At 63.2% G+C, this 53,494-nt stretch carries 63 protein-coding genes (2 of these 63 only partly in view); 26 read left to right on the top strand and 37 right to left on the bottom strand.

The features are described 5' to 3' along the window. Window positions 1-235, top strand: the 3' portion of a protein-coding gene (locus ACNAOU_RS01675) for a prenyltransferase (protein ID WP_422757872.1). 965 nt of this gene lie to the left of the window's left edge; 235 of the gene's 1,200 nt are visible here — the last part of the coding sequence; the start codon falls outside the window, past its left edge; its stop codon occupies window positions 233-235. Here the strand turns inward: ACNAOU_RS01675 and ACNAOU_RS01670 are convergent. After that, complete coding sequence (locus ACNAOU_RS01670; protein WP_018778915.1) at window positions 230-751, bottom strand: MarR family winged helix-turn-helix transcriptional regulator; 522 nt, start codon at window positions 749-751, stop codon at window positions 230-232. The two genes, ACNAOU_RS01675 and ACNAOU_RS01670, sit on opposite strands and share 6 nt — an antisense overlap. 111 nt (window positions 752-862) lie before the next feature. Between ACNAOU_RS01670 and ACNAOU_RS01665 the strand changes: the two genes are divergently transcribed. After that, complete coding sequence (locus ACNAOU_RS01665; protein ID WP_422757871.1) at window positions 863-1,684, top strand: TspO/MBR family protein; 822 nt, start codon at window positions 863-865, stop codon at window positions 1,682-1,684. 25 nt (window positions 1,685-1,709) lie between these two features. Here ACNAOU_RS01665 and ACNAOU_RS01660 read toward each other — a convergent pair whose 3' ends face one another. The 3 genes from ACNAOU_RS01660 to ACNAOU_RS01650 form a co-directional block, all read right to left on the bottom strand. Beyond that, the gene (locus tag ACNAOU_RS01660; protein WP_422757870.1) at window positions 1,710-2,420 is read right to left on the bottom strand and encodes a hypothetical protein; all 711 of its coding nucleotides are present in this window, start codon (window positions 2,418-2,420) and stop codon (window positions 1,710-1,712) included. Window positions 2,421-2,492: 72 nt separating this feature from the next. After that, window positions 2,493-2,828, bottom strand: coding sequence for a hypothetical protein (locus ACNAOU_RS01655; RefSeq protein WP_235503124.1), 336 nt, complete (start codon window positions 2,826-2,828; stop codon window positions 2,493-2,495). 270 nt (window positions 2,829-3,098) lie between these two features. After that, entirely contained in the window at window positions 3,099-3,854 is a 756-nt protein-coding gene (locus tag ACNAOU_RS01650; RefSeq protein WP_422757868.1) for a class I SAM-dependent methyltransferase, read from the bottom strand. 121 nt (window positions 3,855-3,975) lie between these two features. Between ACNAOU_RS01650 and ACNAOU_RS01645 the strand changes: the two genes are divergently transcribed. Together ACNAOU_RS01645 and ACNAOU_RS01640 are read left to right on the top strand one after the other, a co-directional pair. Continuing rightward, window positions 3,976-4,356: a hypothetical protein gene (locus ACNAOU_RS01645; RefSeq protein ID WP_422757867.1), complete on the top strand. Its 381-nt coding sequence runs from the start codon at window positions 3,976-3,978 to the stop codon at window positions 4,354-4,356. After that, window positions 4,357-4,548, top strand: a complete 192-nt coding sequence (locus ACNAOU_RS01640; protein ID WP_422757865.1) for a YegP family protein — start codon at window positions 4,357-4,359, stop codon at window positions 4,546-4,548. A gap of 5 nt (window positions 4,549-4,553) precedes the next feature. On the opposite strand, the gene ACNAOU_RS01635 is transcribed toward ACNAOU_RS01640, so the two are convergent. From ACNAOU_RS01635 to ACNAOU_RS01620, 4 genes are all read right to left on the bottom strand, one after another. Next, entirely contained in the window at window positions 4,554-6,911 is a 2,358-nt protein-coding gene (locus ACNAOU_RS01635; protein WP_189076412.1) for a glycoside hydrolase family 65 protein, read from the bottom strand. A 30-nt stretch (window positions 6,912-6,941) separates the two neighbouring features. Further along, a complete protein-coding gene (locus tag ACNAOU_RS01630) occupies window positions 6,942-7,673 on the bottom strand; it encodes an HAD family hydrolase (RefSeq protein WP_422757864.1) in 732 nt (243 codons plus the stop codon). An 8-nt stretch (window positions 7,674-7,681) separates the two neighbouring features. After that, window positions 7,682-8,683, bottom strand: a complete 1,002-nt coding sequence (locus ACNAOU_RS01625; RefSeq protein ID WP_422757862.1) for a LacI family DNA-binding transcriptional regulator — start codon at window positions 8,681-8,683, stop codon at window positions 7,682-7,684. Between the two features lie 204 nt (window positions 8,684-8,887). Beyond that, the gene (locus ACNAOU_RS01620; protein WP_079582382.1) at window positions 8,888-9,505 is read right to left on the bottom strand and encodes an alpha/beta hydrolase; all 618 of its coding nucleotides are present in this window, start codon (window positions 9,503-9,505) and stop codon (window positions 8,888-8,890) included. Between the two features lie 26 nt (window positions 9,506-9,531). Between ACNAOU_RS01620 and ACNAOU_RS01615 the strand changes: the two genes are divergently transcribed. After that, entirely contained in the window at window positions 9,532-9,981 is a 450-nt protein-coding gene (locus ACNAOU_RS01615) for a helix-turn-helix transcriptional regulator (RefSeq protein ID WP_018778925.1), read from the top strand. Between the two features lie 10 nt (window positions 9,982-9,991). Beyond that, entirely contained in the window at window positions 9,992-10,393 is a 402-nt protein-coding gene (locus ACNAOU_RS01610) for a VOC family protein (RefSeq protein WP_026267320.1), read from the top strand. Window positions 10,394-10,480: 87 nt separating this feature from the next. Here ACNAOU_RS01610 and ACNAOU_RS01605 read toward each other — a convergent pair whose 3' ends face one another. From ACNAOU_RS01605 to ACNAOU_RS01595, 3 genes are all read right to left on the bottom strand, one after another. After that, entirely contained in the window at window positions 10,481-11,617 is a 1,137-nt protein-coding gene (locus tag ACNAOU_RS01605) for a glutamate--cysteine ligase (protein ID WP_039239327.1), read from the bottom strand. Window positions 11,618-11,657: 40 nt separating this feature from the next. Next, complete coding sequence (locus ACNAOU_RS01600; RefSeq protein ID WP_018778928.1) at window positions 11,658-12,107, bottom strand: hypothetical protein; 450 nt, start codon at window positions 12,105-12,107, stop codon at window positions 11,658-11,660. Window positions 12,108-12,323: 216 nt separating this feature from the next. After that, window positions 12,324-13,088, bottom strand: a complete 765-nt coding sequence (locus ACNAOU_RS01595; RefSeq protein WP_422757861.1) for a GAF and ANTAR domain-containing protein — start codon at window positions 13,086-13,088, stop codon at window positions 12,324-12,326. A gap of 188 nt (window positions 13,089-13,276) precedes the next feature. On the opposite strand from ACNAOU_RS01595, the gene ACNAOU_RS01590 reads away from it, so the two are divergent. The 5 genes from ACNAOU_RS01590 to ACNAOU_RS01570 all read left to right on the top strand — a co-directional run bounded on the left by ACNAOU_RS01590 (window position 13,277) and on the right by ACNAOU_RS01570 (window position 18,568). Beyond that, a complete protein-coding gene (locus tag ACNAOU_RS01590) occupies window positions 13,277-13,708 on the top strand; it encodes a hypothetical protein (RefSeq protein WP_055977315.1) in 432 nt (143 codons plus the stop codon). A gap of 734 nt (window positions 13,709-14,442) precedes the next feature. Next, complete coding sequence (locus ACNAOU_RS01585; RefSeq protein WP_018778931.1) at window positions 14,443-15,234, top strand: DeoR/GlpR family DNA-binding transcription regulator; 792 nt, start codon at window positions 14,443-14,445, stop codon at window positions 15,232-15,234. After that, window positions 15,231-16,223, top strand: coding sequence for a 1-phosphofructokinase family hexose kinase (locus tag ACNAOU_RS01580; RefSeq protein ID WP_110505955.1), 993 nt, complete (start codon window positions 15,231-15,233; stop codon window positions 16,221-16,223). The genes ACNAOU_RS01585 and ACNAOU_RS01580 overlap by 4 nt, the downstream gene beginning before the upstream one ends. Then, window positions 16,220-18,250 carry a PTS fructose transporter subunit IIABC gene (locus ACNAOU_RS01575; RefSeq protein WP_018778933.1) on the top strand — a complete coding sequence of 677 codons (2,031 nt, stop codon included), beginning with the start codon at window positions 16,220-16,222 and terminating at the stop codon, window positions 18,248-18,250. Before ACNAOU_RS01580 ends, ACNAOU_RS01575 begins: the two co-directional genes overlap by 4 nt. 39 nt (window positions 18,251-18,289) lie before the next feature. Further along, window positions 18,290-18,568, top strand: a complete 279-nt coding sequence (locus ACNAOU_RS01570) for an HPr family phosphocarrier protein (RefSeq protein WP_018778934.1) — start codon at window positions 18,290-18,292, stop codon at window positions 18,566-18,568. A gap of 140 nt (window positions 18,569-18,708) precedes the next feature. Here ACNAOU_RS01570 and ACNAOU_RS01565 read toward each other — a convergent pair whose 3' ends face one another. The 4 genes from ACNAOU_RS01565 to ACNAOU_RS01550 all read right to left on the bottom strand — a co-directional run bounded on the left by ACNAOU_RS01565 (window position 18,709) and on the right by ACNAOU_RS01550 (window position 21,425). Continuing rightward, the gene (locus ACNAOU_RS01565; protein ID WP_354628313.1) at window positions 18,709-19,296 is read right to left on the bottom strand and encodes a TetR/AcrR family transcriptional regulator; all 588 of its coding nucleotides are present in this window, start codon (window positions 19,294-19,296) and stop codon (window positions 18,709-18,711) included. A gap of 4 nt (window positions 19,297-19,300) precedes the next feature. Further along, on the bottom strand, window positions 19,301-19,858 hold the full coding sequence (locus ACNAOU_RS01560) for a hypothetical protein (RefSeq protein ID WP_354628312.1): 558 nt from the start codon (window positions 19,856-19,858) through the stop codon (window positions 19,301-19,303). Between the two features lie 86 nt (window positions 19,859-19,944). Then, window positions 19,945-20,904: a DNA topoisomerase IB gene (locus ACNAOU_RS01555; protein WP_210078219.1), complete on the bottom strand. Its 960-nt coding sequence runs from the start codon at window positions 20,902-20,904 to the stop codon at window positions 19,945-19,947. Window positions 20,905-20,945: 41 nt separating this feature from the next. Continuing rightward, window positions 20,946-21,425, bottom strand: a complete 480-nt coding sequence (locus ACNAOU_RS01550) for a Dps family protein (RefSeq protein ID WP_014920468.1) — start codon at window positions 21,423-21,425, stop codon at window positions 20,946-20,948. A gap of 308 nt (window positions 21,426-21,733) precedes the next feature. On the opposite strand from ACNAOU_RS01550, the gene ACNAOU_RS01545 reads away from it, so the two are divergent. Continuing rightward, the gene (locus ACNAOU_RS01545) at window positions 21,734-21,904 is read left to right on the top strand and encodes a hypothetical protein (protein WP_018778938.1); all 171 of its coding nucleotides are present in this window, start codon (window positions 21,734-21,736) and stop codon (window positions 21,902-21,904) included. Between the two features lie 82 nt (window positions 21,905-21,986). Here ACNAOU_RS01545 and ACNAOU_RS01540 read toward each other — a convergent pair whose 3' ends face one another. Then, window positions 21,987-22,208 (bottom strand): hypothetical protein, encoded by a 222-nt coding sequence (locus ACNAOU_RS01540; protein WP_018778939.1) that lies wholly within the window; start codon window positions 22,206-22,208, stop codon window positions 21,987-21,989. A gap of 115 nt (window positions 22,209-22,323) precedes the next feature. Between ACNAOU_RS01540 and ACNAOU_RS01535 the strand changes: the two genes are divergently transcribed. Further along, a complete protein-coding gene (locus ACNAOU_RS01535; protein ID WP_018778940.1) occupies window positions 22,324-22,836 on the top strand; it encodes a DUF6328 family protein in 513 nt (170 codons plus the stop codon). A 69-nt stretch (window positions 22,837-22,905) separates the two neighbouring features. Then, window positions 22,906-23,172, top strand: a complete 267-nt coding sequence (locus ACNAOU_RS01530; protein ID WP_039239321.1) for a DUF7218 family protein — start codon at window positions 22,906-22,908, stop codon at window positions 23,170-23,172. 43 nt (window positions 23,173-23,215) lie between these two features. On the opposite strand, the gene ACNAOU_RS01525 is transcribed toward ACNAOU_RS01530, so the two are convergent. Then, the gene (locus ACNAOU_RS01525; protein WP_018778942.1) at window positions 23,216-23,902 is read right to left on the bottom strand and encodes a FadR/GntR family transcriptional regulator; all 687 of its coding nucleotides are present in this window, start codon (window positions 23,900-23,902) and stop codon (window positions 23,216-23,218) included. A 280-nt stretch (window positions 23,903-24,182) separates the two neighbouring features. Between ACNAOU_RS01525 and ACNAOU_RS01520 the strand changes: the two genes are divergently transcribed. Genes ACNAOU_RS01520 through ACNAOU_RS01505 form a run of 4 tightly spaced genes read left to right on the top strand, consistent with a single transcriptional unit; the run spans window position 24,183 to window position 28,530 of the window. Beyond that, window positions 24,183-25,364 (top strand): aminotransferase class V-fold PLP-dependent enzyme, encoded by a 1,182-nt coding sequence (locus tag ACNAOU_RS01520; RefSeq protein WP_052247094.1) that lies wholly within the window; start codon window positions 24,183-24,185, stop codon window positions 25,362-25,364. Window positions 25,365-25,423: 59 nt separating this feature from the next. Beyond that, a complete protein-coding gene (locus ACNAOU_RS01515; RefSeq protein WP_026267322.1) occupies window positions 25,424-26,719 on the top strand; it encodes an ABC transporter substrate-binding protein in 1,296 nt (431 codons plus the stop codon). Window positions 26,720-26,725: 6 nt separating this feature from the next. Next, window positions 26,726-27,697: a carbohydrate ABC transporter permease gene (locus ACNAOU_RS01510; RefSeq protein ID WP_110505953.1), complete on the top strand. Its 972-nt coding sequence runs from the start codon at window positions 26,726-26,728 to the stop codon at window positions 27,695-27,697. Continuing rightward, on the top strand, window positions 27,694-28,530 hold the full coding sequence (locus ACNAOU_RS01505; protein WP_039239318.1) for a carbohydrate ABC transporter permease: 837 nt from the start codon (window positions 27,694-27,696) through the stop codon (window positions 28,528-28,530). Before ACNAOU_RS01510 ends, ACNAOU_RS01505 begins: the two co-directional genes overlap by 4 nt. 88 nt (window positions 28,531-28,618) lie before the next feature. Here the strand turns inward: ACNAOU_RS01505 and ACNAOU_RS01500 are convergent, their stop codons facing one another. Then, window positions 28,619-29,485, bottom strand: coding sequence for a Ku protein (locus ACNAOU_RS01500; RefSeq protein WP_026267323.1), 867 nt, complete (start codon window positions 29,483-29,485; stop codon window positions 28,619-28,621). A 38-nt stretch (window positions 29,486-29,523) separates the two neighbouring features. Between ACNAOU_RS01500 and ACNAOU_RS01495 the strand changes: the two genes are divergently transcribed. Then, window positions 29,524-32,094, top strand: coding sequence for an ATP-dependent DNA ligase (locus tag ACNAOU_RS01495; RefSeq protein ID WP_422757860.1), 2,571 nt, complete (start codon window positions 29,524-29,526; stop codon window positions 32,092-32,094). Between the two features lie 68 nt (window positions 32,095-32,162). Here the strand turns inward: ACNAOU_RS01495 and ACNAOU_RS01490 are convergent, their stop codons facing one another. Together ACNAOU_RS01490 and ACNAOU_RS01485 are read right to left on the bottom strand one after the other, a co-directional pair. Further along, window positions 32,163-32,423: a hypothetical protein gene (locus ACNAOU_RS01490; protein ID WP_039239316.1), complete on the bottom strand. Its 261-nt coding sequence runs from the start codon at window positions 32,421-32,423 to the stop codon at window positions 32,163-32,165. 34 nt (window positions 32,424-32,457) lie between these two features. Beyond that, entirely contained in the window at window positions 32,458-32,658 is a 201-nt protein-coding gene (locus ACNAOU_RS01485; protein WP_039239315.1) for a hypothetical protein, read from the bottom strand. A gap of 237 nt (window positions 32,659-32,895) precedes the next feature. Between ACNAOU_RS01485 and ACNAOU_RS01480 the strand changes: the two genes are divergently transcribed. Both ACNAOU_RS01480 and ACNAOU_RS01475 read left to right on the top strand, forming a co-directional pair. Continuing rightward, window positions 32,896-33,699: a putative protein N(5)-glutamine methyltransferase gene (locus ACNAOU_RS01480; RefSeq protein WP_422757859.1), complete on the top strand. Its 804-nt coding sequence runs from the start codon at window positions 32,896-32,898 to the stop codon at window positions 33,697-33,699. 278 nt (window positions 33,700-33,977) lie between these two features. Beyond that, the gene (locus ACNAOU_RS01475; protein ID WP_018778952.1) at window positions 33,978-35,612 is read left to right on the top strand and encodes an MFS transporter; all 1,635 of its coding nucleotides are present in this window, start codon (window positions 33,978-33,980) and stop codon (window positions 35,610-35,612) included. Between the two features lie 127 nt (window positions 35,613-35,739). Here the strand turns inward: ACNAOU_RS01475 and ACNAOU_RS01470 are convergent, their stop codons facing one another. After that, on the bottom strand, window positions 35,740-37,155 hold the full coding sequence (locus tag ACNAOU_RS01470) for a PLP-dependent aminotransferase family protein (RefSeq protein ID WP_422757858.1): 1,416 nt from the start codon (window positions 37,153-37,155) through the stop codon (window positions 35,740-35,742). On the opposite strand from ACNAOU_RS01470, the gene ACNAOU_RS01465 reads away from it, so the two are divergent. The 3 genes from ACNAOU_RS01465 to ACNAOU_RS01455 are packed head-to-tail and all read left to right on the top strand — an operon-like array spanning window position 37,154 to window position 39,159. Continuing rightward, window positions 37,154-38,086 (top strand): DMT family transporter, encoded by a 933-nt coding sequence (locus ACNAOU_RS01465; protein ID WP_422757857.1) that lies wholly within the window; start codon window positions 37,154-37,156, stop codon window positions 38,084-38,086. The genes ACNAOU_RS01470 and ACNAOU_RS01465 overlap by 2 nt on opposite strands. A gap of 20 nt (window positions 38,087-38,106) precedes the next feature. Then, the gene (locus ACNAOU_RS01460; protein ID WP_422757856.1) at window positions 38,107-38,730 is read left to right on the top strand and encodes an FMN-binding negative transcriptional regulator; all 624 of its coding nucleotides are present in this window, start codon (window positions 38,107-38,109) and stop codon (window positions 38,728-38,730) included. Between the two features lie 9 nt (window positions 38,731-38,739). Beyond that, window positions 38,740-39,159: a VOC family protein gene (locus ACNAOU_RS01455; RefSeq protein ID WP_413305589.1), complete on the top strand. Its 420-nt coding sequence runs from the start codon at window positions 38,740-38,742 to the stop codon at window positions 39,157-39,159. Here the strand turns inward: ACNAOU_RS01455 and ACNAOU_RS01450 are convergent, their stop codons facing one another. Then, a complete protein-coding gene (locus ACNAOU_RS01450; protein ID WP_039239309.1) occupies window positions 39,160-39,675 on the bottom strand; it encodes a GNAT family N-acetyltransferase in 516 nt (171 codons plus the stop codon). It lies immediately after the preceding gene. Continuing rightward, a complete protein-coding gene (locus ACNAOU_RS01445) occupies window positions 39,672-40,136 on the bottom strand; it encodes an SRPBCC family protein (protein ID WP_039239308.1) in 465 nt (154 codons plus the stop codon). The genes ACNAOU_RS01450 and ACNAOU_RS01445 overlap by 4 nt, the downstream gene beginning before the upstream one ends. 122 nt (window positions 40,137-40,258) lie before the next feature. Between ACNAOU_RS01445 and ACNAOU_RS01440 the strand changes: the two genes are divergently transcribed. Both ACNAOU_RS01440 and ACNAOU_RS01435 read left to right on the top strand, forming a co-directional pair. Further along, complete coding sequence (locus ACNAOU_RS01440) at window positions 40,259-41,329, top strand: FUSC family protein (RefSeq protein WP_422758651.1); 1,071 nt, start codon at window positions 40,259-40,261, stop codon at window positions 41,327-41,329. Between the two features lie 44 nt (window positions 41,330-41,373). Further along, complete coding sequence (locus tag ACNAOU_RS01435; RefSeq protein WP_422757854.1) at window positions 41,374-41,928, top strand: TOPRIM nucleotidyl transferase/hydrolase domain-containing protein; 555 nt, start codon at window positions 41,374-41,376, stop codon at window positions 41,926-41,928. On the opposite strand, the gene ACNAOU_RS01430 is transcribed toward ACNAOU_RS01435, so the two are convergent. From ACNAOU_RS01430 to ACNAOU_RS01365, 14 genes are all read right to left on the bottom strand, one after another. Then, window positions 41,925-42,704: an SDR family NAD(P)-dependent oxidoreductase gene (locus ACNAOU_RS01430; RefSeq protein WP_018778961.1), complete on the bottom strand. Its 780-nt coding sequence runs from the start codon at window positions 42,702-42,704 to the stop codon at window positions 41,925-41,927. The two genes, ACNAOU_RS01435 and ACNAOU_RS01430, sit on opposite strands and share 4 nt — an antisense overlap. A gap of 54 nt (window positions 42,705-42,758) precedes the next feature. Beyond that, entirely contained in the window at window positions 42,759-43,964 is a 1,206-nt protein-coding gene (locus ACNAOU_RS01425; RefSeq protein ID WP_422757853.1) for a YcaO-like family protein, read from the bottom strand. Beyond that, window positions 43,954-45,201, bottom strand: coding sequence for an iron-containing alcohol dehydrogenase (locus tag ACNAOU_RS01420; protein WP_055977244.1), 1,248 nt, complete (start codon window positions 45,199-45,201; stop codon window positions 43,954-43,956). Before ACNAOU_RS01420 ends, ACNAOU_RS01425 begins: the two co-directional genes overlap by 11 nt. Continuing rightward, entirely contained in the window at window positions 45,198-46,445 is a 1,248-nt protein-coding gene (locus tag ACNAOU_RS01415) for an aminotransferase class III-fold pyridoxal phosphate-dependent enzyme (protein WP_018778964.1), read from the bottom strand. The genes ACNAOU_RS01420 and ACNAOU_RS01415 overlap by 4 nt, the downstream gene beginning before the upstream one ends. Beyond that, window positions 46,438-47,214 (bottom strand): class I SAM-dependent methyltransferase, encoded by a 777-nt coding sequence (locus tag ACNAOU_RS01410; RefSeq protein WP_018778965.1) that lies wholly within the window; start codon window positions 47,212-47,214, stop codon window positions 46,438-46,440. Before ACNAOU_RS01410 ends, ACNAOU_RS01415 begins: the two co-directional genes overlap by 8 nt. Further along, window positions 47,211-48,299 carry a hypothetical protein gene (locus ACNAOU_RS01405; protein WP_018778966.1) on the bottom strand — a complete coding sequence of 363 codons (1,089 nt, stop codon included), beginning with the start codon at window positions 48,297-48,299 and terminating at the stop codon, window positions 47,211-47,213. The genes ACNAOU_RS01410 and ACNAOU_RS01405 overlap by 4 nt, the downstream gene beginning before the upstream one ends. Then, window positions 48,292-49,389 carry a glycosyltransferase family 2 protein gene (locus ACNAOU_RS01400; protein WP_275777435.1) on the bottom strand — a complete coding sequence of 366 codons (1,098 nt, stop codon included), beginning with the start codon at window positions 49,387-49,389 and terminating at the stop codon, window positions 48,292-48,294. Before ACNAOU_RS01400 ends, ACNAOU_RS01405 begins: the two co-directional genes overlap by 8 nt. Continuing rightward, window positions 49,386-51,005, bottom strand: a complete 1,620-nt coding sequence (gene mpaP, locus ACNAOU_RS01395; RefSeq protein ID WP_422757851.1) for a daptide biosynthesis intramembrane metalloprotease — start codon at window positions 51,003-51,005, stop codon at window positions 49,386-49,388. The genes ACNAOU_RS01400 and mpaP overlap by 4 nt, the downstream gene beginning before the upstream one ends. Beyond that, window positions 51,002-51,739: a hypothetical protein gene (locus tag ACNAOU_RS01390; protein ID WP_018778969.1), complete on the bottom strand. Its 738-nt coding sequence runs from the start codon at window positions 51,737-51,739 to the stop codon at window positions 51,002-51,004. Before ACNAOU_RS01390 ends, mpaP begins: the two co-directional genes overlap by 4 nt. Next, a complete protein-coding gene (locus ACNAOU_RS01385; protein ID WP_162239614.1) occupies window positions 51,736-52,467 on the bottom strand; it encodes an ABC transporter ATP-binding protein in 732 nt (243 codons plus the stop codon). The genes ACNAOU_RS01390 and ACNAOU_RS01385 overlap by 4 nt, the downstream gene beginning before the upstream one ends. A 29-nt stretch (window positions 52,468-52,496) precedes the next feature. Continuing rightward, a complete protein-coding gene (locus tag ACNAOU_RS01380) occupies window positions 52,497-52,688 on the bottom strand; it encodes a hypothetical protein (protein ID WP_018778971.1) in 192 nt (63 codons plus the stop codon). A 91-nt stretch (window positions 52,689-52,779) separates the two neighbouring features. Further along, on the bottom strand, window positions 52,780-52,956 hold the full coding sequence (locus tag ACNAOU_RS01375) for a hypothetical protein (RefSeq protein ID WP_018778972.1): 177 nt from the start codon (window positions 52,954-52,956) through the stop codon (window positions 52,780-52,782). Between the two features lie 53 nt (window positions 52,957-53,009). Next, complete coding sequence (locus ACNAOU_RS01370) at window positions 53,010-53,156, bottom strand: hypothetical protein (protein WP_018778973.1); 147 nt, start codon at window positions 53,154-53,156, stop codon at window positions 53,010-53,012. A gap of 222 nt (window positions 53,157-53,378) precedes the next feature. Then, a protein-coding gene (locus ACNAOU_RS01365) for an IucA/IucC family protein (RefSeq protein WP_275777431.1) crosses the window boundary here: on the bottom strand, window positions 53,379-53,494 show its end. It continues 1,780 nt past the right edge of the window; the window shows 116 of its 1,896 coding nt (coding positions 1,781-1,896); its start codon lies off the right edge, out of view — the gene reads right to left on this strand; it ends in the stop codon at window positions 53,379-53,381.

Below are 53,494 nucleotides of genomic sequence, written 5' to 3'. Positions count from 1 at the left end.
CGCCGTCGTCCTGTGGTTTGTTGCGGGACTGGCGATGCTGGCCACGCCGTGGCCCGGGCCGCTGGCGGCGATCATCGCCGTCCCGTACATCGTTAATTGCGCACCGTACTGGAACGTCACGGATACGACGGCGGCACGCACCAATGTGGCATGGCGGCGGTTTATCTGGCTCAACTACGGTTCAGGATTCCTGGTGACCCTGATCTTCATCCTGCAGTGGAGCCTGACGTCATGACCCGGACGGTTCTCCGGGCTCTTCGTCGATGGTGTCCAACGCCTCCCGCATATGCTGCAGGAAATCCACCACGACCCGTGACTCGTCCGGGCTCAGCGCAGACGCTGCGTCCAACATCCGGCGGTGCATCCCGCCCAGGGTGTGCCGGACTTCCTGGTCCGATCCCGGGGTGGCCTTCAGGATCAGCGCGCGACGATCGGTGGGATGGGGTTCACGGCGGATGTGGCCGGACTCCACCAGACGGTCAATCAAGGTGGTCATGGACGCCGACGTTATTCCCAGCTTGTCGCCCAGGTCCTTCGGCTTCATCACTTTGCCGTCGGCTTCCGCCTCAAAAAGGTACCGCAGGGCCAGCAAGTCTTTCTCGCCCATCCCCATGGACGAGCGGGTCCTGCGGCGCATCGCTTGTTCGGAGGCTCGATAGTCCCGCAGCGCGTTCAGGACATCGATGGCGATGGCCTTCTGCCCGGGGTCTTTCCCGTACCAATAGCCCTTTGCGTGGCCTTCCGAATCCATCCGATGTTCCTTCGATAAGCATAAAGCTCGCTTCACTAGCAATTTGATACTAAGTCACGGACACCCCGAATGCATGAAACCGCACATCCCATCAGGAAAGAGGCGCAGCATATGGCAACCGGAAGCCCCGATCCCACACGACAGATCGCTGTAACGGCGAGTCTGGTTGTCTGCATTGTTGGCTCGATGATCGGAGTCGGAGTCTTTGGCGGCACACCCATTGCCCAGGCCGCGGGCGGTGCCTTGGCCGCTGATTCCACCCTCCTGGCGCCGGCCACGCCCGCGTTCTCCATCTGGTCCGTGGTTTACACCGGACTGGTTGCCTACACCGTGTGGCAGTGGTTGCCGTCCCAGCGTTCCAGTATCCGGCAGCGGGCGTTGGGCTGGGTGGTTGCCGCGTCGATGATCCTGAATGCGGCATGGATCTTGTCAGTGCAGGCGGGATGGCTTTTTGTCAGCGTCCTGGTGATCATGGCACTCCTTGCGACCCTCGTCCTGGCGTTTCTCCGCTACAGCCGGACCCGCGCGTCCTCATGGGTGGAGGCCGTTGTGGTGGACGGAACTTTGGGCCTCTATCTTGGGTGGACCAGCGTGGCGGTGTGCGCCAATATCGCTGCCGCTTTGAAGGCTGCCGGATTCTCCGGATTCGGCCTGCAACCCGAGGTGTGGTCCGTTACCGTGCTGGTGGTGGTGGCGGTCATTGGCGTCGCGTTGGCCTTCAAAGGCCATGGCCGTCTCGCCCTCGCTGCGGCCATCGCGTGGGGCCTGGTATGGATCACGGTTGGCCGCAGCTCGGACGCACCTGAGTCATTTCCGACGGCGGTCGCGGCCGCCGTCGCAGCTGCACTGGTCCTGGGTGCTGCGATCGCGGTAAGGACCCGGGTGGCCTTGGCCGGAGCAGGTGCCCGGAGTTCCTCCTCACCGCTGCAATAGCCCGGCGGCCTTGGCACGGGTTGCTTCAGCCTGCGATGAGCTCCTTCACCGGGCCTTCGTGCAACGCCAGATAGACATCGTCCCGGACTTGGTTTGCTTCCGGATCCGTCATCGTCCGGCCGAGAGGCCGCAAGACGAGCCGGATCAGCGCGTTGGCCTGCCCGGCGAGGATCTGCAAACGGTCCCGCGCTCTGGCAGGAAGCTCGTCGTACGCAGTCAAGGCCATCAGTACGACGCTTTCCAGGTCCTCCGCCCGGTAACCCAGAGCCGTCCGCACCCGGTCTCCGAGCACTTCGCCATCCATATCCGCGGCAACGACGATTGAGATGTCCCTGCTGATGGACGGCATGTGGGACACCGGTCTCCACGGTGAGAGGTCCAGCATCTGCTGTTGAATCCGGGGATCGTCCGAGCTGAGCAATCTGATGTCGGGAACGCCCTTGCGGAGCATCAGGGCCCGGTCCAAGCCCATCCCGAGAGCCAGTCCCGACCAGTGACCGGGGTTCAATCCGGCATCCAGGAACAGCTGTGGGGCCATCAGCCCGCACTCCGCAAGCTCCAGCCACTCACCGTTCATACGCACATCGAGCTGCAGGCCGTTGTGCGTATAGGGATGGGTTGCCGGAACTGTCCGCCAGTCCGCGCCCGGCAGCACAGCGTTCACCAGCGAGGCAACCATTTCCCCTAGATGGGAGGCCGTCAGCGTCTCCTTGGACGAGACGCGCCACAAATCCACTTGGTGCGGCGTCCCTACATGGGTCCGGTCAATGGCGTCCCGACGATAAACCACGCCGGGGATTGCCCAGAGCTAGTCGAGGGACCCATCCGGATCCAGCGAACGCAGCAACGACGGGATGGACGCGGAGGTGTGACTGCGCAGCATGACGGTAGGGCTGATGTAGCGGGAGTACTTCTGGTCGCGCGTGACGTCCGCGGCGCTGAACCCGAGCCGATCGTAATTGTCGGAAACGCTGACCAAGGGACTATGGCGGATGATCCGCTCCGACACGTTCCACTGCCCGCGCAGGCCGCGCACGCTGTCATGGAGGAGTTGCTGCATGGCGTGCGGGCCTTGGTCCGGATTGGAGAGGTCCCGGATGGTCAGGGCTTCATGGAGTTCTGTGGGTTTGAGATATGAAGGCATGGCTGGTCCTTGGATTCGGTGTGGGTGGAGGTCTCCTCCCCCGACCTTCTCCGTGCCAGGACCTAGGCGCGCGCCAAACAGCCCTCGCGACCGGAGACCGGTCGGGGGCAAGTAAATCGACGCAATGAAGGCATGGGCCGACTATACCCGGGTCCGTGGCGACTGCACAGGGCACCGGGCCTATGGCAAGGCCCGGAAGCCTTACTGCAGACCGCTTGACAGGCCCGCACCGGACAACCCGTGATGGGCTTGGTCACAGTCAGGTTGACCCTAACGGTGCACGAGCCGGTACACCGACACGTGGCTCCTGGACTCGGCCGTGAAGTCGCTGCGGTCCCAGTCCGCCCACCTGGATTCGAGCTGGAACCCGGCTATCCGCGCCATGAGGTCCAGTTCGCTGGGCCAGATGTAGCGGTGTGGCGTCCGGCTGATGCGCGCATCCCTGCCGTCGGACAGGCCCGGGCCGAAGCGCACGTGGTGGGAGATGACATGCTGGCGAAGAACGTTATAGCTGTCCACCAAGAGGTAACCAGGCTGGCTCACTTCAACTGTTCCACCGTGTCCGGGCGGCAGTGAGCGCAGCTGCGGCACCCACAGCTCAATGACGAAACGACCGCCTGGCGCCAGATGCCTGGCCGCGTTCTGGAAGCAGCGGACCTGCTCCTCCTGGGTCAGGAGGTTGGCGATGGTGTTGAACACCAGGTACGCCAACGTGAACTCGCCCTGCACCTGCGCTTCGGCCATGTCGCCCTGAACCACCGGGATGGTGGCCGCGTCTGCCTTCGACCGCAGCCGCCGGATCATCGCGTGGGAAAGTTCTATGCCACTCACGGGCACGCCGGCTTCGACGAGCGGCACCGCCACCCTGCCGGTACCGATCGCGAATTCGACGGCGGCACCGTCACCGGCGAGTTCCGACAACACCTGAACGGTGGGGCCCAGCACGTCGGGCGAGAACATGCCTTCACCGGGGGTGTCGTACTGCTGCGCGGTTTCTTCGTTCCAGAGCTCCTGCTGGTCGGTCATCCTGCCACTATTGCAGGTCCCGGCAACCGCGCGTAACGATTGACATGACATAACTCACATTCTGTAAGCTGGATTCAGAGTCACGCAGTCGGCTTTCATCGCTCTCATCAGGGAGGTCCTCATGGCCCCCAATTCCTTCAAAGCCAACATTCTTCTCACCCATGGTGTCGCAGCTTCCGCGGCCTCCGTTGCTCGACGAAGAGCAGCAGTCACCCAAGGAAGCCATGGCGCAGCCAACAAACCCGACGCCCTGCTGGGTGCCATAGCCGTAAGGCAGCTTTTTCACCGCTGGCCGCTGGTGCCCTCCCGCGAACTGGAGAGGATCCGCCACGTCCTCCTTCACTGCGACCAGCTGGGTTCCCCGGATACCCACCACCTGTCCGAGCCGGCCCAAGCGCTGCTGGAACTGATCAACAGCGAGTTGGACCGGCGTCGAACCGCGGAAGACCGCCCGCAGGCGCCCGCAGCAGAGGCACCCGCCACCAGGAAGGGGGCGGCGTAAATGGCCGGCCACTTTGAACTGTTCGACGAATCAGGCGGTGATTGCCGGGTCCGCCTCGTCGATGCCGACGGGACTGAACTCGCGCTCTCCATCTGTTTCCAGGACAGGGCCACGGCCGCCAAAGCCATTCATTCGCTGCGGGAAATCGCGGCGAGTGGCCTGATTGAAGACCACACGTCGCGGGCTTCCTGAACGGGTTACCGGATGATCGGAAGACCCGCCGTCGGGAAAACGCTGGGGAAGATCGACGGCGGCGGGACGGGAACGTCCTCCAGCGGCACCTGGACGGTGGCGGCACCAACGGTGACGTCGTAGTCCCGCACTTTCACCTGCAACGGCTCCTCGCTATAGTCGGGGCCAGGCACGAGGGTCAACGCAATGGACCCTTGTTCCAGCTCGACGGCCAGCAGTCGGCCCTGCACCTTGAGCCGGAAGGACAAGCCGTCCCATTCAACAGGCAGCCGGGGATCGAAGCGCAGCACCTCGCCCTGGTCCCGCATTCCCGCGAAACCACAGACCAAGGAGCTCCAGATGCCGCCGGTGGAGGCAATGTGGACGCCGTCAATGGTGTTGCCGTGCGAGTTGTCGAGGTCGATGAACAAGGCCTCGGTGAAGTGCTGCAACGCGACGTCCCCGTAACCGACCTCGGCCGCCATGATGCCCTGCACGCACGCGGACAGGGTGGAGTCGCCGGTCGTGATGGGATCGTAGAAGTCGAAAGCGCGCTGCTTCTCTTCAGCGGTGAAGTCCTGCCACTGGAGGAACATGGCCAGCACCGTGTCAGCCTGCTTGAGGACCTGGTGGCGGTAAATCACCAGCGGGTGGAAGTTCAGCAGCAACGGGTACTTGGACTTGGGCGTATTCCAGTCCCAGGGTTCCAGGGTCATGAAGTCGTTGTCCTGGCTGAAGACCTGGAGATGGGGGTCGTACGGGAGGGACATCCGTTCAGCGGCCTGCCTCCACACCATGCGCTCGGTTTCGGCGATGCCCTCGTGTTCCAGCGCGGCCGCTGCCCGGAGGTTAAAGCGTGCCATGACGTTCGTGTACAGGTTGTCGTTCACCACAGCCGTGTACTCGTCCGGCCCGGTGACGCCGTGGATGTGGAACATTCCGTCCTTGCCGAAGAACCCCAGCGAGGCCCACATGCGGGCCGTCTCGATCAGCAGGTCGGCACCCAGCTCTGCGCTGAACGTGTCATCGCCGCTGGCCCACTGGTAGCGGTTGGCAGCGAACGCAATGGCGGCGGCGATGTGGAACTGGGCAGTTCCCGCCGCATAGTAGGCACTCGCTTCCAGGCCGTTGATGGTGCGCCACGGGAACAACGCACCGTCCACGCTGAGTTCCTTGGCCCGTACCCTCGCATCCGGCAGCATCGCGTGCCGTGATTCGAGCACCTTCCGGGCGCCGCAGGGGTTGGTGTAGGTCAGGTAAGGCAGGAGGTAGATCTCCTGGTCCCAGAAGTAGTGGCCCTCGTAGCCGGAGCCGCTGACCCCCTTCGCGGGAATGCCGGCCACACCGGCACGGGCAGTGGCTTGCGCGAGTTGGAACAGACCCCAGCGCACTGCCTGCTGCATCTCGGCCTGGCCGCCGATCGATACATCAGCAGTGGTCCAGTACTCGTCGTAATGCGCTTTGCTCTGGGCCAGGATCTCGGAGAACGGCACCAGGTTGGCCTCCGCCTCAGCGGCCAGGCTCTCGCCACGGTCCTCGGCATCCCCGGCTGACCCGGCCACGACGTAACTGACCGTCTTCTCCAAACGGAAAGTGTCGCCGTCGTGGATTGCCAGAACGTAACGGACGGAGGACTCGTCCTCCGCCACCAGCGTTTCGAACGGCTGGCCTTCGGCCGAAATCCAGTGGTCGACGGCCATCGCCACGCGCTGGCGCGACTCCGACGTTTCCCAGGCAAGGCGGAGCGAACCATCGGCGCCTTGGAGGTGAAGTGGCAGCAGTACCCGCCCGGCGTGCCGCCCCGAACGCCGGGGGTCATGGACCGAGTGGTCCTCCACAGGCTGGTCCTGGCGGTTCACGACGCCGGAGGTGATGTCCGCGGACACGTCGCGGTCCGCTGACAACGACAGTTCAAGGCCGAGGCATCCGCGGGAATCGAAGCCGACCGCGCGGCGCTCCACTGTGGTGACGGTCGCGCCGGACCGGCAGGACCACACGATGCGTTCCTCGTAAACGCCTGTGGAGAAGTCCACACTGCGGTGATAGTCCAACACCGTGGACTCGGCAAGGCTCAGGGCTTCGCCATCAATGGAAACCGTGAAGTTGTTGGCATCCGGTACGTACACGATCCGTTGGCCCGTCCGTGCGAATCCATAGGCGTTTTCGGCATGCTTGATGTCCCAGATCTCATGGAAACCGTTGATGAACGTGCCGGGAAGCTCGCTGTCTCCCGCCGTGGAATGGGATCCACGGATGCCGAGGTGGCCGTTGCCTAGCGCGAACAGCGTTTCCAACGTTCCCTCGTCACCGGGTACGTGGATGTTTTCCACAAGCTTCCAGGGCTCGCAGGGGAAACGCAGCCGATCGGAGCTGATGAGTGCCATGGGCTGTTGAAGTCCTTCGAAAAAGTAGGGTCAGAGAAGTTCGTTGAGGTCGTCGACCACCAGCGTGGCGCCGGCATCGAGCAAGGTCTGGCGGCCCGCACCGCGGTCCACGCCGATCACGGCGTAGAAGGGAGCTCCCGCGCCGGCCTGCACCCCGGACACGGCGTCTTCCACCACGATGCATTCCTCCACGGGTACGCCCAGCAGGCCTGCTCCATACACGTAGGTGGCCGGGTCCGGCTTGCCGGAAAGTCCGACGGCGGCGGCCACCTGGCCGTCGACGACTACCTCGAAGTTGTGGTCGAGTCCCGCTGCCTTCAGCACGGCAGGAGCGTTCCTTGACGAGGAGACGACTGCGATCTTGAGTCCCCGTTCCAAGGCCGCATTGATGAATTTGACGGAACCTTCGTAGGGCTCCACTCCCCGGGTGTCCACGATTTCGTTGAAGATGGCGTTCTTGCGGTTGCCGAGCCCCTGGACGGTCTGGTTCGTGGGCGAGTCGTCCGTTGGGCCTTCCGGGAGCGTGATGCCCCGGGAGGTGAGGAAGTCCCGGACGCCGTCAAAGCGCGGCTTGCCATCGATGTGGTCGAAGTAGTCGCTCTCCTGGTAGCCCTCCTGGTGCCCGATCCGGGCCAGGTAACCGTCGAACAGTTCCTGCCACGCCTGCTCGTGCACCACGGCAGTGGGCGTCAGCACGCCGTCGAGATCGAACAGGAGCGCCGAGGCGCCGGTCCAGGCATTACGAAGGTCAGTCATGTGCATAGTTCCGTTCAGCGCTTGTGGCGCGTGGTTTTGCGTTCGATGAGCTTGGTATCGAGCAAGTGGTTGGAGGGTTGGTGGGGGGATTCGTTATTCAGGAGTCGTTCGCACAGCAGGTTCGCAGCGAAGGCGCCCTGGTCAGCTACCGGCTGCGCCACGGTGCTGAGACCCAGGAACCAGCTCATCGGGTGGTCATCTATTCCGATCACGGACACGTTTTTCGGCACGGACAAGCCGTATTCCCGGAGCGCGGTCAATGCACCGAACGCGGCCTCGTCACAGTGGGCGAACACTGCCGTGGGCTTCGCGCCGCGGGTGATGAGCTCAGTCATGGCCCGCCGCCCGTCGTCGATACCTGGCCCTGAAGCCACCACAAGGTCCGGGTGAACGGTGAGGTGGTGTTCATCCAGCGCACGCCGGAAGCCACGGAACCGAGGAGTCTCAGTCACAACGGAGTGTTCATTGCTCGAGAGAACGGCCAAGTTCCAATGGCCCAGCCCCAGCAGGTGTTGGGTTGCCTGCCAGGCAGCGTGTTCGTCATCGATGCCTACATTGTCCCACGGAACATTTCGCATGCCCACGCTGGCCATTGCCAGTCCGCAGGCTTCTAACGCTTCCAGTTCTCCGGGCTCGAGGTCAATGTTGAGCAACAGCAGTCCGTCGACCCTCTGCGCGAGGTTTTCAAGGTCCTCGAAGAACTGCTTCCGGACAGTGGCCTTGTTGCGGAGGCTGATCAGGACCGTGTCGTAGCCACTGTCGCCCAGAACCTCCTCTGCGGCTTCCACGGCCTGGGAGAAGAACCACGATGTGGCTGTGGGGGCGACGATCGCCACCGACCCTGTGTTTCCGCCGGCCAGCCTGGATGCGGCGGCCGAGGCTTTGTAGCCGAGCTTGCTGGCAGCTTCAGCCACCCGCGACTGGGCCTTTTCGGAAACGTTGGGGAGCTTCCTGAGTGCCCGCGATACCGTGCAAATCGACAACCCGGAAAGGACGGCTACGTCCTGGATTGTCACCCTGTGAGTCCTAACCATGCAACACGGCCTCAACCCTTTCCATGCTCGCCTGACGCCTTGGCGTGTGTCCCGGACCGGGTCACCAGCCAAAAGTGTAAGCGCTTACAATTTTGTCATTCAATAGAGTGCGGTTGAATGCGAAATTGTGACGCGAATCTCACCAACAGGTTTGATTCCGGGGTGGGAATGCCTTCTAATCCAGCCCTAGCCCAGCACGTAGTACTTCAGGAAAGCACTGACATCCACCAATTCGACAGGGTCTATCCGGTGCCCCATCCCGGGGTAGGTACGTGCCGTCAACGCCGTGTTGGCGTTCAACCACTCCTCCGTGTGGGCGATCGCGTCCTCGTTGATCACGGGGTCCGCTTTGTCCCTCCCCCAAAAGAACGGCGGCGGGGTGTCGAATGATTCACTCAGGGCAAGCAGGTCGTTGTCCAGGACAAATCCGGACAAGCCGACGGTGGCTTTGAACGACCCGGGCCGCAACCGCAGAAGCGTGCTGGCCATGGCCATGCCTTGTGAGTAGCCGAGCAAACTGACGCTGCTGTGGTTGTCTTTCACGGAGTTGATCCAGTCGAACACCGCATTTGTGGAGGCAATCACATCCGCGAAGTCGTTGGTCAGGAAGTAGTCCAGCAGGAACCACCCGTAATCGTCGCCGATAACCTTGGGCCCCCGCAACGCAGCACAGGTGAAGTCCGTGGGCAGTTGGTCAAAAAGGTTGACCATGCGCTGCTCGCTGGTGCCGTAACCATGCAGCATCACCAGCAAAGGAGTGCCCTTGCGCTGGTTTTCGGGCTTTGACCAGACCACTGATTCCATGGGCATGAGCCTAGTAGACTGACGCCATGACACCGCAGGAATTGGCCAACCTGGCCCATCTGCGGCGCGCCCGCGACTTCATAGACCGCGAGTACGCGCGTCCTTTGGACGTGCCCACCATGGCAGCCGGCGCCCTCATGTCACCGGCGCACTTCTCCCGCCAGTTCAAGGCCGCATACGGTGAATCGCCCTACAACTACCTGATGACCCGGCGGATAGAGCGGGCCATGGCCCTCCTTCGTGCCGGGACCAGCGTTACGGATGCCTGCATGGAAGTCGGCTGTACCTCCCTGGGCTCCTTCAGCAGCCGCTTCACTGAAATCGTAGGGATCACGCCCAGCGAGTACCGCTCCCGGGAGCACCACGCCGTGAAAGCCATGCCGAACTGCATCGCCAAACAGCACACTCGCCCCGACAGGAAGGGCAACACCAACCTGAGCAGGATTGAAGAAGCGCAGGCTCCCAAGCTGCAATAGCGTGTGGTTCATGAACATTTCATTGAAGTACGCACACGTCACTGTCAACGATGTCGATGAGTCGCTCGCCTTCTACCGCGACGCGCTCGGCCTGGAGGTCCGCAACGACGTCGGCTCCGATGGCCAGCGCTGGGTGACCTTGGGCAGCGACGCCCAGCCCGACCTCGAACTTGTCCTCTCCCCGCCGCACGCCGGCCGCTCCCAGGCTGACGGCGACGCCATCCAGGAACTCCTCACCAAGGGCGTCATGCCGATGCTCGTCTTCAGCACGGACGACCTCGACGCCACCTTCGAGAAACTCCGGGCGTCCGGCGCAGAGGTCCTCCAGGAACCGATCGACCAGCCGTGGGGACCGCGCGACTGCGCCTTCCGCGACCCCTCCGGCAACATGATCCGCATCAACCAGGGCTGACCGTCCGGGCACTTCATCGGAGGCTACGGCCCGCACAAGGCGCGACGACGGCGGCTCACCGGCCCGCCGTCGTCGGGCCTTCGACTGCTAGTGGCTGAGCAGCCCGGCGTCCGAAAGTTCCCCGTACTCGTGCGTGGAGGCGATGGCTGCGGTCACGACGTCGGACAGCCGCCGCCGGCGCGCGTACGCCTGGCGCTGCAGCCGCTCGCCTGAACCGCGGCGGAGGATGCCGGCCACCCCGGCCCGCGCCAGCGACAGGTCTCCGGCCTTGCCCAGGGCAGGCTTGATGTGGCGCAGCAAGGCGCCGGCAACTTCCGGAGCAGCAACCGGGCTCTGGTCCTGCGGGTGAAGCAGCTCGCGGTTGATGCCAAAGCGGCTCGCCTTCCAGTTGGCCATGCGGATGACCTGGGTCAAAGCACTCGACGGCGGATCGCCCCGCCGCCATTCAGCGGCCGAGGTTTCCACCAGGGCGCGCGCGATCACCGCCAGGGTGAGCGCGTCTTCTGCGTAGAGGCAAACGTCCGCGATCCGGAGTTCGACAGTTGGATGGCCCCTGGAAAGGCGGGCGTCGAAGTAGATCATGCCCTCGTCCATGGGAACTCCCGTGCCCAGCAGCGCCCCCAGGACTGCGCGGTATCCATCGGCCGAACCAAATACGTCCATGGGACCGGCAGTAGGCCACCGGTTCCAGATCTGTGTTCGATAGCTCGCGAAGCCGGTGTCGGCCCCCATCCAGAAGGGAGAGTTGGCGCTGAGGGCAAGCAGCACGGGGAGCCAGTGCCGCATGCGGTCCAGGACTCCAACGCCTTCCTCAGGCGACTCGATGGATACGTGGACATGAAAACCGCATGTGAGTTGCTCACGCGAAATCAGGCCGAATTCCGTGCCCATGGCAGCGTAGCGCTGATTGCCCAAGGTGGGCGTCGCATGGAATACCGGCGGGGTAGCCAGCGCGGCCACCCGCGCACCCACGGCTCTGGCCGCCTTGTCGGACAAGGCCCGGCCGGCACGGATTTCAGCCCTGAGCTCAGCAGCCGTCCGGCAAGGGCGGGAGTTGACCTCGATCTGCTCCTGCTTGAATTCGGACTTCAGGGAAGCGGCGTCACCGTCAACATCCCCGCCGTGGGCAGCCGCCACGTCCAGAATGTCTGTGGCGAGGGCCAATGGCATGCCGTCCGAAGGATCGGCAATCAGAAGTTCCTCTTCGACACCAAACGTGCGCACAGACCCACCCCTCCCGCTATGGATTATTCAGAGACGGTGGTTACCCAACGTGGCGCGGAACCTCCATTTGGAAACCACAACGGCAATGCAGGACCTGGGTCTGCAAGTAGACCTCAAGGAGATTGGGGCTTTCAGGATCTTCAGTGCTCCGGGGGGCCTCAATCACGCGTTCAGTAGGACGTCCCAGCGTCATGGGGTCGCCGCAATGTGTGCAGCTGAACCACAGTCCTGCTGCTGCAGTGGAAAGGAATTCCTGTTGGATCTCCGGCACCAGCGTTGCCAGGCGGACGGGGTGGGCGTAGAAGGTATCGCATTCGCTGCAGGTGTAGCTGACGTCGACCACTTCCGTCTGGTGTGGTTCGGCTTCCACCACGGTCTCAACAAAAATGTAGGAATCGGTGCCGCAGACAGTGCACCATGGCCGCACTCCGGCCTGGGCAGGTTCGGGCCCTTGTGAAGGTTTCGGGACAGGAAGGGAACCAAGCGTCATTGCCATTCTCCTTTTACAACTCCAAGGAGCCGCATGCATTGACGCTGCGAGCCGGCCGATAATGGCCACGGCTGAAAGTGCAGTTCTTGGACCATCCGGGATGGCACCACGTCATGAGGCTCCAAGGGCTATCTGCTTAACCCACCTAAAATGTAGTTCACCAGTGGCTTGCGTCACAAGTCATCGGCTGGCCGCGGACCCTTGGGGCGCTGTCCCTCAGGGTTCGAAATGAGCCACGGGTGACTCTTTCGCAACGCTCTTGATCAGCGACTCGGCGACGTCACGCAGCTTCTGGTTCCGGGCGCTTGAGGCCTTTTTGAGGATCTGGAAGGCGTCGTCTTGGCTGCACCTGTTCTGCCCCATGATGATGCCGCACGCGAGGTCGATCACGGTGCGGGACTGCATCGCATCCTGGAGGTCATCGGCGTGCTGCTGCTTTACTCCGATCCGGACTGCCAGGCGCAATGAGCGTTCGGCCTGGCTGGCATAGAGCTCACAGTCCCGGATGGTGGCCGCGTCAAAAGCGTCGATCCGCGGAGCGAAGAAGTTAAGGGCCGCGGTTGCACCTTCGTCCAGCTCCAAAGGGACACAGAGTGCCGAAAGATGGCCACGGTCCGCGATGACCTTGCAGTAGTCGGGCCAGCGCCCCTCGGTGGAGGTGTCGGGCACATGCACGGTGGCATGGCTACGCATTGCTTCCAGGCATGGGCCGTCCCCGTACGCCTGCTGTACTTCGTCAATCAATCTGGCTTCCGGGGTGCTTCCGGCCACCGTGGCCGTCCGCCTCCGCCTGCTCAATGTGATGCCACAATGCACGTTCACGCCCACCGCGTTGGTCACTGCCGCTGCGGAAAACACAGCAAGCTCTCCGAGGAATCCACCGACGTCTTCGCTATCGATAACGAGGTCCTGAAGCTGCTCGGGCACCGAAACTTCGTCGGGCGCCGAGGCGGCATCAGGCAGCGCCAATTCAACGTTCATTTCGTCCATGCCTTAGTTTACGATCGCCGGGTCACTGCCTGTCACCCCTTTGGGGAATGACAACAGAATCCTTGCATATGCCGTGCACCTATGTGCACAATCTAGCTACAGTCCCGCATTTTCAGGACCAGGCTTTACAGCTCATGCAGACGGGCGACCCGCATTTTTTGATGCCGAGGTAGACACCCATGCCGGCCCAGCCAGCGTCCAGAGTCCCGGACGAAGCCCACCAACCGCCCGATGAGCGTCTTTGGTGTACCCGGTGCAATACGGACAAGCACCTCCTGGTGAATTCGATCCAGTCCCACTATCCGCCCGCGCCCAACTTGGTGGACGTGGCGTACGAGTGCCATGTCTGCAGGTATTCCTACCAGCAGATCGCGTCCGTCCAGAGGGTTGCCGCGGTACTCAACCGACCCGGTATTTCCCAGGGGGTACTTCAGTTCGGCGGTCAGTATCTTCACTGCGGCGAACCCATGAAGACCAGCAGCTGCGAGCTCCGGAGGATTCAAACTCCCCTCGTCCTGAAACCGGGTGGGCGGCTGCGGATGTACGAGGTTCTCATCAACACGAGGATTCTTGGCTGCCACTGCGGCTTCCGGATGGAAATTCCGGACTGAACGTGACGGGCGCAGCCATGAGGAGCAGCACCAATTCTGAAGCTACAGGAAGGGACAGCATGCACGCAGAATCACAGAAAAGAGAGTCTTCCACTGCCACCCGGGGCCTTGGCCAGCATAACCAGCATGGTCAACCCGGCAAGCACAAGCTGCCGGATCCACCTGACCCGGACAACCTGCCCATCGACTACATGGGGTCCGGATGGGATTCCAGCCGGTACCCTTCCAGCACGCCGCAAAGCCTCCGCCCGACGCATTCGTCCCGGAGAAGGAGCGCTTGATGATGAGCGGTTTCCCCACGGATCCCTCACACCCCGATCCAACCCGGGAACCCGGGCCTACGCCTGAGCCCGTACCGTTGCCGGAACCGGGCCCGCCGCCCGTCCCGGAACCCACCCCGGGACCGGCAGTCCCACCGCCCCCGGGACCAGGGAACCCCCCTTCGCTTTAGGGCTGTTCCGCACCCAACAAGACCGGATCCCGGCATATCCCCCAGTCAGGATCCGATAGAAGGGCATGTCGCGCTACAGGGAGCGCGACATGCCCTTTCGTCGTCTCCGGAGCCCTCCCGGTGCGCGCCCGGACCACCTCGCACACAGCAGTGATCTTTGTTTATGTTGGTTTCTATTGACTTACCAACATAAACAAAGATAGAGTCAAGCAATTCCACATCGTTGTGATAGCAGTCACGGAAGTGGCCGCAACGAACTTGGCTTTACCGCAATGGAGGGTAAGTGTTCGCAGAAGAACGCCAGCAACTGATCTCCGCACTCGTCGCAGAGCGCGGACGCGTGAGCGTCACGGACCTCGCAGACCGTTTCAGCATCACCACCGAAACCATCCGCCGCGACCTCGCGGCCCTTGAAGTTTCCGGAAATCTCCGCCGCGTCCACGGCGGCGCAGTCCCCTCCGACCGCCTGAGCACCCGCGAGGAAAGCATCCTGGAGCGGGCAGTGCAGCGCCAGGCCGAAAAACTCCGTATCGCGAACGCCGCTCTTGCACTGATCCCGGAACCCACCACCGGCAGCATCCTGCTCGACGCCGGTTCCACCACTGAAACCCTGGCGGACCTGCTGGCCCAGCGGACTCCGTCCACCAATGGGAACGACGAGCTCGTGGTCATCACCCACGCAATTCCGATTGCCGGCAAGCTCTCCTCCACGCAGGGCGTCGCACTCCAGATCCTCGGCGGCCGTGTCCGCGGACTCACGCAGGCCGCCGTCGGGCAGTCCACCGTGGAGGCCGCTTACAGGCTTCGTCCGGACATCGCCTTCGTGGGCGCCAACGGGATCCACGCCGTCTTCGGGCTCAGCACGCCGGATCCCGAGGAAGCCGCGGTGAAAGCTGCTTTCGTCCAGTCTGCCCGCCGCGTTGTAGCCCTGGCCGACTCGTCCAAGCTGGATGCCGAAACACTGGTCCAGTTCGCCACCCTGAAGGATGTTGACACCTTGATTACTGACCAGCAGCCCTCGGCTGAACTTGCGGCGGCTTTGGCCGACGCCGGCGTCGACGTGGTGATCGCATGATCGTCACGCTCACCGCCAACCCCAGCCTGGACCGCACGGTGGAACTCCCGGGCGCCCTGGCCCGCGGCGAAGTTCAGCGCGCGGTGGCCGTCCACCAGGAATCCGGCGGAAAGGGCGTCAACGTTTCCCGTGCGCTCGTGGCCTCCGGCCTCGAAACGTTGGCAGTCCTTCCCGGCGCGGATTCAGACCCCGTCCTGTCCGGACTGCACGACGGCGGCGTGCCCTTTGCGGCGCTGCCCATCGGTCAGGCGCTGCGCAGCAACGTCACGCTCACCGAACCGGATGGGGTCACCACCAAGATCAACGAACCCGGCCCGGAGCTGAGTGGCGAACAGCAGGAAGCCCTGATCGGGCTGCTGCTGGAGCGCTCCCGTGGCGCCAGCTGGGTGGTTCTCGCAGGCTCGCTCCCACCAGGGGTGCCCGCGGATTTCTACGCCACAATCGCGCGTCGGCTCCGGTCGAACGCTGATGGAACGGCCGCCCCCGGCATCGCCATCGACTCCTCCGGAGCTCCGCTTGCGGCGGCCCTGGTGGGCGATGCCGCAGGAAAGCCCGACCTCCTCAAGCCGAATGCGGAAGAGCTTGCCGAGCTCGCCGCCGCAGCCGGTTTCACCAACGTCTACACAGCTGACGAACTGGAAGCGGACCCGGCCAAAGCCGCCCAAGCCGCTGCCGCCGTCGTCGCCAGCGGTGTAGGCGCCGTTCTCGCAACACTCGGGTCCAAGGGCGCAGTCCTGGTGACCGCAGACGGAGCGTGGTTCGCCACGCATCCGCCGATCAAGGCAGTCAGCACAGTGGGCGCAGGGGATTCTTCCCTTGCCGGCTACCTGCTGGCCGCAACCCAGGGCGGTTCCGCGCAGGACTGCCTCCGTCAAGCCGTGGCACATGGTGCCGCAGCTGCTTCGCTGCCGGGCTCCACTGTCCCGGCAGTCCACCAGACAACCCCCGACGCCGTAACCATCACGGCCCTCCAGAAGGAATCACAGTGACCCAGCTGATCACCCCACAATTGGTCACCCTCGACCAAAACCTGGGCGACTCCCCCGCCGACGTCATCCGCGTCCTGGCAGGCAAAGTTGCCGCCTCCGGCCGAGCTTCCGAGGTTGAGGGACTCTTCGCCGACGCCTTCGCCCGCGAGCAGAAGACGGCGACCGGCGTCCCCGGCGGCATCGCCATCCCGCACTGCCGCTCGGCCGCCGTCACGGAGCCTGCCCTCGCCATGGCCCGCCTCTCCCACAAGGTGGACTTCGGCGCCAAGGACGGCCCTGCTGACCTCATCTTCTTTATCGCAGCCCCGGACGGCGCAGACCAGGAACACCTGAAGCTGCTCTCCAAGCTGGCGCGTTCACTGATCAAGAAGGACTTCACCGCAGCACTCAGGGCGGCAGCCACCGAGCAGGACATTGTGGACCTCGTCGACGGAGCGCTGGCAGACAAGCCAGCTGCTGCGCCCGCCGCTGCAGCTGCTCCCGCAGAAAACACGACGACGACTGCCGCACCCAAGCGCATCGTCGCAGTGACCGCCTGCCCAACCGGCATCGCACACACGTACATGGCGGCTGATTCGCTGGTTGCCGCTGCCAAGGAAATGGGCGTTGACCTGCAGGTCGAGACCCAGGGTTCCTCCGGTGCCAAGCCGCTGGATCCGGCAGTGATTGCTGCGGCCGACGCCGTGATCTTCGCCGTCGACGTCGACGTCCGCGGCAAGGAGCGCTTCGCCGGCAAGCCGGTCATCAACGCTCCGGTCAAGCGTGGCATCGACGAGCCCACCAAGATGGTCGAGGAAGCCCTGGCTGCCGCCGTCGACCCCCACGCACGCCGTGTTCCGCACTTCGGTGCCGAAGAGCAGGCTGAGCGTGCCGAGGAGGAAAAGGGCGAGCACATCGGCCAGAAGCTGAAGCGCGCACTCCTCACCGGCGTCAGCTACATGATTCCGTTCGTTGCGGGTGGCGGCCTTTTGATCGCCCTTGGCTTCCTCATGGGCGGTTACCTCATCACCAACTTCGCCGACAAGATCGTTGTTGAAAACAGCATCTTCAACCTCCCCACCGATTTCCCCGAGAACGCCTGGGGTCCGCTGGGTGCCTACATCGGCGCAGTCCTGTTCAAGATCGGCGCCCTGTCCCTCGGGTTCCTGGTTCCCGCACTGGCCGGTTACATTGCCTACGCCATCGCTGACCGCCCGGGTATCGCCCCCGGCTTTGTAGCCGGTGCTGTGTCCGGCTTCATGGGCGCCGGCTTCCTGGGAGGCATCGTTGGTGGTCTCCTGGCCGGCTACGTGGCCTACCAGATCGGCAAGCTGGACGTCCCGCGCTGGCTTCGCGGCCTGATGCCCGTGGTGATCATCCCTCTGCTCGCGTCCCTGGTGGCGTCCGGTTTGATGTTCCTGATCCTCGGCCGTCCGATCGTGGATCTGACCAACGCCCTCAATGCCGGACTTTCCAGCCTCACGGGAGCCGGAGCTGTGGTCCTCGGCATCATCCTGGGCCTCATGATGTGCTTCGACCTCGGTGGTCCCGTCAACAAGGTTGCGTACGCATTTGCCGTTGCGGGCCTCGGTGCTGCGAGTGTCAGCAACCAGGCTCCTTGGCAGATCATGGCAGCCGTCATGGCTGCAGGCATGGTTCCGCCGCTGGCCATGGCCCTCGCCACCGTCCTGGACAAGAAACTGTTCTCCTTGGCAGAGCGTGAAAATGGCAAGGCAGCCTGGCTCCTCGGGGCATCCTTCATCTCCGAAGGCGCCATCCCGTTCGCCGCAGCCGACCCCCTGCGCGTCATCCCGGCCAGCATGGTGGGCGGCGCCGTCACCGGTGCCCTGTCGATGGCCTTCGGTGTCACCTCCAAGGCTCCACACGGCGGTTTGTTCGTCTTCTTCGCCATCGACAACTTCCTCCTGTTCTTCCTCTCGATCGCCGTCGGCGTGGTCATCACTGCGCTGCTGGTCATCGCCCTCAAGCGTTGGGCCGTGAAGAAGCCGGTAGAGGCAGAAACCACCCCGGCAACCGTCAGCGTCTAGACTTCCCACAAAGCCACCCACCACCACAAAGGAGCACCAATGCCTGAACGTACAGCCACCATCGCTAGCCGCGTCGGCCTCCACGCCCGCCCGGCAGCCATCTTCGCCGAGGCTGCGGGAGACCTGGATATCGATGTCACCATCGCCCGCCCGGGAGAGCCAGCCGACGACGCCATGGACGCCGCCAGCATCCTTTCCCTGATGAGCCTGGGCGCTGCCCACGGTGACGTGGTGGTGCTGCGTGCCGAAGGTGAAGGTGCGGACGCAGCACTGGACAGCCTGGTGAAGATCCTCGAAACGGACCACGACGCCGAGTAGGGACACCCAAACCCCTCAGCGACACGCAAAGAGCCTGGTGCCACCCGGATATGGGTGGCGCCAGGCTCTTTGCATGTCCGAAGTACTTTTGCGCGTCCGGGGTGCTCTGCGTGCTCTGCGTGCTCTGCTTGCCTAAGGTGCTACGGACCCGCCAGCTCGTCGAGATGGCGCGAGAGCACCCGGAGCATCGGACCCGCCTCCGGGAGTTCACCGCTCCACAATCCGTGCATCGCGATCCCATCAAGGAGCGCACGCAAGCGCTGGGCTTCATAGCCGGGGTCGCGCGTCGGGTTGAACTGTCCCGCTTCGACCAGGAGCTGGAGGGCAGCGTGACACACGCGGTCCACTCCCTCGCTGAGCCTGATCGCGGCAGGACGTAGTGCACTATCCGTCAGCGAGAGGACACCAAGCTGGACCTGCGCCACGAGTTCCAGCCGCCGTTCCTTGTCGAGAGGAAGCAACTGCAGGAGCAAGCCATCAACCAACGCCCGGCCAGTGAGCTCAAGGGCGGCGATTCGGGCGGTGACCCGGTCCTCAATGAGTTGCAGGCAGAACTCCCGCAGGGCATGTTGCGTGGCAAACGCACGCCGTAGCGAAGCGGCTGCGATGCCCGCTTCCGCTGCCACCCCGCGCACTGAAAGGCCCGAAAGGCCATCACGTTCGAGGACACGCAGGGAAGCTTCCGCAATTGCTGAACTGCGTGCCTCTGCATCGATTCTCCGGGGCATGGAATCAGCGCGACGGCGTAGCGGCGGGCAAGTCGCGGGCGGCCTTCTTCGGCCAGATCGTGTAGCTCAAAGCCCAGAGGAAGTCGATGGCGAAGATGATGCCCAGGATGCGGAAGAAGTCCGAGAGCGCTGCGGTTCTTTCGGCGTCGTTGACGAGGAAGATAATCGCGCCAAGGGTCGCCGCTGCGATGGCAACCGCCAACCCGGTAAGGAGCACATCCCGCCAGCATTTGATGGTGTAGCGGGTTCCAGTGAGACGTTCCGGCGCAGGTCCGCCCGCGAACCGGTGCTGGAAGTGCGCATCGGCCCAAGCCACCATGCGCTTGCCGTACGCGACAGAGACACCGATGTAGACCGCGGCGAGTCCGTGGTGCCATGAGGCTGTACCGCCGCCCAGCAAATCGACGGCGACCAAGGCAAGCAGGATGGCATCAATAACCGGAGCAAGGATCAGGAGGGCTCCGCCCAGGCGGGGACGACGCAGCAGATACCGTGCTGCGAGCCCGGCAAGGATCGCCACCCAGAACGCAACTTCACACACCACGATTGCCAACAGAATCACTTACGGCCCCCAGACGCCACGTCCCATCAATCTTTATTAGTACGAGTGTACTCACAAAAACGACAGGCCTTCTCGAGAGGCACGGTTTAGCTCGGTGTTTCGCCGTTCAAGTAGGCGGCAACCGACGCTTCCGTTGGCTTGACGTCTTTAAGCTCCTCCGAGAGGTAGCCCTCGATAATCCGCGGATCCACATAGGAGGAACGCGCCACAGAGGGCGTGTTGCCCAAGAGTTCGGAGGCCTCTTTGATGGCCCTCACAATGGCTTGCCTGGGGGTTCCCTTATGCCCGGACTTGATGAGGCAGAGGGCGGCGGCCGCAGTGCCTTTCCAGGTCCGGAAATCCTTGGAGGTGTACGCCTCCCCTGAGATGCCCCTGAGGTATTCATTGATCATGGACGCATCCACCGACACCCAGGTGCCGTTGGCCTGGTAAGCAAGCAGCCGTTCCTTGCCGGGACGGTCCGCCAGCGGCTCCAAAAAGGCCGCCAAAGCGGGATCGTGGATGGAGGTATCCCAGAGCTGGCCGCTTTTGCCGGGGAACTTAAGGAAGACGTCAGGGCCCTCCACCCGCGCGTGGCGGCATCGGAGGGTGGTGAGTCCGTAGGAACCGTTCTGCTTCATGTAGACCTCGGAACCTACGCGCAGCGCGCCAAGGTCCATGAACCGTACAGCTGCTGCGAGCGTCTGCTGCCGGGGATCCGCGGCGTCCTGGAGATGGACCGTCACGTTGCGGCGGACCGTTGGCAGCACCAGGCCAAGTTTGGCTGCACGGATGAACTTCTCGGTGTCCTTACGTTCCCGCCACCCAGGGTGGTAGATGTACTGGCTCCGTCCGGCAGCATCCACTCCCGTGGCCAGGATGTGGCCATGCTCGAAGGGACTGATCCACACATCGGTCCAAGCAGGCGGGATCGCCAGCGCGTTGATGCGCTGGCGATCCTCCTTGCTGACCAGACTGCCGTCAGGGTGGCGGTAGCTGAACCCCGTACCAACCTTCCGGCGGACGATGCCGGGCTTGGAAAGGTCGCTTCTCTTCAGCCGCGGCATGGTCGGCGGGTCTCTCTGTCTTCAGCCGGTCCGGTTTATGCTCAGGCTTCGTCCGGATCGGTAACGGCAGCGCCGGCGTTCATGATCTCTGCGTTGATCATCCAGACCAGCTGCTCAAGGCGGGCGATAAACGCGTGCAGCAGGTCCGCCGTCGTGGGATCTTCCTCGTCCACCTCGTCATGGACGTCGCGCATGGTCTGGACAGCGCGTTCCACGCGGTCGGTAACCAGCTTGACGGCGTTCTTGGTGTTGACCAGGCCTGCCGGGAATTCCTCCAGGCGGGTGCCCTTGGCGATGGTCGCGCTGCGGCCGTCCGGCAGGGCATGGAGGGCACGCATGCGCTCGGCGGTGTCGTCAGCGAACTGGCGGGTGGCCAGGACGAGTTCGTCCAGCTGGAGGTGAAGATCGCGGAAGTTCGGTCCCACGATGTTCCAGTGTGCCTGCTTTCCCTGGAGCTGCAGCTCGATGAGGTCTGTCAGGACGATTTGAAGGTTGTCTGCAAGCTGCTGTGACGCTTTCATGTGTTCCTCTCATGGACTTTCATGTGAGCCAAAAACGCGCCGCAAGGTTTCTGCGGCGACTGCCCAATCATCAGGTGACGACTGCAATAAGCCTTTCATAAGGGTGCTTAGTAGTACAATGAGGAGTGTTACTGTTCACAGCTGGCGAACTTCATCACCCGATGAAACGCCGGCTGACAGGGGCAAAGGCACTTCGAGGCGGCGGAACGCCTCCAAGTACCGGCATAACTAAATCGAAGTAAAACCGGAATGCATAGTTGGGAATCGGCGATTATTCAATGATTTCCCCGGAAAGGAATGTGCTGACCATGAATACGCTTCTGATCATTGCTGGTGTAGTAGCAATTGTTCTTCTTCTTGTGGGCGGCTTCTCGCAGGCCCTGAACTGGTTGCTGTGGGTAGGCGTTGTCCTTCTCGTCATCGCGGCCATCGGGTGGCTGCTGAGCTTCATGTCGGGACGCCGGGGCCATACGGTATAACCACCACCGAGGACTTCCGACAGGTCAACGAGGGCTGTACCTGCGCCCATCATTTGCACGCAGGGACGGCCCTCAGGCGCCCTTACCCTCCCTCAGGCTCCTGCCCTGTAGCCTCTGACGGCGGCGCAGCATCCGGATCCTTGGGCGTGGGGAACTCGTCACCCGGTACTTCGGGAACTCCTTCAGCCGGCCGCTCCGGCGTTTCGCGCCCGTCGCCGCTGCCGGGCATCTCCTGTTCGGGAGTCGGCGTACCGTAGCCGCCGGGCTCGCTGTCCGGGTCCACGCGGTGCTCGTCCTGACTCATTTTCTTCCTCCTTGGAAATCCGTTGAGGCCCCGATAAGAGTTCGAGGAATGCTGACAGTCCGACCGTAGTCCGGCACATCCCCGGCGTCCACCACACAGCTGCGGAGGCATGCGAATGGCAGAACAGGAACAAGTTCCCAGAATCGGCAGGAACGAGTCCACGGAAGAACGCATGGACCGCAACTGGATGGAACTCATCCAGGAGCTGCGGGTATTGCAAACGGGCGTCCAGATCCTGGGTGGCTTCCTGTTGACACTGCCGTTCCAGTCACGATTCGGGGAACTGGACGACTGGCAGCGCGGCCTTTACCTGTTCAACGTGATGGTGGCCGCCCTCACTACAGTGCTCATCGTCATTCCGGTCAGCGTTCATCGACGGCTCTTCCGCCGCGGGCTCAAGGCCACACTCGTCTCCAGCGCCGACATTGTCACCAAATGGGCCTTGGGAGGCGTCGCACTACTGATCGTAGGGTCCGCCACGCTGGTCTTCGATTTCACAGCTGGAAGGACCGCAGGCATCGTGGCCGGCGGCTTCATTGTCCTGACGTTGCTGTTGCTGGTGGTCGGCATGCCCCTGTGGCTCTACCGCCGGGGAATGAGCAGCAACGGACACAACAAGGAGGAGTGAGTCGCCCTGGAAGCTGCCACGAACTCCGAAGTATCACATGACCACAAACTCAGGGAAAGGAACCTGAACATGCCGGAAAAGAAGAACCCAAGCATCAAAGACCCTGAACTCTACGAGGAACTGCGCGACGACGGAGCCTCCAAGGAAAAAGCAGCCCGGATCTCCAACGCAGCGGCAGCCCGGGGACGCAAGGACGTGGGCCGTAAGGGAGGCAAATCAGGGGACTATGACGATTGGACCGTCGACAAACTGAAGGCCCGCGCCAAAGAACTCGGCCTGAGTGGCTACTCGGACAAGAAGAAGTCCGAACTCATTTCGATGCTGCGGAACCACTGACCCCGGAACCACTAACTCGTCCCCCGTCCCGGCCATGGCAACGTCAGAGCCGGGGCTCCGGCCTTAGTTTCCTGAGCCAGGTCTCCGTCTGAGCGATATGTGCGGCCGTCGCTGTCGCCGCCATGGTGGGATCACGCCGGGCGATCGCAGCCACGATCGCACTATGGCCTGCAGTGCTGTCCCTGCGCACGGCCGCGCCGTCCTCGCCGTCGAAAATGTGGAAATGCCCGCCTCGGGAGCGGAAAAGCCTGACCAGCGCATTCAGCGTCGAGTTGCCGCCCGCACGGCAAATTTCCTCATGGAACTCTGAATCCAGCTCGGAGTATTCGCCGGGGTCGACCGTGGCCTCCATGCTCTCCACAAGCGCGGTCAACTTCGCCAGGACTTCAGGAGTGGCATTGGCAGCCGCCGCCGCAGCGGCATGGGATTCCATGAGACGGCGGATCTCGAAGAGTTCCAGCAGACCGTCCAACGGCAACAGGTCCACCAGCAGGGCAAAGTTCTGAAGGATCACCGTGGGCTCCAGGGACGAGACATACGTTCCAGAGCCATGCCTGGATTCCATGACGCCCAGTGCCGACATCGCCCTCACTGCCTCCCTGAGGGAACTCCGCGATACGCCCAGCTGCGCCGCCAACTCCGCTTCCGGAGGACATTTCTGACCAGCCGCGAGTTCACCCGAGGCAATTTTGTTCCTCAGGCCCTGCATCGCCGTTTCGACAGCACCCAATACGTCGCCTCCTCCAGATTCCGGTATCACGCTACCGCACCGGGGCGTCCGGGCAGCTGAGTGAGGGCATTGTCATGCCTTCTGTTCAAGACATCGTACCTTTAGACCCAAACATGGGCTGATGAGGCAGGAATCTCATCGGAAAACGACAGAGTCATCTTATGACTATTTTGGATTGTCCGTTGTCTTGGTCAAAGCTGTGATGTAACTTACAGAGCGTTGACCCATTCCTCCGACGAAGGACGCCGTGTTCCCAGCACCCCTCACAGTCCCCCGCCCGATGTTGACCCCAGAGGGCCAGCCCGCAATGGCCGACTGGAGCCTTACACCGTCCAAGGTCCACCTCAACCACGGTTCATATGGGTCCGTTCCCCGCGCTGCCCAGGCACATCAGTTGAAGCTCAAGGAGCTTATGGACCAGAACCCCTGTCCGTGGTTCATGGGCCAATTCGAGCTGGTAGCCACGGCGCGACGGGAGATTGCAGAGTTCCTCAGGGTCGATCCGCAACACGTGGCGCTGGTCCACAACGCCAGCGCGGGCGTCAGTGCCGTCTACAACTCACTGGACTTCGCTCCCGGCGCCGAAATCGTGACCACCAACCACGCCTACGGAGCGGTGCTGCAGGGCGCAGAGCGGGTCGCTCGCAGGTGCGGCGGCCAGGTCCGGATCGCAGAGATACCCCTCGAGGCGGATGCGGAGGCAGTTTGCGCCCTGGTCATGGCGGAAGTAACGCCCAGGACAGCTCTGATCGTGGTGGACCACATCACCTCCGCAACTGCCCGGGCCTTCCCCGTTGAGGGAATCGCCCGCGCGGCTTCCCGCCTGGGTGTACCTGTGCTGGTGGACGCCGCCCACGCTCCGGGAGTTCTGGAGTTCCCGGTCCCCGATTTTGAGGGCTTTTGGGTTGGTAACCTGCACAAATTCGCTTGTGCGCCACGAGGCACCGCAGCGTTGGTGGCGCGCGGACCAGAAGCACAGGCACTGGAACCGTTGATCGATTCGTGGGGGTTCCCGTACAGCTTCCCGGAGAACTTCGACCACGTGGGAACCCAGGACGTGACCTCGTGGATGGCGGCCCGGACCGCCTTCGACACCATAGAGGAGCGATACGGCTGGGCAGCTTTCCGCAGCTACGCCAAGGAGTTGTGCGACTATGGCCAATCACTGATCAGCGAGGCATTTGCCAGTGCCACAGGGCAGAACCCGGCAGTGGACGTCGGCATGCCGGTGGGACCCCTGCGCCTGATCCGCCTGCCGGAGGGGCTCGCCACTACCCACGAGGATTCCCACGCGGTCCGCGGCTACATCTCAGACCACCTGGACATCGAAACTGCCATCACCACGTTCAACGGACAAGGTTTCCTGCGGCTTTCGGCCCATTTGTACAACTCCCCCAAGGACTACGAGATATTCGCGGAAAAGGCAGTCCCGGAACTCGTCCGGCTTGCCCGTTCCCTCTAGACCCCACCCGCACCCGCTCAGCCGGTGCAAATCACTTAACCAATCAACGGAGGACCCACGTGAAATCCAGAATTATGGCGTCTGCGGCAGCAGGCCTGGCGGCAGTTCTTGCACTTGCCGGGTGTGGAGGCGGCCAGTCAGCGGCCGATGGCAAGGTCACCTTGAAGATGGTGGAAAGCCTGACGAACCCCACCCGCACGGAAACCCTGAAGAAGCTCATTTCCGGTTTCGAACAGGCCAACCCCGACATCAAGGTGGAGCTCATTTCGCCTCCCACCGATCAGGCGGACCAGAAAATCCAGCAGATGCTCCAGTCCGGCAAAGGCATCGATGTGGTGGAGGCCCGTGACATCACCGTGGGTTCCTTCGGCGCCAACAACTGGCTCTACGACATGACCAAGGACCTCGATGGCTGGGACGGCTGGAACAACCTGACAGACAACGCGGTCACGTACTCGAAGCAAAACGGCAAGACCTACTACATCCCGTACGGTTTCTACGGCCTTTCCCTTTTCTACCGTTCGGACCTGGTCAAGGAGGCCGGATTCGACGGCCCTCCGAACAGTTGGGAAGAGATGGCGAAGCAGGCCGAGGCACTCAACAAACCGGCCGAAAACAAGTTCGGTTACGCCTTCCGTGGCGGCACCAATGCCAACTCCAACGCCGTCGCCATCATCGAGGCATACGTGGCAGACGAGATCGACCGGGAAAACGCCTTCAAGCTGACGAACGGCAAGACGATCTTCTCCTCCCCCAAGGCCCAGCAAGCCATGGATCTGTACATTGACCTGTTCAAGAAGGGTTCCCCGCCGTCGTCGGTAGCCTGGGGCTACCCCGAAATGGTGCAGGGCTTCAGCAACGGCTCCACGGCTTTCCTGCTGCAGGACCCCGAAGTCATTGCCACCGTCAAAGAGTCACAGTCCATCAAGCAGGACCAATGGAACGTCGCACCCTTGCTGGTAGGACCAGGCGGCAAGGCAATCCAGCCCGTGGCTTCGGCGGGTTGGGGCATCGCTGAGTCATCCAAGTCCAAGCCCGAGGCAGTCAAGCTCATCAAGTACCTGGCACAGGGAGATGCTGCCACTACGTTCAGCAAGGACAACAGCCTGGTGCCCACACTGAAGTCCGCAGCGCAGGACACCTTCTACAGCACCGGACCATGGGCTGCCTACGTCAAGATGACTGAGAACCCTGATACGTACGTCTCGGCGATCCAGCCCCGCAGCGTCTCCTGGTGGACTGAATGGATCAAGAAGTCCGACGGTGAACTTCAACGGGTCCTCACGGGCCAGATGTCCACGTCTGACCTGCTGTCCAGTTGGGACAGTTACTGGACCGAAAAGATGAAGGGATAGCTTCCGGTGACTCTCGACGTCAAGCAGGCCGCACCGCCCCCTTCCGGGCGGAAAGCCGCGCGGTCGGAACCGGGCAGGGGCAACCCGTCCAAGCGACGGTTCAGCGGCCGGACAGCGCTGACCCTGCTGGCTTTCCTGGCTCCGGCTGCGGTCTTCGTGGGGATCTTCACGTACTACCCCATGATTGCCGGCAGCCAGATGGCGTTCCGGAACTGGAACCTGAACGACCTTTCCGATACCTCCTGGGTAGGTTTGGGGAACTTCCAGAGCCTGTTCGATGCCCCCGAGTTCGGGACGATTGTCCGCAATACGGTGGTGTGGGTTGTTGGCTCCCTGGTTCCGCAGGTGGTCATTGGCTTCGCGGTGGCACTGTTCCTGAAGCGCCGGTTCCGGATGCGCGGGGCGTACCAGGCCATGATCTTCTTCCCGTGGGCGGTGTCGGGTTTCCTCATCGGCATGCTGTTCCGGTGGATGTTCAATGCGGAGTTCGGGGTGGTCAACGACCTTCTGATGAAGGCGGGGCTCATCAGTTCGCCTATTCCGTGGCTGTCCGACCCCGGCTTCGCGATGACAGCGATCATCATTGCCAACATCTGGTACGGCGTGACGTTCTTCGCCATCATGATCCTCGCGGCGCTGCAGTCGGTGTCCGACGAAATGTATGAGGCAGCCGCTTTGGATGGTGCGGGCAAGGTACGGACGTTCTTCAGCATCACGCTGCCAAGCATTTCGACGACGCTGGCGCTGACCATCCTGTTGCGGGTGATCTGGATCTTCAACTTCCCGGACATCATCTTCGCCATGACAGGCGGCGGACCGGCCGACCAGACCCACATCATCACCACGTACATGATCAAAATTACCCAGGAGGGCGACTACGGAAAGGCGTCCGCCCTGGGGTTGATCGTGATGGTCACCCTCATGCTGTTTGCAGCCTTCTACCTCATGGCTGTCCGTTTCCGAAAGGCAGACCGATGATCAACACTCCCTCGCTCTTCGGCCGGGTTTCAAAGGTCGTCTTTTTGGGCCTATGCCTGATCGTCACCGTCTTTCCGCTGTATTGGATCGTGGTGACATCCCTCAAGGAGCCGGGGGCCATCTATTCGCTGCCCTTGGATTATTGGCCACGGCAGCTGTCGCTGGACAACTACATCGGTCTTTTCACGAAGTCCGACTTTGGCCAGTACATGCTGAACAGCCTGGTGGTAGCACTGGTGGCGTCGTCGGTGGCCACGCTCATCTCGTTGCTCTCCGCGTATGTCCTGGCGAGGTTCCAGTTCTCCGGACGAGGGGCTGTGCTTGGCGCGTTCCTCATCACGCAGATGATTCCCGGGTTCATTGCATTGGGCCCGCTGTACCTGATGATGACCGACTTCGGGCTGGTGGATTCCAAGACCGGCCTCATCCTGATCTACATCGCCATCTGCATCCCGTTCTGCACCATCATGCTCCGCGGCTTCTTCGAGAACGTCCCCGACGCTTTGGAAGAGGCCGCCATGATTGATGGCTGTTCGAGGCTGAGTGCGCTCTTCAGGGTGATCGTTCCGGTGATGCTTCCGGGCATTGCGGCGAGTTTCGTCTTCAACTTCGTCAACTGCTGGAACGAGTTGTTCCTGTCCGTCACACTCATGAACAGCGACAGCAACAAGACCATCCCGACGGCGTTGGCCGGCTTTATCTCCAGCTTCAACATTGACTGGGGTTCCATGTCCGCTGCCGCGGTTTTGACAGTGGTACCCACGCTGGTGATTTTCGCGTTCGCCAGCAAGTTCATTGTCCAGGGGCTCACTGCGGGCTCAGTCAAAGGCTGAGCCAGGCACGCAACAGGAAAGCAGCGCCGGAACCTTCCGGCGCTGCTTTCCTCTTGCGTATCAAGCAATTAAATGCCCGACGCCGGACTCACGCCTTTTTCTTCGCCCGCGCCTTTGGCTTGCCGGCAGTTTTGCTGGCGGCAGCGTCGTCGTCGGACGCTTTTTCCTTGCCGCGTTTCTTGTCGAGGCTGCGTTTCAGGGCCTCCATGAGGTCGATGACGTCGCCGCCTTCTCCTTCGCCTTCGACGTTGCCGAAGGTGGCCTCCGTGTCCAGGGCCTCACCCTTTTCGAGCTTGGCTTCGATGAGTGTCTTCAACTGGGCCTGGTAGTCGTCGGTGTATTCATCCGGGTCGAAGTCGTGGGCCATGGATTCCACCAGTGCGGAGGACATCTCCAGTTCCTTGTCGGAAATCTTGATGTCTGTTTCCAAGGACGGGAACTTGGCTTCGCGGACTTCGTCACCCCATAGGAGCGCCTGCAGCAGCAGCACGTCTCCACGCACGCGAAGGGCCCCCAATCGGGTCTTCTGGCGCAGCGCATACTGGACGATCGCGATCCTGTCCGTGTCCTCCAGCGTCTGGCGCAGCAGCATGTAGGCCTTGGGCGATTTGGAATCAGGCTCCAGGAAATAGCTGCGCTCGTACATGATCGGGTCCAGCTGCTCGGCGGGGATGAACTCCACCACCTCTATTTCGCGGCTGTTCTCCTCCGGCAGGGACTTCAACTCGGCGGCGGTGAGGACCACGGTGCGGCCCTCTTCCTCGTAGGCCTTGTCGATGTCCTCGTAAGCTACGACTTCGCTGCAAATTTCGCATTTACGCTGGTACCTGATGCGTCCGCCGTCCTTATTGTGGACTTGGTGCAGGCCAATGTCGTGATCCTCCGTGGCACTGTAGAGCTTCACTGGTACGTTGACCAGACCGAACGCGATAGATCCCTTCCATATAGCCCTCATGCACCCAGTCAACAGCACAACACAGCGGAGGAGAAGAGGTGGCAGGCAAGCAGCAGGAGCGGGTGACCGTGGAAGGCCACGAACTCACCCTCACCAACCTGGACAAAATCATTTACCCGGAAACCGGGACCACCAAGGCTGAGGTCCTTGAGTACTACGCCACTGTGGCCCCCTTCCTCATCCCCGCCGCGGCCAACCGGCCCGTCACGCGCAAACGCTGGGTCAACGGCGTGGGCACGGCCGAACATCCCGGTGAGGTGTTCTTCCAGAAGAACCTGGAGGACTCAGCGCCACGCTGGATCCCCCGGGCCGCCATCCAGCATTCGGACCACACCAACGTCTATCCGATGGTGAACAACCTGGCCACGCTCACGTGGATGGCCCAGATCGCGTCCCTGGAAATCCACGTTCCGCAGTGGCAGGTGGATGCTGCGGGCAAGCCCCTCAGGCCCGACCGCTTCGTCCTGGACCTCGATCCCGGTCCCGGCGCCGGACTGCCCGAATGCGTGGAAGTTGCCACCCTGGCCCGTTCCATCCTGCAGGACATGGGCATGGAACCTGTCCCCGTCACCAGCGGAAGCAAAGGCATCCATCTCTATACAGGGCTCGACGGCACGTTGAAATCCGAGCAAGTGTCCGCGTTCGCCCATGAGCTCGCGCGCGCCCTGGAAGCCGATCACCCTGACCTCGTGGTCAGCGATATGAAGAAGTCCCTGCGCAAGGGCAAGGTCCTGGTGGACTGGAGCCAGAACAGCGGGAACAAGACAACGATCACGCCGTACTCCTTGCGTGGCAGGGCCCAACCAACGGTGGCGGCTCCCCGGACGTGGCAGGAGCTGGCCTCTCCTTCCCTTGACCAGTTGGACTACACGGAAGTGATGGAACGGGTCAGTTCGGGCAAGGACCACTTCGCGCCAATTTCGGACCGGCACCTGCCGCCCCATGGCGAGGACGACAATGACGACGTCGGCGCGTCCGCTGTGTCGGGCGGTGGCCGCGAGCGCGTGGTAACGGTCGGGAATCGTCTCGCCAAATACGTCGGGATGCGCGATCCGGGCAAAACCCCTGAGCCGTTTCCGTCGTCGTCGGCTGCTTCTGCGGTGTCGCAGGGCCCCGCTTCCTCCGCGCAGCCCAAGCCGGGCGATCCTGCGCCGGCCGGCGGAATCTTCGTGATCCAGGAGCACCACGCCCGCCGCTACCATCTTGACCTGCGCCTGGAGCACAACGGCGTCCTGGCTTCCTGGGCGCTGCCCCGCGGTGTCCCGGAAACGTCCGAGCGGAACAATCTGGCCGTGCACACCGAGGACCACCCCATGGAGTACGCAACGTTCGCCGGGGTCATTCCGAAGGGCGAGTACGGGGCGGGAACCATGACCATTTGGGACCGCGGCGAGTTCACGTGCGAGAAGTGGCGCGATGGCAAGGAAGTCATCGCGACGCTCACGGGCGAGCCGGGTGGTGGACTAGGCGGCACCAAACGCCTGGCCCTGATCAATACGGGCGACCGCTGGCTGATCCACCTGATGAAGGAACAGCCGGGCGCCAGGCGGGCCGCCGCAACCGCGCCCGCAGCGAAGCGCCAGGCCCCGCCGGAGCCGGAGTCAGCGCCCGAGCCCAAGCAGGAGCCACAGCCCTTGCGCGACTACGCTCCGATGCTTGCCACGTCCGGGACCACCGCTGATCTTCGCGGCGACAACTGGCTGTATGAGCTCAAGTGGGACGGTATCCGGGCCATCATCACCGGTACCGAGGGCCGGATCCGCCTTATGAGCCGCAATGGGAACGACCTCACGGCTGCCTATCCAGAACTGACGGACCGCGCGTGCTGGCCCGAAGGGGACTTCGTGGCGGACGGCGAAATCGTCGCCCTCGGCAAGGGGTCCAGGCCGGATTTCGGCCGGCTGCAGCTCCGTATGAACCTGGTGAAGACGGCCGACATCGAGCGGGCCCGGGTCTCGGTGCCGGTACAGCTCATGCTCTTTGATTTGCTGTACGACGCCAGCGCGGACTTGAGCGGGCTGCCTTTCGTCGAGCGTCGCGAAAGGCTGGACGCGTTCGCCGGACGCATGCCCGGCGGCTGCCCGGTTCACGTTTCCGCCGTGTTGGATCACGACGTCGACGACCTCATGACCAGCGCCGCGGATCTGGGCCTGGAGGGCGTGATGGCCAAGAAAGCCGACAGCCGTTACGTGGTCGGCCGCCGCAGTGCTTCGTGGATCAAGCTCAAGCTGGAGCAGAGTCAGGAAGTGGTGGTGGGCGGGTGGCGGCCCGGCGCAGGCGCCCGAAGCGGAACTTTCGGGGCGTTGCTGCTGGGCATTCCCGACGGCGACACCTTGCACTACGTGGGAAGGGTGGGCACGGGGTTCAAGGACTGGCAGCTGCGGGACATCATGGAGCAGTTGGAGCCGCTGGTGGTGGACGGCTCCCCGTTCAAAGACATTCCGAGGGAGGACGCAGCCGGAGCGCACTGGGTGAAGCCGGCGCTGGTGGCCGAGGTGACTTTCGGCAACTGGACAGGCCCTGGCAGGCTTCGTCATCCGGTGTGGCGGGGCTGGCGTCCGGACAAGTCCCCCTCAGACGTCAGCCAGCCCAACCAGGGGGATCGATAACGCTGTACTGACGGGTCAATACGACGCTAGCTGTCCCCCGGTTGGGCTGGCTGTGCTGCTTGGTGCGGCTAGGAGGAGTGTGGCATCTGCGGGCGGCTGGTCCGGTGGATCGCCGTCACGGCTGCTCCCTGGCCCATGCGTCCGTGGGCCTGGTCGCGTTCCTTCGGGTGGCGGCGTTTGCCGTTTCCGTCAGGCCACTGCTTGCTTTGGTCCGCGCCCAAGGCCACGGCAATGGTTGTTGGCTCGGGCATGGGAGCCATGTCCATGGACTCCACCAAGTGGCTTGCAACCTCAGGATCGATGCTCTCAGTATTGTGATTCGCAGTCATGGTTCTTCCTTTCCAGTGCGCCTGTCCGCTGGACTTACCAGCGGACCTTTTTCTCGGTCTTGGCCTGCTTACCGCTCGCGGCCGTGGGTTTGTGCCCCTTACCGGTGCTTTGCCAGCCGGCCGGTGCGCCACCGCCGGACTTACTGGCCAGCATCGCCCTCTGGGCGTCGGTCAGCTTGGATTTGATACCGCCGGCAGCGGGGGTTTTGTTGTTATCTGTCGGGTTGGCAGTCATATGGACTCCTGGAAGTAAGTGAGTCCTGAAGAGACACGTATCCCGTGGCGTTCGGTTCGAGAAAAGGCGTCGACAACGGGAACGGCATGGAGGCAAGCCTCAACAGGCGTGGATTTTTGTCTTCTGTCAGGCAGGGCGTGCTCACAACAGAGCACGGGCCTGTCTACTCAAAAATCAGTGTTCCCATGCGTCATACCCTAACCGCGATCCTCCATATTTGTGAACCCCTCGGCTAGCATGACTCTCGTGATCCGGACTACGTCGATCGTCGCTGCCCTTCGCGATGCCGGTTGTGTTTTTGCCGAGGACGAAGCCCGTCTCCTGATCGATGCCGCCACCCATCCGGAGGAGCTCAACCGGATGGTGGACCTGCGCGTCGCCGGACTGCCACTGGAGCACATTCTCGGATGGGTGGATTTCTGCGGGACCCGGATAGCTGTTGATCCGGGGGTGTTCGTGCCCCGGCGTCGCACCGGGTTCTTGGTGCGGCAGGCGGCTCTCAGAGCCCGTCGGTCAATCGTTGGGCGCCGTGCCGTCGTCGTGGATCTCTGCTGCGGGTCCGGAGCGATAGGTGCCGCCCTCAACGACATCCTGGGGGGCTGCGAACTGCACGCCGCGGATATCGACCCTGCCGCGGTGGCCTGCGCCAGGCGCAACCTGGAGCCTCGTGGCGGCACTGCTTATCCGGGCGATCTCTTCGATCCGCTCCCCCGCCGGCTGCTGGGCCGGGTTGACGTGCTCCTGGTCAATGCTCCCTATGTCCCCACGGAGTCGATCAGCCTGATGCCTCCGGAAGCGCGGCTGCACGAGCCCGCTGTGGCGCTCGACGGCGGCGCTGACGGTTTGGATGTGCAGCGTCGGGTGGCGCTTGGGGCGCCTGGGTGGTTGGCGCCGGGCGGGTGGCTCCTGATCGAGACGTCGCGGCAGCAGTCCGTCGAAACGGCCGCCCTTCTGAGCGCCTCGGGGTTGATGGTCGACGTGGTGACGGATGAGGATCTCGATGCCACACTGGTGGTGGGGGCTGCACCCGGCCAGGGATGATTCGTCACTTTTAGGGCCGGAAATGGCCCTGTTAAGTGGGCATAGCTAAACAATTTGGTAACAACGCGCCTCGCGGGGCAAAAACTACCCGACTTCCGCGTCCTTACAGGGCAAAAGCCGGTAATGAGATGCAACACACCTAGGCAATTTGCACCCTCTCAGGGGCCAAAAATAGGATCTCAACTCGGGTTTTGGGGCTGAACCGCGTAAAATTGAAACCCTGCCCAGAGCGGGGCAGCAGAAGTCGCAAGCAAATGACCTCCCTAGGAGAAGCCCAAATGCCCACAGACCAAAGCAACACCGTCTCTCCGGATGGCGCAAGGAACGCCACCGGGAACCAGGTATTGGCAGGCCACACCCCGGCCGCCACGAACGCAGCAAACGCAATTAAGACCGCAGCAAAGAAAACGAAGCTCCGCCCGAAGCGCCGATTGAAAGAATCGGACGTCAACGTGGTGGATAAGCCGATGCTGCGCAAAGCACTCGGCGGCACCATCGTCGGCAACACCATGGAATGGTACGACGTCGGTGTCTTCGGCTACCTCATCACAACCATGGGCCCTGTCTTCCTCCCGGAAGCAGACAAGTCTGTCCAGACACTCTTTCTTCTGGGCACCTTCGCCGCAACCTTCATCGCCCGCCCCCTCGGCGGCGTCGTGTTCGGTTGGCTCGGCGACAAGGTGGGCCGCCAGAAGGTCCTCGCAGCAACACTGATGCTGATGGCGGCAAGTACGTTCGCCGTCGGCCTCCTTCCCGGCTACGCGCAGATCGGCATCTGGGCCGCCGCGTTGCTGGTGATCCTGAAGCTCATCCAGGGCTTCTCCACCGGTGGCGAGTACGCCGGTGCCACAACCTTCGTCAGCGAGTACGCCCCGGACAAGCGCCGCGGCTACTTCGCCAGCTTCCTTGATATGGGCAGCTACATCGGCTTCGCCCTCGGCGCCGCCCTGGTTTCGGTCCTGCAGCTCACGCTGGGACAGGCCGCCATGGAGGAATGGGGTTGGAGGATTCCGTTCCTGATTGCCGGTCCTCTGGGCCTCATCGCGGTGTACTTCCGTAGCAAGATCGAAGAGTCCCCCCAGTTCCAGGCAACCCTGGACGCGCAGGAGGCTTCCGCCAAGGACGCAGCTTCGCAGGACGCCGCAGTCGCCAAGGGCCCCATCGGCATCGTCAAGGCCTACTGGCGCCAGATCGTGCTGGCCATGATCCTCGCGGCCGCTGCCAACACCGTCGGCTACGCGCTGACGTCCTACATGCCCACGTACCTCACTGACTCCAAGGGCTACGACCCCGTGCACGGCACCTTGCTGACCATCCCGGTCCTGGTGATCATGGCTGTTTGTATCCCGCTGACAGGTAAGTTGTCCGACCGCATCGGACGCCGCCCGGTCCTGTGGGTTGGCGCAGGCAGCACCATCGTGTTCTCCGTCCCCGCGTTCCTGCTGATCGGTATCGGCGAGATCTGGTCCACGCTGGCCGGCCTTGCGCTGATCGCCTTCCCGGTGACGTTCTACATCGCCAACCTGGCCTCGGCACTGCCGGCCTTGTTCCCGACGTCCAGCCGTTACGGCGGAATGGGCATCGCTTACAACTTCTCGGTTGCGATCTTCGGTGGAACCACACCGTTCATCGTGCAGGGCCTGATCGAAGGCACGGGCGATGACATGATGCCGGCGTACTACCTGATGGCCACGTCCATTGTGGGCGCCATCGCCATCTACTTCCTGCGTGAATCCGCCCAGCGCCCGCTGCCGGGCTCCATGCCCAGCGTGGACACCCAGGCTGAGGCACGCGAGCTCGTCGCCACGCAGGACACCAACCCGCTCATCAACCTGGACGAGATGCCGTTCGACGGCCAGCCGATCGATGATGCCGTGTTTGGTAAAGGCAAGTCGGACCTGACCCCCGCGTAGGCCCCCTTTGCCTGCAACTTCTGCATAGCGACGCTCACTCCAAGCGTCACGGATAGTTCGCGGCAGCTGCCGCACACCGCAGCCACCAGCCCCAAGGCGCTCTCCTTGAGGTTGGTGGCTGCGGCTGTTAAAGCCCCGATTGTGCAGCCACTGCCTCGCCGATAATCCGTGCCCCCTCAGGGAATCGACCGGGATTCGGACCGGCGTAGTTGAGCCGGATGTAGGGGCCTTCCGGTTCTGCCGGGAACCACTCGGTCCCGGCCGCAATCAGGACGCCGGCCGCTTCGCAATCCTTGGTGAGCTGCTCGACGTCGAACCCGTCCGGCATCCGCAGCCACAGGTTCAAACCGCCCTTGGGAAGGTGGCTCAGGTGCGCCTGCGGTACGTGCTCGCGGAGGCTGGTGACCAGGAGGTCGCGCCGCGACTGCAGCTGATGGCTGAGTCCGCGGAGGTGCGTTTGCCACGCGGGCTGGGTGACGACTTCGAGCGCTGCCGCCTGCAGCAGCCCGCTGACGTACATCGACTCGGCAGCCTGGGCGCCCATGATCCGTTCACGGGCGGGGCCGCGGGCGATGATCGCAGCCACCCGGATGGATGGCGAGACGCTTTTGGTCAGGGAGCGGATGTAGACGACGTGCCCGGAGTCGTCCTTTGCCGCGACGGGCACCGACGGCGCCGTGATGCCAAAATCGTGGGCCCAGTCGTCCTCCACAAGGAAAGCCCCGTGGCGCTGCACGATCCGCAGCACTTCCTCGCCGCGCTCCGCGGACCACTGGGCGCCCGTGGGATTGGCGAAGTTGGGCTGGGCATAGAAGAGCCTCGCCCCGGATTCCTCGAACGCCCTGTCCAGTTCGTCCGGGTCCGGCCCCTCCGGGCCGCTGGGGACAGGAATGACGTTCACGCCCGCCTGCCCGGCGGCAAGCAGCGCTCCCCAGTAGCTTGGCGACTCCACCAGCAGCGGCTGCCCGTGGCCAACCAGGCCGCGGAAAATCGAACTCAGTCCGCTTTGACTCCCGGGAAGAATGACGACGTCGCTCGGCTGGGGAGGCGTGACGCCCACCGGCGTTGAGGTACTGAGCTCCTGCGCGAACCAGGATTGGAGTTCCGGAAAACCCTGCGCCGGGGGCCGCGACAACGCGGCATCGCCCCGGGCTGCGCGGGTCAGCGCGGCGCGAACCTGCCGCTCCGGGAGGAGTTCCCGAGCAGGATAGCCGGAATGGAAAGCGATGACGTTGTTGGAGGCGCTGCGCATGGCGGCGGAGTTCAATGGCCTGGCGGTTTGGGCCGATCGCAGGGCGGCTGTCTGCCAGCCGTAGTCGGAGGGCCTGGCCGTGCGGTAGGCGCGAACGAACGTTCCCACGCCCGGCCGGCTCTCGATCAGGCCTTGGACGGTGAGGGTTCGCAGCGCTTTTTGCACCGTCACGGGGCTCGCCTGGTACTCCGCGACGAGCTGCCTGGTAGATGGCAGTTTTGCTCCCGGAGCGGCTCCGGCGATCCACTCTTTTACTCGCGAGACGATCCGGGAACTGCTATCGTTGTTCATGAGTCACAATAGTAGCGCTACTACACTTTCGCGGCCAGTGATATCCACCAAGACCTCAACCGGCATCTGGTGGGGGCTCCTCGGCGTCTTCGCATTTTCCTTCACGGTCCCACTGACCCGCGTGGCTGTAGAGGGCATGTCTCCCCTCTTCATCGGAGCCGGAAGGGCAGTGGTTGCGGCCCTCCTTGCCGCGCTGGCACTGGGCTTGACCCGTCAACGCTTCCCCCGCGGCCGTCAATGGTTCCGCTTGGCCGTAGTAGCGGGCGGGATCGTGGCAGGTTTCCCCTTGCTGACGACCTTCGCCCTCACCAGCACCTCTGCAAGCCACGGTGCTGTCGTGATCGCGCTACTGCCCGTCGCCACCGCCACGATAGCGGTGATCCGCGGCAGGGAACGCCCCCGTCCATTGTTCTGGATCCTCACGGCAGTAGGTGTCGTAGCCGCCCTGGTTTTCGCCCTGGTCCAGTCCGGCGGATTCGGCTCCCTGCACTGGGCTGATCTCCTGCTGCTCGGTGCTGTCCTGGCTGCAGCCATCGGCTACGCAGAGGGCGGACTGCTGGCCCGTGAATTGGGCGCCTGGCAGACCATCTCCTGGGCATTGGTGGTGGCCTCCCCCGTCATGATCGTGCTGACACTGGTCTCGCTGGGTTCCGGAATGCCCGCCGCGTCACCCGTCCAGTGGTTGTGTTTCGCCTACCTGGGGGTCGTGAGCATGTTCCTGGGCTTCTTCGCCTGGTACCACGGACTCGCGATCGGTCCCATGGCCCAGGTCAGCCAGATCCAACTGGTCCAACCCGTCATGAGCATCGCGTGGGCCGGGCTGTTGCTGGGCGAGCCGATGACGTGGACCACCGTTGTGGGCGGACTGGCCGTGATCCTCTGCGCGGGAGCCGCTGTCCGCGTAAGGCTCAACCCGCCGTCGAAATCCTGAACGCTTGAAAGGAAGAAAACATGTACACCCCAGCGCATTTCGCGGCATCCGATGAGGCCATGGCCAATCTGCTCAATCACGGCGGGGCCGCCAACCTTGTCACCATGACGCCGCACGGGCTGCTCGCCACCCTCCTGCCCTTCGTGTACGAACCGGCGGTCGGTGAGCACGGGGCGCTGCAGGCCCACATGGCCCGGAACAACACCCAATGGTCCTCCCCCGTTACCGGTGAAGCCCTGATGATCGTCCAAGGCGCGGACGCGTACATTTCGCCCTCGTGGTACGCGTCGAAAGCCGAGCACGGCCGTGTGGTGCCAACCTGGAACTACTCCACAGCGCATGTCTACGGTGAGCTTGTTGTTCATGACGACGCCGAATGGCTGGGCCGGCATGTCCGTCGCCTCTCCGGGCAGCACGAGGCCGGCATGCCCCGGCCGTGGACGGTGGATGAAGCACCCGAGCGGTTCATTGCCGGACAACTGAGGGCGATTGTCGGCGTCGAACTTGTGATTACCCGAGTGGAGGCGAAGGCCAAACTCAGCCAGAACCGTACTCCAGCGGATGTTGACGGCGTGATTGCCGGGCTCCGTGCCTCCGGCGACGCGGCGAGCGCGGCGGATGTGGAACGGGCGCGGACCTCGTAGACTCGGCGCATGCGTGAGGAAACTGCCCAATCCCCGGGGCCTGTCGGCTCGATCCACCATCTGGAAATCTGGGTGCCGTTCCTTGAACGCGCCAGGGAAGAGTGGGGTTGGCTCCTGGGCCAGCTCGGCTACGAGTCGTTCCAGCAGTGGCCCACCGGGTGCAGTTGGAAGCTCGGCGGGACGTACGTGGTGGTGGAACAGACCGATGCCATCACGGGTACGGCCCACCGCCGGACCGATCCCGGGGTCAACCACGTGGCCTTTCACGCAGGCACGCGGGAGAACGTGGACAGGATCCGGTCGCTCGGCGCGGACGCGGGCTGGTACGAGATGTTCGAGTCCAAGTATCCGCATGCCGGCGGTCCGGACCACTACGCCGCCTACCTGCTTAACACCGACAGCTACGAGGTTGAACTCGTAGCTGAATAATTACACCGGAGGAACAGCAGGACGCCACATCGCCACCCGCGGCCAACGGGTCAGCCCCAACTGTGCCTCGTGTTCCATGAGGTGCGTGAGCTCCGGACCCCAGCTGCCGGCGTCGAGCACTTCAAAACCAAGCCGACGATAGTACGGAGCGTTCCAGGGCACATCCCGGAACGTGCTCAATGTTTGCCGTTGCATGCCGTGGCCGCGCGTCCAGATCCGCGCGGCGTGCAGCAGTTCGTGGCCGATGCCCTGATGTGCGTAGTCGGGGTGGACGCTGACCTGCTCCACGTGGCCGTTTCCATCGACGACGTCGGCCAGCAAGTACGCCACCGGATAGTCGAGTCCGTCGACGTACACCCAAGCACGTCCGGCTGCCGCGTAGGCGCCCAACGTTTCCACGGGAAAAGGCTCGTCGTCCGCGATCTGGTCCATGCCGAGCTGCCGGAAAGTCTCCCCCGCGGCGCGCTCGATGTCCTGCATCATCTGCAGGTCGTCCGAGTGGGCCAGCCGGATCATTGCCGTGCGTCCAGCGCGGGAGGAGCCACCAGGAATTTATTACGTTCTTCAATGAGGTTCTGCATGTACCGGGCGAGGACCAGCTTTTCCGCCAGCCGGCCCAGCGGTCCGAACGGCGCCGCGAATTCGATGGTGTCCACCATCAGTGTCCCGCTGCCCTCGGGCCGGAACTCATGCGTGTGGCGGAGGTACTTGAAGGGGCCCTTCACCTGTTCGTCAGAGAACGACGCCGGAGCCTCCATCCGCACGATGCGGCTGGTCATGCGGAACCGGACTCCCAGGTGCCAGGCCTGCCAGGTGACGGTCTCGCCTTCCGAGATCAACCCGGACGTCACCCCGGCGATGGCTTTCTCACGACTCTTGGTCATCGACCCCACGTGGGCGTCGATGTTCCGTGACAGGTCGAACAGCTCCTGCGGCGACATGCTGGAGCGGGTGCGGCAAACGAAGGCGACAGGCATACCTCGATCTTCCCAGACGTTCCCGGTTCGGCATGCCCCGGTTCACTACGGGTTGTGACCGGGCTTATGGCGGCGTACGGACAGCCCTGATAATTTCGAAAGCAAACCCTGAATGATTGGTGGTGTTCCCTGTGCCCGCACTTCTGATGCACGCCCGCGAACTCCACCGTCTTGGCCCGGCGAACAACGATCGTCTTTCCGCCCTAAGGGTCGCCCTGAGCGTTGCGCTGCCTGGGCTCTTCCTGATCCTCGTCGGCCGCCCCGACCTCATGCTGTACGCAGTTTTCGGTGCGCTCACGGGGATGTACGGCCGCAACGAGCCCCACCAACTCCGGCTCAAGCACCAGGCACAGGCCGCGTTGATCCTGGTGGGCGGACTTACGATCGGCGTTTTCCTGTCCGTGAACCACATCCATTCGTGGTGGCTGGTGCTGGTGGCTACCCTGTTTGCCGGTGCCGGGTCCCTGTACTCGGACCGCGTCCGCCTCAAACCGATCGGACCGTTCTTCGGCATCCTCGCGTTGGGCGCCTGCGCTTCCGTCCCCACCAGCGTGCCCTTCTCGACGGCGGTACTCATCGGAGCTGCCTCGGCTGCCTTCTCCTTGGTGGTCGGTTTCGCCGGCTGGTTCCGGCGCCGCACCTGGGTGGCCGGTGCTGCGCGGGAAGCCCCTGCCCTCCGGGGCGCGCTTCGCCATGCAGCCCTGGTCCATGCCGCGCGCTACTCCTTGGCGGTGAGCGCGGCCGGGGCCATCGGTGTTCTGAGCGGCAGCGGCCACCCGCACTGGGCCATGGCTGCAGCCGCAGTGCCGCTGGCCGGTGCCGACCTCCCAAGCCGCGTCCACCGGGGCATCCACCGCATTGTGGGGACGTTCCTCGGGTTGGCGGTGGTCGCCGTCGTCCTCTTCCCTGGTCCGTTGTCGCCACTGCAGTACTTCCCCGGCCATTCCGCCCTGGTCCTGGCTGTCGTGGTGATGCTCTGCCAGTTCCCCACGGAGCTGTTCATGGCCCGGCATTACGGCTGGGCGATGGTGTTCTTCACGCCGGTAGTCCTGCTGATCGCGCAGCTTGCGGCTCCGATGGACCCGGGTGTGCTGGTGATGGAACGCGCCATTGAGACGTTCATAGGTGCAGTAGTCGGAATCTCTGTGGCGGTGTTCGTGCGGAAGCCGCGCACCAAGGCACTCCCGGCCTGACATCCACGGGCCCCGTCTTCAGCTGCCTGCGGCATACTGGTTCAATGCAGGCGACGACTGTCCTGGTCGAAGGCGAAAGCGACCGGCTCGCGGTCGAGATGCTCGCGCGCCGTCGCGGATATGACCTGGACGCGGCGCATGTATCGGTGGTCCCCATGGGAGGCGCCACCAGCATTGTCCGTTACCTCGATATTTACGGCCCGGCCGGCGCAAACCACCGGCTCCTTGGGCTGTGCGACGAGGGCGAGTCCCGTGGCGTTGCCCGCGCGCTGGGCCGGGCCGGACTCGGCGCGAGCCCCTTGGACGAACTCGGATTCCAGGTTTGCCGTGCTGATCTTGAGGACGAACTCATACGCTGCCTCGGCATTGATGCCGTGCTCCGTGTCATCGACGCCCAGGGTGAGCTGGCGTCGTTCCGGCTGCTCCAACGCCAGCCTTCGCAACGAGGACAACCGGTTCCGTCGCAACTACGCCGTTTCTTTGGTGGACGCAGCGGGAACAAGATCCGCTACGCGCCCCTGTTGGTGGCAGCCCTGCCAGCGGGCCAAGCTCCGGATCCACTCGCGCGGCTTGTCGACGCGTTGGCGAACGGGAGTTAGGGCTCCAGCGGCCGGCGCGGTGGTCCGGCGGTCAGCTTTGCCGGAAGAACGCGAGCGAAGAAGCTGACCACTTTGTACCGTTTGGTGGGGATGGAAACGCCCTTCCCCTTTGCGTTGTCCTCCAGGCCTTCCCGCACCACACGCTCCGCGGTGAGCCACAGGAAGCGGGGGGCCACCGATTTGTCCATGCCCATGCGGTCGTGGAATTCGGTGTGGGTGAAGCCCGGGCAGACGGCGGTGACCAACACCCCGGACTTGGCGTACGTGGTGTTGGCCCAACGGCTGAACGTCACCTGCCATGCCTTGGCTGCGGAGTAGGTGCCCCGGTTGGCGAAGGCGGCAACACTGGCCACATTGATGATCCGGCCCTTGCCGCGGGCCAGCATCACTTCCAGCGCGGCATGGCACAGTTCCATGGGCGTTTGGACGTGCAGCCTCAAATGGCGGCGTTCCTCGGCCAATTCGTTGTCCTCGAACGACTTCAAGAGCCCCACTCCGGCGTTGTTGATCAGCACATCCACCGGCCTCGCAGCGTCCCGGAGGCGGTCCGCCACAGCCGAAACGCCGACGTCGGTGGTCAGGTCCGCGGGCAGCACCTCTGCCAGGATGCTGAAGTCGCGTTCAAGCTCCGCGGCTTTTTCCTTCAACCGCTGCTCGTCCCTTGCCACCAAAACCAGGTGGTGTCCCGACTCGGCGAGCTGACGGGCGAACTCGGCACCGAGCCCGGCAGTTGCTCCAGTAACAAGTGCGGTGAGTTCATTGGCTCGAGTCGTCATGGCCCAAGACTAGCCCCCGCTCCTTACCAGCAGGCCCCGATCGACGCAGGGTTCCTAGATGAAGGGATGCGGGAGCACGTTTGCTTGCAGGCCGCCGGGTCCGGACAAGCTGCCACGGTGGAGGACGTTCCATTCCAGGGCATCGGACATGCGCAGTGGCTGCAACGTGTCGCAGAAGATTTTCACCACACACCAGCCCATGTCCCGGATGGCTGGCGGAAGGCGCGGCGTCAGGTCAACCACTGTGTGCTCCGGCAGGCTCTCCAGCCATGCGGCGTTTTTTCCCTTGACGTGCGGCGGCTCCGCGGCTCCGGCAAACCGCTCTGCCCGGGGTATACGCGCCAGCCACCCACGGATGCGCCCAATGCTGGCGTCCGAGGCCCAATACCGCGCTCTGTCCATCTCGTTCGCAACCGGCAGGGACACGGCCTTTTCGCCCTCGAAACTCTTCATATTGATGAGCAACGACCTGATCTGAAGCGACTCCTGGACGGCCCGGAGTACTCCGATGGAAGGGTCCCGTTCCAGTCCGAGGCCCGCCCCCACAACCCCCTGAACGCCGTCAATGGCCACCACCATCCATACCGCGTGGCCGTGTGGCTCTTCAAGCCGGATGACTTCCAGCTCCACACCCTGGGCGGCTGCCACGGAGCCAAGGTCCAGGGCCTGCCGGCCGAACGCCTCATCACGCAGGGCGTACCGCCGGGCTCCTTCCGGTTGTGCCCAACCCAGCATCGCCGAGCTCCGTTCGATGATCTCCTTCGCGGCAGAATTGGCCGCCGAGGTCAGATCAACGCCGGCTGCGGTTCCGGAAGGGCCGGGGTCAAAAAGGTCTGTCACGCCGGGCAGCGGCGGAAAGTCAACCGCGGCCGCAGGGACAGCAACGGCCTCCGTCGCGCCATCTCCGCTGTACCTTGTTCCTGTATAGAGAGGCAGATCCGTCGCTACGGAAATGTCGCCCCACGACGCACCGCGGGGAGCCATCGGAAATCCGTCGCCGGCAGGCAGTTTTGTCCCGGGAATGAGAGCACTGCGCTCAACAGCTTCGCCGGCGGCACGGGCAAGGGTAGGCGCACGCCGGATTCCGGCCGCGCCAACCCAGCTCATGTCGATTCCGGCGTCCGCCTCATCGGGTCGTTCCTGACCAATATCCACTGCGACGGTCCAGAGCAGGTTCGTGGACCCGTCGGGACGGAGCACACGGACGCTGCGGGCAAGCCCGTTCGCAGGATTCAGTGTCTGCTGATAGTCAACGGCCATATGAATCGCTCCCTGTTTGCTGCAGGCCGGCTTGCTGGAAATTGGCAGGGGACAAGGCAGCCGCAAAGAGATCCACGAGCTCCCCATGTCCCACTGCCCGCTTCATGGGACGTCCACGGCCGAAGCGTCCAAGGGTCCTGGTGGCCAAGGAATCGGCCAGATCGTCCACCTGCATTCCGTCTCCGCCGGCCAGTCCGCCGACCAAGGCACCGCCGTCGGGCCCCTTCAGTGTTGCGGTCACCGCAGCGGCGGCTCCAACGGAAACCAGGGGCCAGAGCTCGTCCAGTTTCCGCTGGTTTCCCCATGCTGCCTTCCCGTTGCCTACAGCTTCCAACCAGGGCCGCAGCAGGAGCGCGGAGGCTTGGTTCTTGCGCAAACCCAAAGCCATGGACAGCTCGTTGGCCGGAAACCAGAGCGACGACGGCGCGGGGCCACGTCCGCGCAAGGACCAACCAGCGTGCGATTCGGCGCTCAGCAGGGCAGCATCCACTCGTTCAGACGGGGACAACCGGAAGTCCGTCTTCTGCCCGGCCGCCAAGTGTTCTCCTGCCTCCGCAAGGAGCCAGCTGCCCTGCGCATCGGAGTAGGCCAGGTCCGGGGTCCCCTCAACAAGGGACGTCAGGAGCCGGACTGCCGGTTCCAGGAGGCCTTCGGCAATGAGCCAGGGCGGCGCTTCAAGGAATTCCGGATCATAAGCGACTGCCGAGGTTTTCAGTCCCTCCAGCAGGACAAGGCTCTTGGCACGGAATCCGCCGTGACCGTCGGCCGGCCCAGCGGATTCGAAGCAGGCGCCTGAGGTGACCTCGGACCCGGTGCCAAAGGTAGTGGGTATGGCGGACACTTCGATGTGGCTACTGAGCGGCCGGGGCAGGACCACCACGCCGGCAGGGCCACCGCTACGGGTCACAACTGATTCCACCAACGGATCCGCCGCCATGGACACCGCCAGCTTCGCGAAGTCCATGGTGTTTCCGCCTCCAACGCTGAGGACACGCTCCACTCCGCGCTCCCGAAGCCTGCGGCCGAACCCGGCTGCATGTTCTGCGCTGACCACCGGCGGAGCAGTTTCCAGCCACAGGAATCCTCCGGCCAAAAGTCTCTCGGCCCGACCCATCACGGCAGGGTCCACCACCAATACCGACTTGGTGTCGCGGAAACCGGCAGCCAGATGGCGGGCGGACCCCGCTCCTGCAATCTGCAATGGGGTGGGAGGCCTGCTGACGGGAGCAGGGATCACGCCGGCTTCCCGGCCACGTAGTCCTCCACAACGCTGTGGATCCGTGAGAAGAGCACATCCAGCTCCTCGTCGGGATAGTTGAGGGCCGGAACGAATTGCAGTGCCCCCGGAGAAGGCTGGACAATCGCCCCGCGCCGGCGGCACTCGCCCACCAGCTCGAACACCTTGTCCGTTCCGATGAGTTCCCCCGCCCCATCAAACAGCTGGACCGCCCGGAACGCTCCCAGGCCAAATCCCTTGACCCGTGGGGACAATCCCTCCAGGGTGCTGACAAATTCGGCCAGCTTCTTCCCCACACGGGCTGCCGACTCTTCGATGTCCAACCGCTCGATTTCATCCAGTGTCGCCACAATCGCTGCACAGGACTGCGGCGATCCGGCTTGGGTCTCACCATGCCAGAAGACTTGCTGGGCCTGGTCGAACGAGTCCACTACGCGGCGCCCCAGGAGGAGCGCAGACGCTGCACAGGTGCCGTTGGTCAGGGCCTTGCTCACCACCATCACGTCCGGTTGCGGCCAAAGGTGGCTGGCGAATTTCGGTCCCGTTCTATGGAAACCGGTAGCCACCTCGTCGGCAACAACAAGGAAACCCTCGGACTCCCGGAAAGCGTAAACAGCATCAACGATTTCCTGTGGAACAGGTAAGGTTCCGGAGCCAAGAACGGGCTCCATGATGACTGCTGCCACTTCCGGGCCAAACCTCTTCATCACGATTTCCAAGGCATTGACATCGTCGTACGGGATCTTGATGTTGAGCCGTTGGTCCACTTGATAGACGTCCTGGAAGAGATAAGACCCGGTCACGGCCATAGCCCCCATGGTCACTCCGTGGTAACTGCCTGTAAAGCTGATCACGCGGCGGCGTTTTGGGTTACCGGCGATGTCGTGGAACTGCCGGCTGAGCTTCACCACGGCGTCAAGAGCGGAACTGCCGGACGTTGAATAGAAGACCGATGCGTATTCATGGGGCCGTGCGAATTCCAGGAGCCGCGCGGCCGCTTCGCGGGAGTAAGCACTACCCCTGCGGAATATGGGCAGGGTAGCCGCGTGGAGGTTCGCGTGGTTGATCGCTTCGGCCACCGCCAGGTTGCCGTAGCCCAGGCTGGCATTCCACAGGCCGCTGATCCCGCAGAGCGCTTCACTGCCGTCGGAGAACGTAACGGTGTTACCGCGGGCCGTGACGGCCTCCGCATTGCCCCAGTCCTTCGATGGCAAGTAGAACTCGAAGTAATCCCCGCTACCCATGCGTGTGGCCCTCCTTGATACCGGCACCCGCAGCTGAAGCATGGGCCCTGAAAAGTTTGTAATTGCCGATGGCATCTGCGCGGTTCCGCGGGCCAACATCGAATGCTGCTGCCACAGCAAACCCGGCAGCACCCAGTTCCGCCCTGAACTCAGCCTCGGTCAGCAAATGGGTTGTCACGGAATACTCCGCCACCCGTTCCCCGGCGTCATTCCGTTCCACCAGCTTTGAGGTGAACGTCCCGGCAGTGACATCAAAAGATTCCTCGATGGCCAGCTGAGGGGAAACCTCGTGCACGTAGAAGTCACTTCCCCCCAGCTCGGGGGTCCGCAGGGAAATCAGGAGCTCCCCGCCGGGAAGCAGCCATCGTTGGATGTCGCCCAAGAGCGAGCGGCGTTGGTCCGCGTCAAAGAGGCAAAGGGAGGTAGTCCCCAGAATCACGGCGTCGAACTGGTCCGTCAGCTCCAACCGCAGGATGTCGGCCAGGACCGCGTCCACTTTTGCTGCGTTCTTGACCCGCTCCGGCTTGGCCAGTTCCTCCTGCAGGATGGACAGGAGCTCAGCCGAATTGTCCACTGCGGTCACCGATCTGACAAACGGCAGGACGGCCAAGGTTATCCGCCCGGAACCTGCCGCCAGTTCAAGCACCCGCGCGTCCTTGCCCCGGAGGCAGCGGATGATCTCCCGCAGCTCCGAGCTGTCAGACTGAACAATCGCATGGTAGAGCTCTGCGCCCCGTCCGGTGTATAATGTTGCCGGCTTCCCGCTCATGTGACGATGACCGGAACAATGGTCAGGGCAGGGTTCACCGGGACGGCCACCGCGGGGATTCCGGGCGTCTCCGTTTCAGGAGCAATGGCGAGGTGCTCGAAAAGCTTCTGCAGTTCTTTGCTCCGGCGGATCTGTGCCGCCGGAGAAAGGTCCTTGCCTGAGAGCTTCAGGCCCAGCCGCGCCTGAAGTTCCTGGCTCGGCTCCGCAGCAGACAGGACACACTCCACCACTTCGGCCACATCCTTGGGAACCTTGCTGAGCTTTCCCGTGCTGAGGTCCGTCAGGTAGTACGCGTCTTCAGCGACCAGCACGTAAACACTGTCGCGCCGAGACCGCTCACCCGGGGTTTCTCCCTGGACCAGCCGGAAACCGAACCCTGCCACCTGGACGCCGGCGGGGAAACGACTCTGCGCAGCGCGGAGGACTTTGGCCGCGCCAAAAAAGCGCCCGATACCAGGGTTATCCGCAAGCAGCCGGGCGTTGTCTTCACCGGCTACGGGGGCGGATGTCCGGCAGCTGTCGCCGGATACCTCCACTGATCCGCCGGCCGGACCGGAAAGCAGCTCCGATCCCCCCTCGGCCACGTAAAGGCGGGCCGGGTCAGTCCCCAGCCGTCCGCTGTTCTGCCAGAACTGCTGGTCCAGGACCGTCACCAACTGCGTCAGGAGAAACCGTGGAAACACCCCGGACGCGAAGGCAGTATCGGCGTCGGCTGCAGCAGCTTCGCGGTCTGCATCCTCATCAAGTGAGAAAACTGTGGGACACGAGATCGCGACATAGGGCGCAGTTGCATACCCCTCCAGCTGGAGGACAAAGCTGTCACCGATCCCGATTTCGCCACCGTTGGTGGAGAACTCACCGCTATAGCCGACGACGGTCGACGTCGTCAGGGATTTGGCTGTCTCAACCTGCGATTCCTCGACGAACACGAGCGAGGTGCCCGACGCCGGCAACAGCCGCATCCGCTCCTCGTCCACGTCCCCCACCATCAATGCGTCCCGGATACCGGGGCCGGGGCGTCCTCCTTCAAGCCACAAACGCAGGCGTTCTGACATTGCGGGCTCCGCCAACAACTCTTCACTCATGATTCCCCCTCTTGGATTGTGCATTCTTCATCTGCTCGCCTATGCCCCCGCACCGGAGCGACACTCCGGATTCCAGGCGCCCCACCGCTTCGGGGAAGCGCGTCCTCAGGACCCGTTGCATCGCCTGGCGATGACCACGGCTGACAACAGGAGCTGCGATGCCCACCAACCAACCATCGTGACCACCAGGGAATGCACCCACAGTGAACGCCATGTGCGGCGCGGTTGAAACTGAGGGGCCCGGGCGTTCTGCCGTTTCCTCCGGCAGGCAGCCGCCAGACCCGTTGTTCGCCAACGGCAACATCACCAGCGGGTCGAGGTCGATCTCCCCTGCCCAGCGGAGGAAGTCCGCGGCAAATACTTCGGCCAGTCTCGCCTGGGACCAGTCTTCAACCGCGGCCCGGGCCGCTGACGCACTGGCAGTTCCCGCCAAAGGAACCACCAAGTGGTGGTCCAAGGTGTGCCGGCGGGTCGTCCCGGAAATGGACACAACCGCCGTCGTTTCATCCACGGGCTGAAGGCCGGCCCCTCGGGAACTCATACGCCACCAAAGGTCCCAGTCCTCCAGTCCCCTGGCTGCTCTGCGCCAGCCGCCGGCCGCCGTGAGGACAGGCATCCTGTGCGCCACACGGGAAGGCTCCGCGTAGGGATCCACCACGGCAAGTTCCGGATGCCACAGCAGGCTGCGTCCGCCGAGAATGGTTGACGAGCCGTCGTCATGGCGATAATCCCCACCGCTGGCCGCCCACTCTGCACCAGAGTCCAAGACCGACCCCAGAACCGCCAAGTGGTCCTCCCGCCACACATCGTCGTGGTCAATGTAGGCCACGTACCCCTGGCCGGCTTGCCCGCACAGCCGGTTTCGCACCAACCCGGGATCGCCCGTGTGGGCCAGCCGCACTAACTTCACACGGCTGTCGGCGCGTGCGAACCCGGCGACGATGTCGTCCGTATCATCTGTTGAACCATCAGAGCCAACAAGTAGTTCGAAGTCTCCCCTGGTTTGTTTCAGGACACTCTCAATGGTTGCCGCTATCGGAGCCGAGCGGTTATAGGCGGGGCAAATAACCGTAAACCTCGGGCGGATCATGGGCCGACCGCCCTTGCTCCCAGATTGGCCACCCACTGGGCGATTGTCTGGCCGGGGACCTGCCATACTGCCGTGCCGGTGCGGGGCGCCGTGCCGGCATAGTCCAGCCGGACGCACAGGGCGTCCAGGGTCAGGTCCGACTCCTTGACGGCAACCGTTGCTGCCAGGGGAACCGTACACGGCTCGGGATCGCCGGCGGCTGTCGCCGTCCCGATCCTGCTGCCCGGCACAAGCCCTGGCCCGAACAGGTCAACTGTCCCGCCCGTTGCTCCAGCGGATCCTCCCAGGACCACGAACCTGGGCCCATCACCATCACTGTAAAGGCCGCCGCGAACGTTGTTGGGGAACGGAACAACGACCACCAGTGCCACTGCGGCAAGCAACAGTGCAGCGCCATAGACCGTTACAGGACCCTTGGCGATGCCGGATTTCCGCAGTCCGACCATATGGCCGATCCCCCTCAGCAGCAGCCAAACGACAAGTCCACCTGCCAGGAACAACTGGATCCACGCTGCAACTTTCCCCCATGACGCCAGGTAGCTTCCAGCAGCGGCCACCACTCCAATAAGGATCAAGAGTGGGAAAACGATGCACAGGAATCCGAAGATCAGCCGCTTTGGGGACGCCGGGGCCTGGCTCGGGGATCCCTGACGGAAGATCAAGCCTCTGGTCCATGCCTGGAACTCTGCCATGCAGCTCGCCCGGAGGTTTGGCTTGTCGAGGTATCCCACCAACGCGATGTACCCGTCCAACTTCACGAAGGGGATCAGGTTCAGCAGCCCGTAGAGGAAACACAACACACTAAAGGCCGCGGCAAGGGTGGCAAGGTCTCTGGGCAGAACAAAGGAGAGGACCCCGGCAATTGCACCCAGATTTCCTTGGGCTGCGATGCCCGCCAAGGCAACCTTGGCGCGATCAGCAGGCTTGAGGTTCCACGCATCCGTTACATCACAGAAGAAAGCAGGAACCAAATAGAACAGCATGAAACCGACGCGGTGCGAACGGCCACCGAAAGCGACCAACGTCGCCGCGTGGGAAAACTCATGAATGAAGACGGCAAGGTACAGGGCCACCAAAAGCCAGAGGTAGCCAGTCACCGTCGTGGTGTCATGAAGGGCGCTTCCCTGGTCCATGAGCAGCACGGCCACGGCAGCCACACCCACACCGTTGAGGGCGGCGACAGTCCACCAAAAGCCGGAAGAACGAATGATCCGCCGGGTCCAGGGCATGCGGCCAAGCAGCCACGATGGGTCCAGAAGGGTCAGCTGGATGGAAAATGGCTTTCGGAACTGCAGGCGCCGGACCGGAGACACGTCCAGCCGGGCCAGTGCCGGGTTCTTTGCCAGCGTGTCCAGCAGCAGTTGCACTTCTGCCGCCGTCAGCTGCGAACGATCGGTCTTGGTCTGGCCACTCTGCGTCCCGCTGCCGGCACGTATCCGTTCCGCGATACCGTGGGCATCCACGTCGGGCAATGCTTGCTGGGCTTCGCGGACGATTTCTCCGAGGGCCTGCGGCAGACGCAGGACCGGACCTGCAGCGGTGCTGATGAGGATCCGCCCGCTCTCGTCCTGCTCGGAGAGCCGGATCTGGCTGAGCCACTGATACTGGCTGCTCACAGGAGGTCCGTTCGTCTGAGCCGGATCCCCGCGGCGGCAAACAGGACCACCAGCCATCCCAAATAGACGGCATAACCGGCACCTACTGGAAGCGTGTCAAAGGTGGCCGAGGCATCAAGGGTCATGGCTTGGCCCGCGCCGCCGGGCAGGAACTTGCCCGCGGCAGGAAGAATGTTGATCAGATTCGGTTCCAAGACCAGCGTCCACGCGACCAGGGCGATAACCACGGGCAGGGACTTCCTGCCCTGCCAGGCGATGAAATGACCAAGGTAGGCCGCGAAGATGATGGTGAAGAACACTCCGGCCAGGGTTGCGCGGCCGTCGCCGTCGAGGACAAAGTGGCCGCCCTTCGAGGAAACGGCAACCATGGCGACCACCACCACTGAAACTGTTCCTGCAACCGCGAAGGCAATCGCGGGAACCGCCAAGGCAAAGGCCCGCAGGGACAGCAGTCGCACAGCGCCGCCTGAGAGGAATGCACTCCGGCCGATGGACGCATTGCCAAAATCACGCGTGACGCTGATGGCCCCGAAAATCATGGAAAAGAGGCTGGCACCGAAACCGAGGCCCACCAGTGCCGCGGTGGCCTTCTCTGAAGCACCGGGGGCAGCGAGTCCCGCATCGAAACCCGTGGACGTGCCATATGCAGCCAGGACATTGAGCACCAGGGCTGTCAGGAGCAGGATGGGAAGTGACCATCCCCTGGTCAGGCGGAAAACTTCGGCGCGTATCACGAAGCGTCACCCTTTCCAGCACTGGAGGCTTTGTCCAGGGTGTTCTCCGAGCCATCATGGACGAGGGAGAGGTACCAGCGTTCCAAGTCGGCATCCCCAAGTTCGGGAACAGGGCCGTCATAGCGTTGGGTCGTACGGACCACAATTGCCCTGTCCGCCAACCGCCGGACTTCCGAAAGATTGTGGCTGGAAATGAGGGTCGTTTGGTTGCGGGCGGTGCGTTCTTCGATTTTTATTCGAAGCCAGCGCGTCGATTCGATGTCGAGTCCGTTCATGGGTTCGTCCAACACCAGGACATCGGGCCCACCCATCATGGCAGCCGCCAAGGCTGCCCTCTGCCGCTGGCCTGTGGACAGCTTACGGACCCGCCGCCCCATGAACTCCGTCAGATCAAAGTCCTCGGCAACCGCGGCGACGGCGCCGCGTCCCAGGTTTTGGGCCATCGATTCGATAGTCAGGCAGTCCCGGACAGTAAGGTCCGGCGGGAGGCCGGCAGGGTCAAAGACAAAGCCAAGCGTCTTGCCCGGCTCCTTCACCGCCCCGGGATCCTGGTTGAAGATCCGGACGCTTCCCTCTGTGGGCCGCATCAGACCGCACAAGATCTTCAAAAGCGTGGATTTCCCCGCCCCGTTGGGGCCCAGAAGCCCCACACACTCACCCCGGCCCAAGCCGAAGGTGACGCCTGAAACTCCCGTTTTTTGGCCGTACCTTTTTTCAACGCCTGTCATCGAAACGATGGGCTCCACTGGCATGGTTGTCAGCTGCGCTTTCTTAGGAGTCCGATGAAGATGCCCAGCACAACAAGCAAGATCATGCCAATAGCCAAGGTGAGGCCGAAAAGCACTGGCTGGTTTCCGGTTGCCGCGAGCATCGCGGTGAGGCCGCCCATGATGGCAACCAATGCACCAAGTACGGCGATGAGCGGGATGAATGCCTTGCTTTGAGTCATTCGCGTCGTCACTCTTTCTGCAGATTGATGTTTGGACAATGCCTGTGGGGGCCGAATCACAATGCCCGGCCCCCACAAGTACTGTCATTTCCTAGGTGATGGCTACGCCGATGCCGATGCCGCCGGCGACAACGCCTGCAGCACCGACTCCGATCGCCACGCCGCCGAAGAATTCTCCCCAGTTCCAAGCCGCGTCAAGCGACTCCAAGGGTTCAATTCCGGCAACGAGGGCACTGAATTCGCTGTTCACATCAAGAGTGGTTTCCATTTCACCTCCCCATAGGCTTCATGTCTGACGGTCTGGAAGGTCAATCTCCTGTGTCAGGTGATCGCAACGCCGATGGCGATTCCGCCGTAAATCAGGCCGCCGCCAACAACTGCGCCTACGCCGATTCCGGCAACCCACTCGCCCCAGCCGGGTGCGTCGAGTTCATCAAGCTGCTCAATCTGAGCCAGTTGGTTCTCCATATTTTTTACCTCCCCCCAAAGAGATAGATGGTCGAACTAATCCATTCACTGGACAAAACTGAACCTAGCAAAATCCGGAGGGCACATCGTTCCCGGGTTTTGTCGCTGGGCCGTGTGACTTGCAGTGTTTGGCAACCCGTGAAATATTCTGCGGCCACAAGCGGATCCGAAGGTTTCCGAACCACTGCAGGCGGAAATTCGGGCCTCCAGGCCTCGGGATGCCTATGACCGTGATGGACCAGTGATTCCAGATTTTGCTGACAGCGAAACAGCATCCCCGTGTCTTCCCGCCAAGGGGTTGGTCAAGCGGCCGGCCATTTGCAGCCCTCCGGAAGGGT

Source organism: Paenarthrobacter sp. C1 (assembly GCF_049315185.1).
GTDB classification, from domain to species: domain Bacteria; phylum Actinomycetota; class Actinomycetes; order Actinomycetales; family Micrococcaceae; genus Arthrobacter; species Arthrobacter nicotinovorans.
The sequence above is the reverse complement of the archived record's forward strand: the minus strand, read 5'-3'. Positions and strand labels throughout refer to the sequence as shown.

What these genes read in the sequence shown, in the direction of transcription:
- ACNAOU_RS01535 (WP_018778940.1), top strand. Translation starts at nt 22,324, where the DNA reads ATGGCAGAACAGGAACAAGTTCCCAGAATCGGCAGGAACGAGTCCACG.
- ACNAOU_RS01500 (WP_026267323.1), bottom strand. Translation starts at nt 29,485, where the DNA reads ATGAGGGCTATATGGAAGGGATCTATCGCGTTCGGTCTGGTCAACGTA.
- ACNAOU_RS01455 (WP_413305589.1), top strand. Translation starts at nt 38,740, where the DNA reads ATGCGTGAGGAAACTGCCCAATCCCCGGGGCCTGTCGGCTCGATCCAC.
- ACNAOU_RS01405 (WP_018778966.1), bottom strand. Translation starts at nt 48,299, where the DNA reads ATGAGTGAAGAGTTGTTGGCGGAGCCCGCAATGTCAGAACGCCTGCGT.
- ACNAOU_RS01505 (WP_039239318.1), top strand. Translation starts at nt 27,694, where the DNA reads ATGATCAACACTCCCTCGCTCTTCGGCCGGGTTTCAAAGGTCGTCTTT.
- ACNAOU_RS01595 (WP_422757861.1), bottom strand. Translation starts at nt 13,088, where the DNA reads ATGAACGTTGAATTGGCGCTGCCTGATGCCGCCTCGGCGCCCGACGAA.
- ACNAOU_RS01460 (WP_422757856.1), top strand. Translation starts at nt 38,107, where the DNA reads ATGTACACCCCAGCGCATTTCGCGGCATCCGATGAGGCCATGGCCAAT.
- ACNAOU_RS01645 (WP_422757867.1), top strand. Translation starts at nt 3,976, where the DNA reads ATGGCCCCCAATTCCTTCAAAGCCAACATTCTTCTCACCCATGGTGTC.
- ACNAOU_RS01400 (WP_275777435.1), bottom strand. Translation starts at nt 49,389, where the DNA reads ATGATCCGCCCGAGGTTTACGGTTATTTGCCCCGCCTATAACCGCTCG.
- ACNAOU_RS01610 (WP_026267320.1), top strand. Translation starts at nt 9,992, where the DNA reads ATGAACATTTCATTGAAGTACGCACACGTCACTGTCAACGATGTCGAT.
- ACNAOU_RS01630 (WP_422757864.1), bottom strand. Translation starts at nt 7,673, where the DNA reads ATGCACATGACTGACCTTCGTAATGCCTGGACCGGCGCCTCGGCGCTC.
- ACNAOU_RS01570 (WP_018778934.1), top strand. Translation starts at nt 18,290, where the DNA reads ATGCCTGAACGTACAGCCACCATCGCTAGCCGCGTCGGCCTCCACGCC.
- ACNAOU_RS01520 (WP_052247094.1), top strand. Translation starts at nt 24,183, where the DNA reads ATGTTGACCCCAGAGGGCCAGCCCGCAATGGCCGACTGGAGCCTTACA.
- ACNAOU_RS01375 (WP_018778972.1), bottom strand. Translation starts at nt 52,956, where the DNA reads ATGGAAACCACTCTTGATGTGAACAGCGAATTCAGTGCCCTCGTTGCC.
- ACNAOU_RS01615 (WP_018778925.1), top strand. Translation starts at nt 9,532, where the DNA reads ATGACACCGCAGGAATTGGCCAACCTGGCCCATCTGCGGCGCGCCCGC.
- ACNAOU_RS01555 (WP_210078219.1), bottom strand. Translation starts at nt 20,904, where the DNA reads ATGCCGCGGCTGAAGAGAAGCGACCTTTCCAAGCCCGGCATCGTCCGC.
- ACNAOU_RS01430 (WP_018778961.1), bottom strand. Translation starts at nt 42,704, where the DNA reads ATGACGACTCGAGCCAATGAACTCACCGCACTTGTTACTGGAGCAACT.
- ACNAOU_RS01370 (WP_018778973.1), bottom strand. Translation starts at nt 53,156, where the DNA reads ATGGAGAACCAACTGGCTCAGATTGAGCAGCTTGATGAACTCGACGCA.
- ACNAOU_RS01580 (WP_110505955.1), top strand. Translation starts at nt 15,231, where the DNA reads ATGATCGTCACGCTCACCGCCAACCCCAGCCTGGACCGCACGGTGGAA.
- ACNAOU_RS01415 (WP_018778964.1), bottom strand. Translation starts at nt 46,445, where the DNA reads ATGGGTAGCGGGGATTACTTCGAGTTCTACTTGCCATCGAAGGACTGG.
- ACNAOU_RS01385 (WP_162239614.1), bottom strand. Translation starts at nt 52,467, where the DNA reads ATGACAGGCGTTGAAAAAAGGTACGGCCAAAAAACGGGAGTTTCAGGC.
- ACNAOU_RS01565 (WP_354628313.1), bottom strand. Translation starts at nt 19,296, where the DNA reads ATGCCCCGGAGAATCGATGCAGAGGCACGCAGTTCAGCAATTGCGGAA.
- ACNAOU_RS01550 (WP_014920468.1), bottom strand. Translation starts at nt 21,425, where the DNA reads ATGAAAGCGTCACAGCAGCTTGCAGACAACCTTCAAATCGTCCTGACA.
- ACNAOU_RS01540 (WP_018778939.1), bottom strand. Translation starts at nt 22,208, where the DNA reads ATGAGTCAGGACGAGCACCGCGTGGACCCGGACAGCGAGCCCGGCGGC.
- ACNAOU_RS01435 (WP_422757854.1), top strand. Translation starts at nt 41,374, where the DNA reads ATGCAGGCGACGACTGTCCTGGTCGAAGGCGAAAGCGACCGGCTCGCG.
- ACNAOU_RS01450 (WP_039239309.1), bottom strand. Translation starts at nt 39,675, where the DNA reads ATGATCCGGCTGGCCCACTCGGACGACCTGCAGATGATGCAGGACATC.
- ACNAOU_RS01475 (WP_018778952.1), top strand. Translation starts at nt 33,978, where the DNA reads ATGCCCACAGACCAAAGCAACACCGTCTCTCCGGATGGCGCAAGGAAC.
- ACNAOU_RS01665 (WP_422757871.1), top strand. Translation starts at nt 863, where the DNA reads ATGGCAACCGGAAGCCCCGATCCCACACGACAGATCGCTGTAACGGCG.
- ACNAOU_RS01590 (WP_055977315.1), top strand. Translation starts at nt 13,277, where the DNA reads ATGCCGGCCCAGCCAGCGTCCAGAGTCCCGGACGAAGCCCACCAACCG.
- ACNAOU_RS01620 (WP_079582382.1), bottom strand. Translation starts at nt 9,505, where the DNA reads ATGGAATCAGTGGTCTGGTCAAAGCCCGAAAACCAGCGCAAGGGCACT.
- ACNAOU_RS01640 (WP_422757865.1), top strand. Translation starts at nt 4,357, where the DNA reads ATGGCCGGCCACTTTGAACTGTTCGACGAATCAGGCGGTGATTGCCGG.
- ACNAOU_RS01425 (WP_422757853.1), bottom strand. Translation starts at nt 43,964, where the DNA reads ATGGCCGTTGACTATCAGCAGACACTGAATCCTGCGAACGGGCTTGCC.
- ACNAOU_RS01545 (WP_018778938.1), top strand. Translation starts at nt 21,734, where the DNA reads ATGAATACGCTTCTGATCATTGCTGGTGTAGTAGCAATTGTTCTTCTT.
- ACNAOU_RS01470 (WP_422757858.1), bottom strand. Translation starts at nt 37,155, where the DNA reads ATGAACAACGATAGCAGTTCCCGGATCGTCTCGCGAGTAAAAGAGTGG.
- ACNAOU_RS01530 (WP_039239321.1), top strand. Translation starts at nt 22,906, where the DNA reads ATGCCGGAAAAGAAGAACCCAAGCATCAAAGACCCTGAACTCTACGAG.
- ACNAOU_RS01465 (WP_422757857.1), top strand. Translation starts at nt 37,154, where the DNA reads ATGAGTCACAATAGTAGCGCTACTACACTTTCGCGGCCAGTGATATCC.
- ACNAOU_RS01635 (WP_189076412.1), bottom strand. Translation starts at nt 6,911, where the DNA reads ATGGCACTCATCAGCTCCGATCGGCTGCGTTTCCCCTGCGAGCCCTGG.
- ACNAOU_RS01445 (WP_039239308.1), bottom strand. Translation starts at nt 40,136, where the DNA reads ATGCCTGTCGCCTTCGTTTGCCGCACCCGCTCCAGCATGTCGCCGCAG.
- ACNAOU_RS01410 (WP_018778965.1), bottom strand. Translation starts at nt 47,214, where the DNA reads ATGAGCGGGAAGCCGGCAACATTATACACCGGACGGGGCGCAGAGCTC.
- ACNAOU_RS01480 (WP_422757859.1), top strand. Translation starts at nt 32,896, where the DNA reads ATGACTCTCGTGATCCGGACTACGTCGATCGTCGCTGCCCTTCGCGAT.
- ACNAOU_RS01600 (WP_018778928.1), bottom strand. Translation starts at nt 12,107, where the DNA reads ATGACGCTTGGTTCCCTTCCTGTCCCGAAACCTTCACAAGGGCCCGAA.
- ACNAOU_RS01670 (WP_018778915.1), bottom strand. Translation starts at nt 751, where the DNA reads ATGGATTCGGAAGGCCACGCAAAGGGCTATTGGTACGGGAAAGACCCC.
- ACNAOU_RS01650 (WP_422757868.1), bottom strand. Translation starts at nt 3,854, where the DNA reads ATGACCGACCAGCAGGAGCTCTGGAACGAAGAAACCGCGCAGCAGTAC.
- ACNAOU_RS01380 (WP_018778971.1), bottom strand. Translation starts at nt 52,688, where the DNA reads ATGACTCAAAGCAAGGCATTCATCCCGCTCATCGCCGTACTTGGTGCA.
- ACNAOU_RS01655 (WP_235503124.1), bottom strand. Translation starts at nt 2,828, where the DNA reads ATGCCTTCATATCTCAAACCCACAGAACTCCATGAAGCCCTGACCATC.
- ACNAOU_RS01490 (WP_039239316.1), bottom strand. Translation starts at nt 32,423, where the DNA reads ATGACTGCGAATCACAATACTGAGAGCATCGATCCTGAGGTTGCAAGC.
- ACNAOU_RS01485 (WP_039239315.1), bottom strand. Translation starts at nt 32,658, where the DNA reads ATGACTGCCAACCCGACAGATAACAACAAAACCCCCGCTGCCGGCGGT.